Origin of the sequence: Sphingorhabdus sp. 109 (assembly GCF_902506555.1) — a bacterium.
GTDB lineage: Bacteria > Pseudomonadota > Alphaproteobacteria > Sphingomonadales > Sphingomonadaceae > Parasphingorhabdus.
The window spans coordinates 210001-267032 of the sequence record NZ_LR732707.1 but is presented as its reverse complement, the minus strand read 5'-3'; the positions used below and the strand labels follow the sequence as shown (position 1 = coordinate 267032).

Sequence of the window (57032 nt, the reverse complement as noted above, 5' to 3'; positions counted from 1 at the left end):
CTCGATCTGCAACCATCCCGAAAGTGGCGGGGGGATCGGGAACAGCATCTCGATGATAGACGCAATATGGCCGCTCGAGGCCTGCTGCCCCTTTCGTCCGGGCCCGGCACCAATGCAGGCTGAATGCCGGATCCGTGGCATGCGTGTTCATGCTTCGCTTTCCCGTCAAAATGCCCTAGCATTCGCCGCATTGCATGGGGGGCCAATTGACCAATAGAGATAAAGATGACCTGTTCGAAATCGGCGGACAGGCGATTGCACCGGGCCGGACCGGGGACATTGCCATCCCGGTGAGCGACCTCTCCGCCGGTATGCAGGCCAATATGGAAGTCCGCGTATTTCATGGCAAACGGGCCGGGCCGACAATCTTTGTCAGCGCGGCGATCCACGGCGACGAAATTATCGGGACCGAAGTCATCCGCCGGTTAATGAAAAAGCTCAACCCGGCGCGGATGGCGGGAACCGTGATCTTCGTGCCGGTAGTCAATATGTTCGGGTTCATCAACCACAGCCGCTATCTGCCCGACCGCCGCGACCTCAACCGGTCTTTCCCGGGTACCGAGCGCGGCTCGCTGGCCTCGCAGCTGGCAAATATCTTTTCGACCGAGGTCATCGACCGCTGCTCGCTGGGCATTGATATCCACAGCGCGGCCCAGCACCGCTACAATCTGCCGCAGATCCGCATCGCTTCCGGCAATCCGAAACTCAAGGAACTGGCGCTCGAATTCGGACCGCCGGTTGTCATCGAGGCAGACCTGCGCCCCGGCTCGCTGCGCGCGCTGGCCCGGGAAGCCGGTGTCGATATGCTGCTCATGGAAGCCGGCGAAGCCCTGCGCTTTGACGAATTTTCCGTCCTCGCCGGCGTCAACGGCATCTTGCGGGTGCTGAAGAAACTGGGGATGATCGATAGCAAAAGGCTCGGCAAACGCGGGACGCCCCCTGCCCAGACCACCCGCACGGTCTGGCTGCGCTCGACCAGAGGCGGAATCTGCCGGCTGATGTCACCCTCGGGCAGCAAGGTCCACAAAGGCGACACGGTCGCCTGTATCAGCGATATTTTCGGCGATGGCGAGGAAGCGATACTCTCTCCGGTCGACGGCATCGTCATCGGCCACAGCAATCTGCCGGTAGTCAACCAGGGCGACGCGCTGCTCCATATCGCCGAAGTCAGGGTATTCGATACGGTGGAAGAGCGGCTCGGACAGATCGAGGATGCAATCACGAGCAATCAGCTGCTGGATGAGGACGAGGTTATCTAGGCAGGCTGAAGCTTGGCGTTCGTTGGTCCGCCGGGTCTTGCCCCGGCTCCGGCGGACTGATCGACGGCGGCGCCAGGCCTAGCCCTTGCCCCGCGTCTTGGTTTTTCCGGGCCTGGCATTTTTCTCGACAAACTCGATGATCAGCCCCGCGACATCCTTGCCGGTGGCATTTTCGATGCCTTCGAGCCCGGGCGAGCTGTTCACTTCCATGATCACCGGGCCGTGATTGGAGCGCAACATATCGACACCGCACACATTCAGCCCCATATGCTTGGCCGCGCGCAGCGCGGTCGAGCGCTCCTCCGGTGTGATTTTTACGATCTGGGCGCTGCCGCCGCGATGCAGGTTGGAGCGGAAATCGTCCGGTGCACCGGTGCGCTTCATGGCGGCGACCACCTTGCCGCCCACGACCAGCGCGCGGATGTCGGTGCCGCCGGCTTCCTTGATGAATTCCTGCACCAATATATTCACATTGGCACCGCGAAAGGCCTCGATCACCGACTTGGCGCTCGACATGGTTTCGGCAAGAACCACACCGATGCCCTGGGTGCCCTCCAGCAGCTTGATCACCACCGGCGGACCGTTCACCGCCCGGATAATCTCTTCGGCCTGTTTCGGGTCGTTGGCATAAGCCGTCAGCGGTAGCCCGAGGCCATATTTGGACAATATCTGCATCGAGCGCAGCTTGTCACGGCTGCGGCCGATGGCCACGCTTTCGTTGAGCGGCCAGACTCCGGCCATTTCAAACTGGCGCAGCACCGCGGTGCCGTAATTGGTGATCGACGCTCCGATCCGCGGGATGACCGCCTCATAACCCTGCAGCGTATGCCCGTCATAGGTGATCGTCGGCCGGTGGCTGGCGATATTCACCGTACAGCGGGTCGTGTTCAGGATATCCAGTGAATGTCCCCGTTCTTCTGCTGCCTGCACCAGCCTTTTGTGCGAGTAGAGATTCGGGTTTCGCGCGAGCATGGCGATCTTCATATCTTATCTTTCCTGGTGCCGGCCCAGCATCCAGCGCTTGGCACTGTTGACGAGAAACCCTCTCTTCAGCGCCCGGCGACCGATCAGGACCGGAAAAATCATCGATTGCCGGTTGGCAAGGGTCATATGCCCGACCCAAGTCAGCGGCCCGAGCTTCATCACGGTTTCTATCACATAACGGGTCTGCATGACACCATTGCTGCTCTTTATTCTGCGCTGTCCGTAAACCAGAGCTTCGCAATGATAGTCGGCAACCCCCTGCCCCATCGGGATCGTAAAACGGACAAACGGTTGCCCGTCCTTGGCAAACGGCTTGATATGGGTAGCATGTAGCGAGGAGGTAGCGGCCCCCGTATCGATCTTGGCGTGGAGATTACTGACCCCGAGCCCCGGTATGTCCACCAGCTCGCACCAGCCTATTTCGCACGGCTCTACAAGCTTCTTCGGGAGCGGCTGAACCATCGAATTATTTGCTTGCGCCATCGACCGGATATCTGGCCGATGACGCATTTTTGCGCAAGATAATTATAATCTAGACGACACCATAAGCGAGCATCGCATCGGCGACTTTCTTGAAACCGGCGATATTGGCGCCTTTCACATAGTCGACATAGCCATCCCCCTGATCGCCATATTCAACACATTTGCCGTGGATGCCTTCCATCAGCTCGGTCAGCATCTGGCCGAGCCGCTCGTGGTTCCAGCTGATCCGCTCGGCATTCTGGCTCATTTCCAAGCCGGATACCGCGACGCCGCCGGCATTGGCCGCCTTGCCCGGACCATACATGATCTTCGCCTCGTGGAAGACGTGGACGCCATCCAGTGTGGTCGGCATATTCGCGCCTTCCGATACGGCGATCACACCATTGGCGACAAGCTCCTTGGCTTCGGCTTCATTGAGCTCGTTCTGGGTCGCACAGGGCAAAGCCAGGTCGCAGGGCACGCTCCATGGACGGGCGCCTTCGTGATAGGATGCGCCGGTGAAATGATCGGCATATTCGCTGATCCGGCCCCGCGTATGGGTCTTGTGATGTTTGACCCAGTCAATCTTCTCCTGATTGATTCCCTCGGGATCATGGATGAAGCCGCCGCTGTCCGACAGCGTCAGGACCTTGCCGCCCTGTTTGGTAATCTGCTCGGCTGCGTGGGTAGCCACATTGCCAGAACCGGAAATGACCGCCGTCTTGCCATCAATCGCATCGTTGCGATGCCTGAGCATATTTTCCATAAAATAGACCGCGCCATAGCCGGTTGCCTCGGGGCGCATCTGCGAACCGCCATATTCCATGCCCTTGCCGGTCAGCACGCCTTCCCAGCGGTTGGTGATCCGCTTGTACTGGCCGAACATATAGCCGATCTCGCGGCCGCCGACGCCGATATCACCGGCGGGCACATCCGTGTCCGGGCCGATGTGACGGTATAGTTCGGTCATGAACGACTGGCAGAATCGCATGACTTCAGCGTCGGACTTGCCCTTGGGATTGAAATTCGCCCCGCCTTTGCCGCCGCCCATCGGCAGTCCGGTCAGCGCATTTTTGAAAGTCTGCTCGAAGGCCAGAAATTTCAGCACGCTTTCGGTAACGCTGGGGTGAAATCGGATGCCACCCTTATAAGGACCAATGGCATTGTTGTTCTGAACGCGGAAGCCGCGCTGAACCCGGATGCAGTGGTTGTCATCTTCCCAGCAAACCCGGAAGGATACCACCCGGTCAGGCTCGGCGATCCGGCGCAAGATCTGCGCGCTGTGATAGGCTTCCTTGTCCTCGATGAAATCGAAAATATCCATCGCGACTTCCTGGACCGCCTGAACAAATTCAGGTTGGCCCGGATTGCGTTTTTTGACGCCCTCCATGAATGTCGGAAAATCCACATGATCGGAAACGGCCATAGTCTACCCCCTCTAAAATTCGATATCGGTACGACCCGTTCCCCGCTGACGACGCCTCGAGTCGACAACAAGTAGGAACGCACAATAGAACTATTGGACGGGCTTGGTAAAGTTTTGAGATTGAGCCGGAATCAGGGAGACTCTTCCGCTTCGGCAGCAACCGGCGCGTCGGTATCCACGGATGTTTCATTTCCAGCTTCGGCAGGATCGGCGAATATTGCCGACAGTCGTGCCAGCTGCTCGCCGATCACGCCATCCACTGCCGGTGCGATCTCGTCGACGGGAAATTCCATATAGCCGCCCACTTTATAGGTGAAACGGACGACGGTGCTGTCACCCTGCGGCTGCAACAACATCGTCAGCGTGCCGGTTACAGCCTCGCCCTGAAGCGGACCGAGAGCGCCGGAGAGCCGGAGCATCTTGTTGTTTCGCGCATAAATCACGCGCATATGCTGGACACTGCCCTCGGAACTTTTGATATTGTCATCCGACGTCGACCGGATCAGTTCGCAGAAGCAGCCGCCGGCCTGCGGCACGAGATAGAAATTCTCGGCATCACCCGACCAGCTATGATCGGGGTTCCAGTATCGGGATGGCGCGATCATAGCTTTCCACACGGCTTCGGTATCGCCGGCAATCACACTTTGATGCTGTACGGTAAAGCCATTGTCGGCGGTGTTGGTCACTTCCGCCTGCACCGCGGACACGCTGCACAGCGCTGCCATTCCCGATATTGCGTGAAATGCCAGCTTCGCCATGCCCTGTCTCCCGTATGTTCAGTTCAAAGCGACAGCGCCGCCTCTATCGCTTCGTTTACTTCCGCCATGCTGCCCATGCCATCGACTTTCCGGACGATGCCTCGCTTTTCGTAGATCGGCAGAATCGGTGCTGTTTTTGCGCGATATTCCTGCATCCGGGTACGCACGGTTTCCTCATTGTCGTCCGGACGCCGCTTGAAGTCGGTGGAACCGCAGACATCGCAGACACCTTCCTGAGCAGGTTTCTTGAACTTATCATGATAGCCCTCACCGCATTTGCCGCAAGTGAAGCGACCAACGATCCGCTCGACCAGCGCGTCTTCATCGACCACCAGTTCGATGACATGGGAGAGCGTCCGGCCTCTCTCGGCCAATATCTCGTCCAGTGATTCCGCTTGCGCAGCAGTCCGGGGATAGCCATCAAAGATAACCCCCTTGTCGGGACCGAGTTCATCCAGCTTGTCGCCGATAATGCCGGAAACAACTTCGTCGGGAACCAGCGCGCCGGCATCCATCAATGCCTTGGCTTTCTTGCCGACTTCGGTGCCGGCTTTCACCGCTGCACGAAGCATGTCACCGGTGGACAGTTGGACCATGCCATGCTCATCTTCAAGACGACTGGCCTGGGTCCCCTTCCCGGCACCCGGAGGTCCCAACAAAATAATGTCCATGATTGTCCCCTGAAAATTATGATGAGTCAGATTAACCGGCCTGTCTAGCGTTTTCGCCGGCCACCCTTGAGCTTGGCCTTCTTCAGCAGATCACCATATTGCAACGCCAGCAAATGGCTCTGGATCTGCGTCACCGTATCGACGGTCACATTGACAACAATCAACAGACTGGTGCCGCCGAGAAAGAAGATCGGAAGGCTGGTCTGGGCCATGACATATTCCGGCAGCACACAGACGAAGGCGAGATAGGCCGCACCGACCACGGTAATCCGGGTCAGTACATAATCGAGATAGTCGGCGGTGTTTTTGCCGGGCCGGATGCCGGGAACGAAACCGCCATTCTTTTTCAGATTTTCTGCGGTTTCTTCCGGATTGAATACAACCGCGGTGTAGAAGAAGCAGAAGAAGATGATGCCGGCGGCATAGAGCGCCATATAGAGCGGCTGACCATGGGCCAGATACTGGTTCAAAGTGATGACAAAATCGCCGAACCAGGTTTCCCCTGCAGTCGCGTTTCCGGCAAACTGGCTGACCGTCAGCGGCATCAGCAGAAGCGAGGAAGCGAAGATCGGCGGGATAACGCCTGCGGTATTCACCTTGAGTGGCAAATGGCTCCGGTCGGCCTGCATGACACCATGCTGGGTAGCCCGCTTCGGATATTGAATCAGCACCCGTCGCTGGGCGCGTTCCATGAAGCTGATGAACAGGATCAATCCGACAACCATGGTAATCAGGCCGACGATCGTCAGCGCGCTGATCGAGCCGGTGCGGCTGCCTTCCATAAGATTGGCAACAAAAGTTGGCATCTGGGCAACGATACCGGCCATGATGATCAGCGAAATGCCGTTGCCGATACCGCGGCTGGTAATCTGTTCGCCCAGCCACATCAGGAAGAGCGTGCCGCCAACCAGACTGATAACCGCGCCAATGCGGAACATATAGCCCGGTTCGACCACCGCCTGCAGACCGGACTGGGAAGCGAAGCTCTCGAGCCCGACAGCAATGAAATAGCCCTGCACGGCGGTCAGGCCGACCGTACCATAGCGGGTATATTGGTTGAGTTTCTTGCGCCCGGCTTCGCCCTCTTTCTTGACCGCAGCGAGTGTCGGCGAAAGCGCCGCCGCCAGCTGGACCACAATCGAAGCGGTAATATAGGGCATGACGCCCAGGGCGATAAGGCTCATCCGCTCGAGCGAACCACCGGAAAATGTATTGAAAATGTCGAGCACGCCGCCGCGGGTCTGATCATAGAGATCCGCCAGTACAACCGGATCGACACCGGGCAACGGAACGAAGCTGAGCAGCCGGAAAATGACCAGCGCCCCCAGGGTAAACCAGATACGCTTGCGCAGCTCGGTGGCTTCGCCGAATTTTGATAGGCTTAGATTAGCTGCGACCTGATCGGCTCTTGATGCCATGCTTGACTTCCCTGCCCCAATATTAGTTTGCAACGCGCCCCTGCGGAGGCAGAGGCCCATCCCCAACTATTGCGCCTGTTGCAATCTTCGGAGATGAACAGCTGCCGGTGCAGCTATGCAACCCGCCCCATATCGGATGTTCGCGCATCAAAAACAAGGGGCCAGAAAAAGAGGCGCTAAAACTAGCGCCTCTTGAAGATCAATCTTTGTTTTTCGCCCTGTTGGCGGCTTTTTTCTCGCGGGCAGGTTTGGAAGGCACCGCTTTTTTCTCGCCCTTCGGACGACGCTCGCCACCGGCAGCAAGAATTTCTACCTTGCCGCCCGCTTTTTCCACCGCAGCAACTGCAGCCTTGGAAGCACCGGCAACCGCAATCGTGATTTTCGCCGTCAATTCACCCTTGGCAAGCAGACGAACGCCGTCTTTGCCGCCACGGGCCAGGCCAGCGGCCTTCAGCGTTGCATGGTCGATGGTGCCTTTTGCATCGAGGCTTTTGTTGTCGATGAACTTCTGGATCATGCCCAGGTTTACTTCCGCATAGTCGGTTCCGAACGGGTTGTTGAAACCACGCTTCGGCAGACGCATGTGGAGCGGCATCTGGCCGCCTTCAAATCCGTTGATCGAAACACCGGAACGGGATTTCTGGCCTTTTTGACCGCGTCCGCCGGTTTTGCCTTTGCCCGAGCCAATGCCGCGGCCAATACGCAAGCGTGACTTGCGCGCGCCATCGTTGTCTTTGATTTCGTTGAGTTTCATATCGGGTACTCGCTTTCGCTTTTATTCGCACTGTCATTACCGCCCCGCGACGCGAGACGGAGACGGGTTAATCCAGAACTTCTACAAGATGATGGACTTTGCCGATCATGCCGCGAACCTCTGGTGTATCTTCCAGTTCGGATACGCGGTGCATCTTGTTGAGACCCAGACCGATCAGCGTTTTGCGCTGAACTTCAGGACGACGGATCGGTGAACCAATCTGCTTGATCTTAATTTTCGCCATCAGAGATTACTCCGTAACTGCAGCGGCATCGGCTGCCACTTCAGCGGCCGAGCCACCAGCACGCGCCAACAGGTCAGTAACCTTCTTGCCACGTCGCTGGGACACGGCTTTCGGGCTGGACTGATCGGCCAGTGCGGCAAAGGTTGCGCGGATCATGTTATAAGGATTGGCGGTGCCGTTGGACTTGGTCACAACGTCGGAAACGCCAAGGCTTTCGAATACGGCACGCATAGGACCGCCGGCAATGATACCGGTTCCCGGAGGCGCCGAGCGCACGGTCACGTTACCGGCACCGAAGTGGCCAGTACCGTCATGGTGCAGTGTCCGGCCTTCGCGCAGCGGCACACGAACCATCGACTTTTTCGCTGCAGCGGTTGCCTTGGTAATGGCTTCCGGCACTTCGCGCGCCTTGCCCTTACCGAAGCCGGCGCGGCCCTTGCCGTCGCCAACCACAACCAGCGCAGCAAAGCCAAAGCGTTTACCGCCCTTGACCGTTTTCGAAACGCGGTTGATGTGAACCAGTTTCTCGATCAGCTCTTCGCCGCCGTCATTGTCGCGTCCACCACGACCACCACGGCCACGGCCGCCGCCACGATTGTCACGTCCGCCACCACGGTTATCGCGACCGCCGCCACGGTTTCCGCCGCGCGACTGACGCTCCGGACCACCGGTTTTGGCTTCGGGTGCTACAGCTGCTTCAGGCTGATTGCCTTCGCCAGTTGTACCCGGCTGCGCCGCGCCTTCTGGTGTTGTTTTGTCATCAGCCATATTAAAACTCCAATCCGCCTTCACGTGCTGCGTCGGCCAGAGCCTTCACACGTCCGTGAAACAGAAAACCGCCACGGTCAAAAATTACTTCTTTAACGCCCGCCTTCTGGGCTGCTTCGGCAACGCGCTTGCCGACATCGGCCGCAGCTTTGCTATCCGCGCCGGTTTTGACTTTGGACGCCTTGTCGATGGTCGAAGCGGAAGCCAGCGTTTTGCCCTCGGCATCGTCAATAACCTGGGCATAGATATGCCGGCTCGTGCGATGCACGGACAAACGAGGCTTTGAGAGCCCGCGCTTGCGCAATTTGCTGCGTACGCGTTGCTGGCGCCGTTTGAACTGAGAAATATTCGCCATGGCTTATTTCTTCTTCCCTTCTTTGCGGAAAATATATTCGCCGCGATATTTGATGCCTTTGCCTTTATACGGCTCGGGCTTGCGCCAGCGCCGAATTTCGGCTGCGACCTGGCCAACCTGCTGTTTGTCCATGCCGGAGATCTCGATCGTCGTCTGATCCGGTGTCTTAACCGTGATACCGTCCGGGATCGCGAAATTAACGTCATGGCTGTAGCCGAGTTGCAGGTTCAGGGTCTTGCCCTGGACCGCGGCACGATAACCAACGCCGTTGATTTCCAGCACCTTGGTAAAGCCGTCGGTAACGCCTTCGACCAGGTTCTGGACCAGAGTGCGCTGCATGCCCCAGAAAGCGCGTGCGGTTTTCGACTTGTTCGCCGGCATAACCTGCAAACCGCCATCGCTCAATTCATAGGTCAGGTCATCAACCATCGGGGTCGAAAGCTCGCCCTTAGGACCTTTGACCTTGACCAGACCATCTTCCATGACAGCGGTGACGCCGTCCGGAATAGCCACTGATTTTTTGCCAATACGGGACATGATTAGAATACCTCAGCCAGTACTTCGCCGCCGACCTTCGCCTGTCGCGCTTCCGCGTCAGAGAGAACACCTTGTGGCGTCGATACGATTGTTATGCCCAAGCCGTTGCGCACCCGTGGCAGATCTTCCGAACCGCTATAGACACGACGACCAGGCTTTGAAACACGAGCCACGTGGCGAATTGCCGGCTGGCCTTCAAAATATTTCAGTTCAATCCGCAGACCGGGGTGCTTGTTGACCTCTTCTTCGCTGTATCCGCGAATATAACCTTCGCGCTGCAGCACTTCGAGGACGGCACCGCGCAATTTGGACGCAGGCGTAACAACGCTGTCCTTGCGAGCCTGTTGTCCGTTACGGATACGGGTGAGCATGTCACCCAAGGGATCGGTAAAAGCCATATTATCTCTCCCTTACCAGCTTGATTTCGTTACGCCGGGAATCAGACCTTTATTGGCCATGTCTCTCAGCTCGATGCGGCACAGGCGGAACTTGCGATAGTAACCGCGCGGACGTCCTGTGGTTTCACAGCGGTTGCGTACGCGGGTTGGGTTCGCGTTCCGCGGTATTTCCGCCATCTTGAGGCGCGCCATCAGACGATCGGTCTCGTCGAGAGACTCGTCTGCTGCCATCGCTTTCAGTTTCGCATAACGGCCGGCGTATTTTTTCACCATCCGCTTGCGTTTTTCGTTTCTGTTAATGGAACTCAGTTTCGCCATGACTTAAGTTCTCGTCCTTCCGTATAATGAAGCACGCTTACGCGGCTTCTTTTTCTTCCGATTGTTCCTCTTTGGGGAACGGGAAACCAAACAACGCCAGAAGCGCACGCGCCTCGTCGTCTGTTTTTGCTGTAGTCGTCACAATCACGTCCATGCCGCGAACAACATCAATGTTGTCATAGGCGATCTCGGGGAAAATGATCTGCTCTTTCAGGCCCATGGCAAAATTGCCACGTCCGTCGAAGCTCTTCGGATTCAGACCCCTGAAATCCCGGATGCGAGGCATGGCAACGGTTACCAGACGATCGAGAAATTCGTACATCCGTTCCCGACGCAGATTGACCTTGCAGCCGATCGGCATACCTTCGCGCAATTTGAACGTTGCGATCGAGTTTTTCGCCTTGGTGATTACCGGTTTCTGGCCGGCAATCAGTTCCATTTCGGCTGCAGCACTGGCAACCTTCTTCTTGTCCTGACTACCTTCGCCAACACCCATGTTGATGGTGACCATGGTAATCCGGGGGACTTCCATAGGGTTGGTGTAGTTGAACTTTTCCTGCATCGCCTTGACGATTTCATCGTCATATTTCTTGCGCATGCGGGGGATATATTTTTTATCAGCCATCGACTTTCTCCCCGGACTTTACAGCGATACGCTGCATCTTGCCGTCTTCTGTCTTTTCAAATCTGACGCGGGTCGGCTTGCCGTCTTTCGGATCCGCCACAGCCACTTTGCTGATGTGCATCGCCGCTTCGCGTCGCTCGAGGCCACCCTGGGGATTAGCCTGGGTCGGCTTGCGGTGACGAACAGCGATGTTCACACCGGAAACGATGACCTTGTCATCTTTCGGCATCACTTTGGTGACTTCGCCCGACTTGCCCTTGTCCTTGCCGGACAGAACAACGACGGTATCGCCTTTTTTGATTTTTGCATTGGCCATGATTAAAGTACCTCCGGCGCAAGGCTGATGATTTTCATATGCTTTTTCGCACGCAGTTCACGAACCACGGGGCCAAAAATACGGGTGCCGATTGGCTCCTGGTTGTTGTTCACCAAAACCGCAGCATTGCTGTCGAACCGAATGACAGAACCATCCTTACGACGGATGTCCTTCTTGGTGCGAACGATCACCGCGCGGTGAACGTCGCCCTTCTTGACCTTGCCACGCGGCGCTGCTTCCTTGATCGACACGACAATGATGTCGCCGACGCCGGCAAAGCGACGCTTCGAGCCGCCCAGCACCTTGATGCACTGCACGCGTTTGGCGCCACTATTGTCAGCGACCTCCAGGTTCGATTGCATCTGGATCATGGATCCAATTCCTTCTTCATATACCCGGCTAGCCAGGCGTTTCCTACTTCGTCATCCCGGCAGATCCGGGATATTCTAAATTATTCGCCCGCGGCCGCTTCAGCTTCCGGCTTTTCCGGAGCCTTGACTTTCTCGTCCTTGGGATCCCCGGCCGTAATTTCGCTCACGGTCGGCGTTGCGACGCCGGCTGCCGCGCCGACCCGCTCCAGTACTTTCCAGGTCTTCAACTTGGAAATCGGACGGGTTTCCTCAATGCGCACGGTTTCCCCCATGCTCATCTCGTTGTTCTCGTCATGGGCGTGATATTTCTTCGAACGCCGGATGATTTTCCCGTAAAGCGGGTGCTTCACCTTGCGCTCGACATTAACGACAACGGTTTTGTCGCCCTTGTCTGACACGACCGTGCCGGTGAGAATACGTTTTGGCATATCGGTTCCTTACGCCTTAGCTTCTGCAGCAGCCGCGTTTGCACGCTCGGTCTGCAATGTTTTGATCCGGGCAATCGTGCGACGCACTTCCCGCGTCCGGCTTGGTTTTTCGAGCTGATTGGTCGCAGCCTGAAAGCGCAGGTTAAAGGCCTCACGCTTCAGTTCGCCCAGTTCGGTCTCGAGCTGATCGTCGGTTTTGGTCCGCAAATCTTCAGTTTTCATGCTCATCTAGCTTAACCTTCCAGATGTGACGTATCGCCGAGGCGAGCCACAACCTTTGTCTTGATCGGGAGCTTCATCGCCGCCCGCTCGAAAGCAATTGCTGCAATCGGTCCGGGAACGCCGTCCAGTTCGAACAGAATCCGGCCTGGTTTTACCCGAGCAGCCCAATATTCAACCGAGCCCTTACCCTTACCCTGACGAACTTCGGCAGGCTTCTTGGACACTGGCACATCCGGAAATACCCGGATCCACAACCGGCCCTGACGCTTGATGTGACGCGTGATCGCACGGCGAGCCGCCTCGATCTGACGCGCGGTAATCCGGTCAGGCTCCATGGCTTTCAGGCCATAGCTACCGAAGTTCAGGCTGGTGCCACCAGGGGCCTTGCCTTTAATCCGGCCTTTGAAAGCCTTGCGGAACTTATGTTTCTTGGGTTGCAGCATGATGCTCTACCTATTCCTCAAAAATCAACGTTGGTGCTGCGGACGGACGCCGGACGTCTGTGCTTCAACATTCAACCGGTCCTGAGCCATCGGGTCGTGACCCAATATCTCGCCTTTGAAAATCCAGACCTTGATACCGATGATGCCGTAAGCGGTGAGCGCTTCATATTCAGCATAGTCGATATTGGCGCGCAGCGTATGCAGCGGCACGCGGCCTTCACGATACCATTCAACGCGGGCAATTTCTGCTCCGCCAAGACGACCACCGCAAACGATCTTGATACCTTCGGCGCCGAGACGCAGAGCCGACTGAACCGCGCGCTTCATGGCACGACGGAAAGCAACGCGGCGGATCAGCTGATCACCGATGCCCTGCGCTACCAGCTTTGCGTCAACTTCCGGCTTGCGGATTTCAACGATGTTCAGGGAAACGTCGCCAGACGACATTTCGCTCAGCTTGCGGCGCAGCTTTTCAATATCCGCGCCTTTTTTGCCGATGATAACACCGGGACGGGCAGCGTAAATGGAAACGCGGCAGGTTTTGGCCGGACGCTCGATCACAACCTTCGAGATCGCTGCCTGAGGCAGGGTTTCGAAGATATATTTGCGCATCTTGATGTCTTCCATCAAGAGGTCGCCATAATTGGAACCTTCCGCGTACCAGCGGCTGTCCCAGGTCCGGTTGATCTGCAGGCGAAGCCCGATAGGATTGCTCTTTTGACCCATGGTTACGCCTCTTCCTCTTCATGCTCGCGGACAACGATGCGAACGCGGCTAAATGGCTTGATAATCTTGGCTGAACGGCCACGTGCCCGCGCTTTCCAGCGCTTCATCGTGATCGACTTGCCAACGCTTGCTTCGTGAACGATCAAAGCGTCGACATCCAGATTGTGATTATTCTCGGCATTGGCGATAGCTGAAGCGAGAACCTTGCTGACATCCTTGGCCATCGCCTTTTTGGAGAAGGACAGAATGTTCAGTGCGTCTTCCGCTTTCTTGCCACGGATCAGTTGCGCAACCAAGTTGAGCTTCTGGGCAGAACCACGGATGGAATTGCCTACAGCCAAAGCTTCATTGTCGCCAACACGGCGGGGTGATGATGCCTTACCCATTATTTCTTGCCTTTTTTGTCAGCGCCGTGGCCGTAGTAGTTCCGCGTTGGAGCGAACTCGCCAAGCTTGTGACCGACCATGTCTTCATTGACCGAAACCGGAATGAATTTCTGACCGTTGTAAACGCTGAAGGTCAAGCCGACGAAGTCAGGCAAAACGGTTGAACGACGCGACCAGGTCTTGATCGGCGCACGTGCGTTGTTTTCCTGCGCAGTCTGCGCTTTTTTCAGCAGGTGGAGGTCAACAAACGGACCTTTTTTGATGGAACGAGCCATGCTTACCTCTTCTTCTTCGCGTGACGCGACCGGATGATCATCTTGTCAGTCGACTTGTTGCTACGGGTACGAGCACCCTTGGTTGGTTTGCCCCATGGGGTAACCGGATGACGACCACCGGAAGTCCGGCCTTCACCACCACCATGCGGGTGATCGACTGGGTTTTTCGCAACACCGCGGGTAAGAGGACGACGTCCCTTCCAGCGGGTACGGCCTGCCTTGCCGAAATTCTGGTTCGAATTGTCCGGGTTGGAAACCGCACCAACGGTCGCCATGCAGTCGGAACGAAGATAGCGCTGCTCGCCGCTTTTCAGCCGAACGATAACCATACCGCGGTCACGACCGACGATCTGGACATAGGCACCAGCCGAGCGGGCAATCTGCCCACCCTTGCCTGGCTTCATTTCAACATTGTGAACGATCGTGCCAACCGGCATCTGCGACAGCAACATGGCGTTGCCGGGCTTCACGTCGGTTTTCTTGCCGGCAACCACGCTGTCACCAACGTCAAGACGCTGTGGCGCGAGAATATAGGCCAGTTCGCCGTCGTCATATTTGATCAGCGCGATAAAGGCGGTGCGGTTGGGATCATATTCGATCCGCTCTACCGTCGCAGCCATATCCCATTTGCGCCGCTTGAAATCGACGAGACGATATTTCTGCTTATGGCCACCGGCGATGCCGCGCGAGGTGACATGACCCTTGTTGTTCCGGCCACCCGTCTTGTTCTTGCCTTCAACAAGCTTCTTGACAGGCTTGCCTTTCCACAGGCCGCTCTTGTCGACCAGGATAAGACCACGCCGGGCGGGGCTTGTCGGTTTATAGGATTTTAATGCCATGTGCCCTTAAACTCCCGTGGTGATGTCAATGGTCTGGCCTTCAGCCAGGGTGACAACAGCCTTCTTGATGTCGTTGCGAGTGTAGGGACGCCCCTTCCACTTCTTGGTCTTGCCCTTTTGCACCAGCGTATTGACGTTCTTGACTTTGACATCAAACAACGCCTCGATGGCTGCCTTGATCTGCGGCTTGGTTGCGGTGTTCGCAACCTTGAACACCACAGCATTATGTTCGCTGAGCAAGGTCGATTTCTCGGTGATGTGCGGGCCGACAATTACGTCATAATGACGGATATCGACAGCTTCTTTTTTAGCCATTGAAGCGCGCCTCCAGCTTTTCTACCGCTGCGCGCGTCAGCACCAGGGTTTCATGGTTCAGAATGTCATAAACATTGGCACCGGCAGCAGGCATCACATTGACACGGGGAATGTTGCTCGAAGCTTTCGAGAAAGCGTCGTTAACAGTGTCACCATCCATGATCAGGGCCGACTTGCCGAAACCGAGCTTTGCGATATTGGCCAGGAGCGCCTGTGTCTTGGCTTCCTTCAGCTCGATATTTTCAAGCACGATCAGATTGTCGTTCTTCAGTTTGTCGCTCAGCGCCATTTTCAGACCCAGCGCGCGAACTTTCTTGTTCAGCGAAGGATTGAAATCACGCTTGCGCGCACCGTGAGCCTTACCACCACCGATGAAGATAGGGGCGCGACGATCGCCGTGACGAGCGGTACCGCCGCCCTTCTGATTGCCGAACTTCTTGCCGGTACGGGCAATGTCCGAACGCTCGCGGGTCGGACGAGCCGTTCCGCGCGCTTTCTCACGCTGCCAGTTGACGACACGGTGAAGAATATCTGCACGCGCTTCGATGCCGAATACGTCATCGTTCAATTCGATGTCGCCCTTGGCCTTCGCGTCGAGGGTTTTCACTTTCAATTTCATGGCTTAGCCCTCCTTCCCTGCATCATCTGCGGCATCGGATTTCTCGTCAGCAGGCTTTTCCGCGGGAGCGTCGGCTGCCGCCGCTACTTCTGCATCGGTTGGACCAGCAGGCGCTTCAATCGCTGCATCCGCCTCGATCATGCCGGCAGGCGCATCTTCGGTCGCCGTTTCATCCGCATTGCGGCGCATGGCACCGGGGAATGGAACGCCTTCGGGAAGAGCAACCTTGACGGCGTCCTTGACCAGCAGCCAGCCACCCTTTGAACCGGGGACGCTGCCGCGCACAAAGATCAGGCCGCGATCAGCGTCTGTCCGGACGATTTCCAGATTCTGTTGCGTGCGATTGCGCGCACCCATGTGACCGGCCATCTTCTTGCCCTTGAACACCTTGCCCGGATCCTGGTTCTGACCAGTAGAACCGTGCGCACGGTGAGAGATGGAAACACCGTGAGTTGCACGCATACCGCCGAAACCCCAGCGCTTCATCGCACCGGCAAAGCCCTTGCCCTGGGTAACACCCTGGATATCGACCATCTGGCCGGCAATGAAATGGTCAGCAGTTACGGTAGCACCGATGGGGAGCAAAGCGTCTTCGCTATCGACCCGGAATTCGGCAACCCGTGCTTTTGGCTCGACTTCCGCCTTGGCGAAAGCTTCACGCTGTGGCTTGTTTACATTTTTCGCTTTACGGGCACCGGCACCAAGCTGAACGGCAAAATAGCCATCACGTTCCTGATTGCGGGCTCCAACAACCTGACATTCTTCCAGGGAAAGAACGGTAACCGGCACATGCCGACCATCTTCCTGAAACAAGCGGGTCATCCCCATTTTCTTCGCGATCACGCCTGTACGCACGATCAATCTCCTTCACAGAGGCCGAACGAACCATTTCGTCCGGCTTGCCAGCCCAAATTGTCATGCGTCACCCCGTCCGGGCTGTAATTGTTCCGGAAAGTCCGGAACGAGACGGAGGACGCTGCCCGGTTAAATCCGGCGGTATCCTGTCGCTGTCCATTCTCCGCCTGGGCGGAGATGCCAGATCAGCTGGCTCAGGCCAGTTTGATCTCGACGTTTACACCAGCAGCGAGGTCAAGCTTCATCAAAGCATCGACCGTCTGCGGCGTGGGCTGCACGATGTCGAGCAGCCGTTTATAGGTCCGCACCTCGAACTGCTCACGCGACTTTTTATCGACGTGCGGTCCGCGGTTAACGGTGAATTTTTCAATGTGCGTTGGCAAAGGTATCGGTCCACGGATGAGCGCGCCAGTGCGGCGAGCGGTGTCAGCGATATCGCCGGTCGCTTGATCGAGAACCCGATGATCGAATGCCTTCAAGCGAATGCGAATATTTTGCGTTTCCATGTACCTGTTACCAATGTCAAAGAGCCAAAAATAAACCGCTCCGATTTTCTACTGAAAACGGCCGGAGCGGCGAAAAAACTGGCTGCCCGAATCACCGATCCGGGCAGCGAGGCGTTCCTATATTACTTTGTTACGTTGCTGACAACCCCTGATCCAACGGTACGTCCACCTTCGCGAATAGCGAAGCGGAGACCTGGATCCATGGCGATTGGAGCAATGAGTTTCACGCCGATGGTGACATTGTCACCAGGCATGACCATTTCGGTGCCTTCGGGAAGGATCACTTCGCCGGTCACGTCAGTCGTGCGGAAGTAGAACTGCGGACGATAGTTGGCGAAGAAAGGCGTATGACGGCCACCCTCGTCTTTCGACAGCACGTAAACTTCAGCCGAGAACTCGGTGTGCGGGGTAATCGAACCCGGCTTGCAGAGAACCTGGCCACGCTCAACCGCATCACGGTCAACACCACGGATCAAAGCACCAATATTGTCGCCAGCCTGACCGGAGTCGAGCAGCTTGCGGAACATTTCTACACCGGTAACAGTGGTCTTCGTGGTATCCTTGATACCGACGATTTCACACTCGTCGCCAACATTCACAATGCCGGTTTCGACACGGCCGGTAACAACCGTACCACGACCCGAGATCGAGAACACGTCTTCGATTGGCATCAGGAAGTCCTGGTCAACCGGACGCTCTGGCTGAGGAATGAATTCATCAACGGCCTTCATCAGTTCAAGGATTTTTTCCTTGCCGATATTGTCGTCGCGGCCTTCCAGCGCAGCCAGTGCAGAACCAGCAACGATTGGAATATTGTCGCCGTCAAAATCGTAAGACGAAAGCAATTCGCGGATTTCCATTTCAACCAGCTCGAGCAGCTCTTCGTCGTCGACCTGATCAACCTTGTTCATGAAAACAACCAGCGCCGGAACACCAACCTGACGAGCGAGCAGGATGTGCTCGCGGGTCTGTGGCATCGGGCCGTCGGCAGCGTTAACCACGAGAATGGCGCCGTCCATCTGCGCCGCGCCGGTGATCATGTTTTTAACATAGTCAGCATGGCCTGGGCAATCGACGTGCGCATAGTGGCGAGCTTCGGTTTCATATTCGACGTGCGCGGTCGAAATGGTGATGCCGCGCTCACGCTCTTCAGGAGCCTTGTCGATATTTGCGAAGTCCACTGCTGCACCGCCGGTGGTTTCAGCAAGAACCTTGGTGATCGCCGCGGTCAACGTCGTTTTACCGTGGTCAACATGACCGATGGTGCCGATGTTGCAGTGCGGCTTGTTGCGCTCAAACTTCTCTTTAGCCATTTTATATTACCTCTGATTTTCTATCGTCTTGATAGTCTGCGCCGCGCTTTGGCGAGACTCTCTAATTCTGTCAACACCCTTTTGCCGGTCGGGGGAATTTCCAGCCAGACCGGAGCAAAAGGAAAGCGCGTTACCTCGAAAAGGAGTGGCGGTTAAGCCATTTTCTCCTTGATCTCTTCAGCCACGTTGCTCGGCACTTCTTCATAATGCGAGAATTGCATCGAATATTGCGCCCGGCCCTGCGTGAAAGAACGCAGCTCGTTCACATAACCGAACATATTGGCCAGCGGCACCATGGCGTCCACAGCCTGGGCGATACCGCGCGTGTCGGTACCCTGGATCTGGCCACGGCGCGAGTTGAGATCGCCGATAACGTCACCAAGATATTCTTCCGGCGTAATGACTTCAACCTTCATGATCGGTTCAAGCAGCCGGATGCCGGACTTCTGTGCCGCTTCGCGCATTGCTGCACGAGCCGCGATTTCAAAAGCCAGCGCCGAGCTGTCGACGTCATGATAGGCGCCGTCATAGACACGGATGTTGAAGTCGATGATCGGGAAGCCGATCAGCGAACCGGTTTCAGCGGTTTCGCGCATGCCTTTTTCAACCGAAGGGATATATTCTTTCGGAATATTACCGCCCTTGATTTCGTCTTCAAAGGTAATGCCCGATCCACGCTCGCCTGGCGTGACTTCAAACTTGATACGCGCAAACTGGCCGGAACCACCGGACTGTTTCTTATGCGTATAATCGATGTCGACAGCCTTGCCGAGCGATTCGCGATAGGCCACCTGCGGCGCACCGACATTCGCTTCGACCTTGAATTCGCGCTTCATGCGATCGACGAGAATGTCGAGGTGAAGCTCGCCCATGCCCTTGATGATCGTCTGGCCCGATTCGTGATCCGTCGAAACACGGAAGCTTGGATCTTCAGCCGCCAGACGGTTCAGGGCAACGCCCATTTTTTCCTGGTCGGCCTTGGTCTTCGGTTCCACCGAAAGCTCGATCACCGGCTCGGGGAATTCCATCCGCTCCAGAATGATCGGGTGCGCAGCATCACACAGCGTGTCACCGGTGGTGGTCGTCTTCATACCCGCCAGAGCGACGATGTCGCCGGCGAATGCTTCTTCAATGTCCTTACGGTCATTGGAGTGCATTTCGAGGATACGTCCGACTTTTTCCTTCTTGTCCTTGACCGAGTTCAGCAAGGTGCCCTTTTCCAGCTTGCCGGAATAGATGCGGCAGAAGGTCAGCGTGCCCACGAACGGATCGTTCATGACCTTGAACGCCAGCGCCGAGAATGGCTCGTCATCGGACGATGGCCGTGTATCTTCGGTCTCGCCGTCGAGCTTCACGCCCTTGATGGCCGGAACGTCGAGCGGGCTTGGCATATAGTCGACAACCGCGTCGAGCAGAGGCTGGACGCCCTTGTTCTTGAACGCGGAGCCGCACAGCACAGGCACGAAGCTCTGGTTCAGCGTACCCTTGCGGATCAGCGCCTTCAGGGTCGCGACATCAGGCTCGTTGCCTTCGAGATATTGTTCCATGACATCATCGTCCTGCTCGACAGCAAGCTCGATCAGCTTCTCGCGATATTCAGCCGCTTCGTCGGCCATGTCCGCAGGAATGTCGCCATAGGTATATTCGGCACCCAGATCTTCGTTCTTCCAGGTAATCGAACGCTGGTTGACGAGGTCGACCAGACCAACCAGATCCGCCTCGATGCCGATCGGAAGATAGAGAACAGCCGGAGTCGCGCCGAGACGCTCTACAATCGAATCGACGCAGAACTTGAAGTTGGCGCCGGTGCGGTCGAGCTTGTTGATGAAGCACATCCGCGGCACTTTATATTTGTCAGCCTGCCGCCATACGGTTTCGGACTGTGGTTCCACGCCGGCAACACCGTCGAAGCAGGCAACCGCGCCATCGAGCACACGCAGCGAACGCTCGACCTCAATGGTGAAGTCAACGTGGCCCGGGGTGTCGATGATGTTGATCCGGTGCTCGGGACCCTTGCGGTCTTCGGCATTCCAGAAACAGGTGGTCGCAGCGGAGGTAATGGTGATACCACGCTCCTGCTCTTGCTCCATCCAGTCCATCGTCGCCGCGCCATCATGCACTTCGCCGATCTTGTAGGACTTGCCCGTATAATAGAGAATACGTTCGGTGGTCGTTGTCTTGCCAGCGTCAATATGGGCCATAATGCCGATATTGCGATATCGTTCGAGCGGATGGCTGCGTGCCATAGTCTTTACTCCAGTATGTGGGGAACCAAATTCTGGCCGCCCTATAGTGAAATGGGCTGAACAATGCCAGCCCTGTTTAATTCGTAACCAGTTTTAAAATCCGTTCGTACCGGGCCTGCCGAAGCGCCCGTTGGGGAAAGAAACTTTCCGGCGGGGAGCGCCCTTTGTCAGCCCCGGTACAAACGGTTTAAATTATCTACCAGCGCGAGTTACCAGCGCCAATTACCAGCGGTAGTGAGCAAAGGCACGGTTGGCTTCCGCCATCTTGTGCGCATCTTCCCGCTTCTTCACCGCGTTGCCACGATTGTTGGAAGCGTCAAGAATTTCACCCGACAGACGCGCTGCCATTGTGGTTTCGCTGCGACCGCGAGCGGCGGCAATCATCCAGCGGATGGCCAGAGCCTGCGCACGTTCGGGACGCACTTCGACGGGAACCTGATAGGTCGCACCACCGACACGGCGGCTGCGGACTTCAATACCCGGCTTGATGTTGTTGAGCGCATCATGGAACAGCTGAAGCGGGTCTTTCTTGGCCTTGGCTTCAACGCTGTCAAATGCACCATAAACAATCCGTTCTGCGGTGGATTTCTTACCATCCATCATCAGGTTGTTCATGAATTTCGAAAGCACCAGATCCTTGAATTTCGGATCGGGCAGGATCACCCGTTTTTCGGGACGACGACGACGTGACATATCTTATAACTCCGAAACTGGATTATTTAGGACGCTTGGCGCCATATTTCGAACGGCTCTGCTTCCGGTCCTTGACACCCTGGGTATCGAGAACGCCGCGCAGTACGTGATAACGCACACCGGGAAGATCGCGAACACGACCGCCGCGGATCAGGACAACACTATGTTCCTGAAGGTTGTGGCCTTCACCGGGAATATAGCTGATGACCTCGCGCTGGTTGGTCAGGCGAACCTTGGCAACTTTACGCAGAGCGGAGTTTGGTTTCTTTGGAGTCGTTGTGTAGACACGGGTGCAAACGCCACGCTTCTGTGGGTTGGCTTCCATGGCCGGCACCTTGGACTTCGTCTTCTGGGGCACCCGCCCTTTACGGACGAGCTGGTTAATCGTTGGCATAAAGTCTTCACCTTATAGTAGAAATGGTCCTGCATGATGCAGGGGTTACTCTCACCGCCCAATCTGGCGGCAAGTGTTTTGCCTATGTAAGTTTTCTGCGGCGTCGAGCGGAGCCCGAAGAAGCGGAAGCGCGGCCCTTAGACGGGATTCGGGTTTGGGTCAAGGGTGTTGGCGTGGGGGAGCTCTGCCGGCTATTGCTGCACGGTAAATTGATTTATCGCATCAGGAAGCTCGCTCAATTTGCGTACGACATTGCCAGAATACTCAGGAGATGTCATTTTCAAAGCTGCGCTAGTCCTCCGGTCACCACGCCACAGATCAACGGACGGAAGATACATTGCGTGCACGATGTCACCGCCAAAACTCTTCTCCAATTTTGCCTTGGGGCCATGCAAACCTAACGCTTGTTCCACATACCTTTGAAAGAGCTTCGAGCAGACACCAATTGAGGGAACACTGGAAAGAAGTTTTGCATCATTCTGAATATGCTCAATAGGAACTTTGGAATCTAGGTAAAGGGGAATGCTATCGGATGCCAATTGAAACAGCGCCTTTTCATATTTTGATAGCTGTTCCTTCATCAAATTTCTCGCCATCTCTTCGACCCAGCCCTCAATTGGAAATTGCGCGACCTTTTCCAAAGCTACACTTAAACTCCGATTTAGATCTTCTCCGAGATTACGGATCCAGAAGGGTAAGCTACGATCAGTATCAAGCCTTTCAAAATAATATTCTATAAAACGCTCCGGCTGTGCAACGTATTCGAATAGCTCCGTTACAGCTTCTTCCGGGCTCATCTTCTGGTTGATCAACCCAGTCATCACTCGCTGAACAAGGCTGTGAGGAAGACCAAGCTCGTTATCCAAGCTGCCCTCACGTAGCGATTTCAAAATGGCTTTGCTCGTGATCTTCTTTCTTAGAGTTTTAGCACGCTGACGCTGCCAACGCGCCTCAAGGTTGATTTTAGCGAACTCTTTATCGATTGCAGCATTTATTTGGTTTTTGATATTCGAAAGAGCATCAGAAACGTCGGAATACCATCTTCTAGATTGATTAAATTTTCCATAGTTTTCGATTAAGTTTCCGTAGTTGAACTTTGAAGCTGCCTCGGCAACTTCGATTGCCATCAATTGTGACGGAAAGACTATGCTGTTTTGACCACAAAGCTTTTCTACTGCCTTCGCTTTCGAAACCGCTAGTTCTCGTCTGTCTGGATGGTATTGAAGCAACTCAGAAAGAAGCGGCATCGAAACAACAAACGTTGCCCGATTAGTGCGTTTAAATTCGAGTAATGCTCGATAAATTTCAGCAACTAACGCATCAGTCGGATTGCGTTCCTCATCACCAAACCTTGAGAAATCTTGAGTATCCAAGTAAACAATTGGACGAGCCATCCCTTCTAAGGGCGTTAATTGCGGGCCATGTCTTTTAATCGGCATCAAATCAACGAATAGCCTTAGGCACAGCAGCAAAATAATTCCGCTTTACAAAATGGATTGCGATTCCTCCCAACTTCCAATGCTGGTCTACAGACCAAGAGAGCGCGCCCCAATCGCCCGTTCCTAAACACCTCAACAATCGGTCCCTCACTACAAAAAGTCCAATACTACGTCGCGAAGGGCTATTAAGTCGAAAGGTCCGGCAAGAGAACACCCTTAGCATTGTAGTACAGTCATTGTTTTCTAAATATACCAGATTTACGCCCCGGACCAAGAGCGCCCTGACCGGCACGTCGAAAATCGCCATTTCCCGTCAGATATTCGCAATTTCGGTCATAAACCCGTCACGCCTCGCGCATTTTCCGCCGAAATTTGGCACAATTTTGCCCCACCTTCCGGCCGGCAACACCCACGCCAAAGACATTCGCGCCCCTCCTCGCGGATGCGTCTGCCCCTCCGCGGGAAACATGCTTCCAATTCTTCCAATTGGGCATTCTGACAGGTTTGGATTTTGGGGGAACGTTCCCGTGGCACCGGGGCGGGTCACGGGCGGGATGGTGGGTTGGCGGGGGGACGCCCTTACAGGTTCGTTATCACAGGTTCGTCATCCTGAACTTGGTTCAGGATCCCTCTGGATAGCGCGCATGCGGAGGGAGATCCTGAACCAAGTTCAGGATGACGGGGGCTCCCTCCGGTGAACTATTGCGCGCCTTATTGCGCGAGCGATTTCTCGATATCGGCGACCGGGCTGTTGGTCAGCGTCTTGGCCTGTTCCAGCACGATCTTGTCGCTCACTTCCTGATGCAGCAGCGGGCGGATTTCGCCCAGCGTGTCGGGATCGGCGACCAGGATCAGCCGCTTATAGGCGCCCTGGTGGGCCAGGTTATAGAGCTGCTCGGCGATGATCTTGGAAAAGGTGGCCTCCATGCTTTCCCGGTCGGACTGCTCGGGCGGTGATTTGCCGGATGGCCCCTGATCGGCGAGATCTCCGGGCGTCCAGTCACCGTCATGCTCCAGCGATCCGTTCCTGATATAGAAGGTCTTGGCCTCCCGGCCCGTGGCAACGACGACAAATGTTTCTTCCGGAAAATTCAGCTTACCCATATGCATGTCCTTTTTTGGTTTTTTCAGTTTCGGACAATCAACGCGGCACGGCGGGAAAGGTTGCTTGCGGGGGCGGATGGCGGAGCGGTGATCCCCTCCCCCTCGTGATCCTGAACTCGTTTCAGGACCCCCATCGGCAGCGCGCAATCTTTGGGAGGTCCTGAACCAAGTTCAGGATGACGATCCTTCCCCCCGCCACCGCGCCTTTGTCACAATGGAGTCGCGCATAATTCTCCAAATTGTCACGCGGCGACCGTCAGCCTGTCACAGCCTTGCTGCACTGCACCATCCGTTCCCGTGTCGCACCGAAAAAGGCTGAAAAACTCCATGAAAAATATGTCCGTCGCCCTCGCCCGCCCGTCCCTGAGCGCGCTTTCAGCCGCGCTGTTTATCGCCGCCGCCAGCCCGGCCGTGGCGCAGACCGGCACCGATGATATCGCCGACGACAGCGACGGCGACGTCATCATCGTCACCGCCCAGAAGATCGAACAGAAATCCACCGATGTGCCGATCACCATCTCGGCCAACAGCGGCGAACGGATGAAAGAGCTGGGCGTGTCCGATCTCGACGAGCTGTCCAACTATGTCCCCGGCCTCAATATCCAGGAGCAGAGCGCCAATAATCCCGGCGTCGTGATCCGCGGCATCACCTCGGACAGCGGCTCGGCGCAACAGGCCGCCCGCGTCACGCTCTACTATAATGGCGTCGATATCTCCCGCTCGCGCGGTTCCTATCAGGATATCTATGACGTCGACCGGATCGAGGTGATCAAGGGGCCGCAGGCAACGCTGTTCGGCACCGCCTCCGCGGTCGGCGCGATCAGCATTATTTCGGCGCGTCCTGAACCGGGCTTTTCCGGCGAGATAAGCGCGAGCTATGGCAATTATGATGCCTATACGCTGAGCGGGCATCTCAACACCAGCAATGACACAGTCGCCCTGCGGCTGGCCGGGGCCTACAAGAAGCGCGACGGCTATGTCACCAACCTGGCCCCGAACCAGGAGGACCTCTACGCGCAGGACCAGCTGGGCGCCCGCGCCTCGCTTCGCTTCACGCCGGACAGCACCTTCAGCGCAGACCTGATCCTGACCTATGACCGGCAGCGCAACTCGGGCACGCCGTTTATCTCCGGCACATTGCCGACCAGCGCCGGACCGGCCGACCCGTTTGGCGCCGCCGACCTGCGCGGTTCGCCCTTTTCCGCCGCCGTACTGGGCGATGCGGACCTTGGCCTGACCCGCGATGTCTATGACGCCAATCTGACGATGAGCTGGGACTTTGCCGACGACTGGAACATCACCATGGTCAACGGTTTCCGCAAGTTCAACTCCAACGAGGTATTCGACGCCGATGGCTCCGCTGCCTATTTCCTGGAATTTGCCGAGGAAGCCAATGGCGAACAGGGCAGCCATGAAACCCGCTTCACCTATAATAATGGCAGCACGTTTCGCGGCAGCTTTGGCTGGAACCTGTTCCGCGAGGACAGCAACCAGCGGGTGCCTTTCTCGACCGACGAAGTGACCTATTTTCAGTGTGTCGCCGGTATCGTCGTGCCGGGCGTGCCTTGCGTCGATGCCAATGGCGTGCCAGCCGGCGACGCGATCAACGCCCTGACCGGCGGCGCGGTCGGGACGATTCCCTATCAGGCTGACTTCGAGAATCTCGGCAAGAATGACAGCTATTCGGTCTTTGCCGACGGCACCTGGATTCCGGCCCCCAGCCTCGAACTGACTGCCGGTGTCCGTTTCCTGATCGAGAAACGCCGTTCGGGCTATCGGGCGACTGCGCCGAGCTCCGTTCTCAATCCGGGCAACACGCCCTTTCCGATTACCGATACTGCGGGACAGACATTCCGCACCGAGGACAGCTTCTCGGCCGTCTTGCCGCGCTTCAACATTCTCTACCGCTTTTCTGACGCGATCAACGGCTTTGCCACGGTATCGAAGGGCCGTCGCTCGGCCACTGTGAACGCCGGTGCAACCAGCACCGCGACCGGACCGGTCGGCGATTTCACCGATATCGCGCCGGAGATTGTGTGGAATTACGAAGTCGGCCTGAAAGGCGCCGCTGGCCCGCTATCCGGGTCGCTGGGCGTCTATTACCAGACCTATGACAATTTCCAGGTCACGATCAACGATCCGGCCAATCCGGGCACGACGACAACGCTCAGCGCCGGCAGCGCCACCAATTTCGGGGTCGAGGCCGAAGTCGCCCTACGCGCGGCGGACTGGCTGAACCTGTTCGCCAATATCGGCTATATTGACGGCGGCATTGACGACAAGCCGGGCAACGGGAATCTGGCCGGCTCGCGCTTTCGCCTCCAGCCGGAGGTGCAGGCAGCCGGCGGTTTCACCATCGATTACCCGGTCAATGACAGCACCAGAATTTTTGCAACGCCCAGCGTCACCTTCCGCAGCCGGGTTTATTTTGAAGCCCCGAACAATATCCTGACCAGTCAGGCAGCGGTAACACTGGTCAATCTGCGCGCCGGCATGTCCTTTGCGGACGAACGGTTCGAAATTGCCGGTTTTGTCCGCAACCTGACCAATAAGGATTATCTGCTCGACGCCGGCAACACCGGGGGCGCTTTCGGCATCCCGACCTTCATCCCGGCCGAACCGCGTTTCTACGGTATCCAGGCCAGCGCCAAATTCTAGATTCCGTCAGATGGAACAGGATCCTGTTCCCGGCTAAACCTCGGTTTTCACCGGGCACGGGCCAAGCATCAACTGTCTTCGCGGGGCAGCGCATCGGCCGTCCGCGAACCGGCTGATAACCGCCGGCTTGCCCGCCGGGCGCAAAGATTTGTTAACCATATTTTTACATCAGCCATCTAGGCGGGCCGTCATATATTTACCCGCGACTGCAGGATGGCCCGACGACATGGATCTAGCGCCGCTATCAGAAAAAAACTGGCAGGCATCCTGGCAAGCCCCGTGGCGGTCGCCCAAAATTCCGGCAAAAATCCGTCCTTCGGTCGAGGCGATGCAATTGCACCGGGCGATGACCCATGTGCCGATGATCTATCTGGTCGCGATATTCAATCTGATCGCGGTGATGGTCCTGTCGGCCCACGAAGGGGTCGAGCCGATCTATTATAGCTGGATGGGGCTGTTGGCGGTTGGTTGCATCGGGCGGATGGTCATGTGGATCCGCTATCCGAGAGATCCGGACTCCCTGACCCACACGAAGAAGATACTCAGGAACTTGTCCCTGCTCTCGGTCGGCATCGTGTCGTTTCTCAGCATCTGGTCCGTATTCATCATAACCACCGGCATGTTCGCCAACCAGATGTTCATTCCGATGTCGCTGGTATTCGGGTCGACCTGCATCGCCCATTGTCTGGCCTGCATCAAAAAAGCAGCCGTCACGATCGTGTTTGTCGGCATCATTCCCTCGGCACTGGCAATGATCCTCGTGGGCGACTTCGACGATATGATCATGGGATGGAGCATGATCACCATAGCGCTGCTCATGATCCGGTTCATCATCGACAGCTATAACCAGATCATTTCCGGTCTGATCATGCGCCACACCATCTGGAAGCAAGCGCATAGCGATCCCCTGACCGGACTTGCCAACCGCCGGGCGATGATGAACTATCTGGCACTGGCCGAACAATCTTTTGCCAGAAACGGGCGCGGCTTTGCCGTCGCCCTGATCGATCTGAACCGCTTCAAGCTGGTCAACGACAATCTGGGTCATGATATCGGTGATCATCTGCTGGTCGAGGTTGCCAACCGGCTGAAACATAGCTGCACGGAAGAAGAAATTGTCGGTCGCCTTGGCGGTGATGAATTTCTGATCCTGATGCCCGATGTTTCCGATCATGAGCAGGCACTAGCGAGAGCGACTGCCTTTCTTGCCGGTCTCGCTGCGCCAGCCGAAATCGACAGCCATGCCCTGACTCCTTCGGCATGTGTCGGCATCGCCGTCCAGGCGCTCGACGGAAACGGCACCGAGCAATTGCTCAAGGCCGCCGACAGCGCGCTCTACAAGATGAAACGCAGCGGCAAAAATACGAACCGGTCAGGAAAACCGGTTTTGCGCAATATTGCCTGACACGCGCGATCCGGTTGACGGCAAAGATCGTTTGTCATCTTCCGTGCGATATCACGAGATTTGCAACCAATATCGGCCTGCCATGTTTTTCCCTGACATGATCATGCGCAATCGGACAGTCCCACCTGTCTGAAAACACGTACTGTGTGAGGCGGGCGATCATCATATGCTCCGCTGGAAAAAAAGTCAGGAACAGGAAACCATGAAAGCCATTATCGTCCTTGTCGTTGCGCTGGCCTTTGCCATGGCGCCGTTTCTGTCGCCCGAATTTGGCGGAATCGATCCGGACCGCTACCCGGTGCCACAGAACAATCCGCCGGTTCAGCCGGTCAGCTGGGCTTTCAGCATCTGGGGCCCAATCTATCTGTGGCTGGTTGCCCACGCCGCAGTCGGCACATTCAAGTTTAGCCAGGATGCGGAATGGGACAAGGGACGGATCGCTCTGGCGCTGTCGCTGGCGGTCGGTACGATCTGGCTTCCGGTCGCGCTGGTCTCGCCGATCTGGGCAACAATCCTGATATGGATCATGCTGATCGCCGCCTTGATAGCAACCTATCGGTCGGAACAGGCCTCGCCCGCCTGGATCGCCAAATGGCCGCTCGCGCTCTATGCGGGCTGGCTCTCCGTAGCCTCCTTCCTGTCCATCGGACTCCTGCTAGCGGGATATGGGTTTGTCGGTGAATTCATGGCTGCGGTGATTGCTCTTCTGCTGGCAGTCCTCTTTGCCGGCTATAATGCCGTCCGCCTGAAATCCTGGCCTTACGCCCTCGCCGTGTCCTGGGGGTTTTTCGGCATCGCCGTGGCCAATATGGGTTTCACAATGCCATTGGCGGTTGCGGCCGTGTTGGCCGCGGTCGCGATCCCGGGTCTGACGGCCCTGACCAGACAATCTCTGGGGTAGCGCGGCTCTACCAGCAACCACTCGTCATCCTGAACTCGGTTCAAGCCCCCTTGAGGTTGGGCACCGCTGCCGGTGGTCCTGAGCCATGGGCCACCGGGGGTAAACGCGCTCGGAACGACGGAAAGCGCTCATTGCCGCGTCTGGCTCAACGGTAAGCACAGCAACAACAGCCCGATGACCGCAGGCCCGGCCTGCACCAATGCGATATCCGGTGACACGCGCCAGGCACCGAAAATACCCGCTGTGGCGACGAACAGCAAGAAGCCGCTGGCAACCTTCCGCTGCCATTCGGCATTGCGGATGAACAGCGACCAGATCAGGCCGGCCGCCACACAGAGATTGTAGACGCCCTGATTGGCGGCCATCGCGGTTGTCGGTTCGAACAGGCTGGCGGGGAGATCGGGAAAGGTTGCCGGCCCCTGCGCCTGCCAGGCAAATATCCCGAACCAGGCGATATAGAGATGGAGTATGGCAACCAGCGCGATCATGATCCTGGCAAATATAGACATGCAACGACTCCCGGTTTTTCCGGTTCTTATAGGCGGTAAATCTGCAGGCTCAACACGGCTTGCCCGTCGGCATCATCTGGTTACAATCGCAAATTGCTTTCCTACATCGCCGGATTTTGATAAATGGCGCTTAGCTTTTTTGGCATTTTGCGCCGCCTTGTTTTCGGCCGCTGGATATGCAGCGACACCAGCCGCAGGCCCCGGATTTTCTAAGGCCTTAACACTGTAAAGTTTGTAAAGTTCGATCCGTGCGACGGGATTGCTTTTTTCCTTGGCGGGGCCAGTTCAGACATAGTCTAAAGTCCTGACAAAACCCGCTCTTGGCCCGAATTTTCACGAACTTTGGGCTAGCCGCGCTCGCCGAGCACCGCATTTTCGATGCGGATGCGGTGGCGCAGCAGGATCGCGTTGAGGACAGAGAAGACCAGAGCCACCCACGGCAAGCCGAGCATCAGCGGTACGATCGCGATCTCCAGGACCACGACGAGATAATTGGGGTGGCTGAAATATTTATACGGCCCGCGTTTGACCCGATCAAAATGCGGCGCAGAGATGATTCTGGTCGTCCACCAGCGGCCGATGCTCGCCAGCGTCCAGATGCGCAAAAATTGCGTACCGACGAATAATGTCAGCATCACCGGGTGGATCATGCGCAACGGATCGACCAGCAAGGCGATGACGGCGATCCAGGCGCTGTGGAGGAAGATGAAATAGTGATAATGATCCGCACCATGTTCCTGCCCCCCTTCGCCGAGCAATCGTCTGGTGTTGCGGTTGGCATGGACCAGCTCGCCCAGTCGCTGGATCACAATATAGACCAGCACCCAGGTCACCAGTGTCGGACTGGCCGTGAAAATCGCGCCGAGTGGATCGTTCATTCTGCACCCTGCGGATCGAGGATAGCAAGCGCTGCGGTAAAGCCGGGGCCGAGCGCGGTCAGCAATATCGGTTTGTCGGGCTTTTCCGCCAGCAACTTTTCGAGCACGAACAACACCGTTGGCGAGGACATATTGCCATGTTGACGCAGCACGTCGCGGGTTGCCGGAATGCCCGCTATACTGGGCGCAAAATATGCTTCCAATGCTTCCACCACCCTGCCCCCGCCCGGATGACAGGCGGGTTCGGAGAGATCGGGCATGCGCAGATCCTGAGCCGCCAGAAAGGCGTCGCAAAAAGGCGCAAAATCCCTGGCGACAAATGTGGGAATATCGCGCGCCAGCACCAGATCAAAACCGGTCGTGCCGATCTCCCAACCCATCATGTCACGCGTGTCCGGCCAGGTCTTCTGATCAAAAGCGCGGAAGGAGGGAGCCATTGCCCGGTCTGGCTTGCCGCTGATTATTGCCGCCGCGCAGCCATCGGCGAACAAGGCGGTGGCGATCATGTTCTTCTTGTCAAACTGGCTATAATCGTAAGACAGGCTGCACAATTCGAGCGAAACCAGCAGGATATTCTGCCCGCCCGCTGTGGATGCCAGATCATTCGCCAGCCGCAAGCCGAGGACACCGCCAGCACAGCCATTGCCGAACACCGGGATTGTCTGGGTCGAGGGATTGAAGCCCATCATCTCGATCATCCGGCTGGGCAAGGAAGGTGTCATTGTCCCGGTGGTCGAAATCAGCACAATCGCGTCGATGTCAGAAGCATCCAGTGCGGCCTTCTCGAGCGCCTCCGCAGCAGCCTTCCGCGCAAGGCCGGTCCCGACCCGGTTATAAATCGCCGCCCGGCGGGTCCAGCTGCGCGGTTCCAGATAATAGGCTGCCTCGCAGGCAAGATAGCGTTGCTCGATCCCGCTATTGCCGAGTATCTGTTCCAGCCGGGCCGGAAGCGCCGCTCCCCTCGCCTTGGCCAATATGGCCAGCACTTCCGCCTGCGTTATTTGGTGCTCGGGTAGCGCAGTGGCGATGGATATCAGGGCTGCCATAGGGAGATTTCTGTCATCATTCTGCTTCTGTTACAGCAGATACGGCATCGACACAGGAAAAACTGGCGCATCGCATCATTACCCGGCAGTTTTTGCCAAGAACTTTCCGGAAGGGAAGAAAAAGATCGGCTGATAAATACTTTGATTTCTGTTAGTTGCCGTGCTTCTACCGCGTTATTGTGCACTGCACCATTTTTCTTGACATCAGCCGTCAGATACCTTATTTGTGCGCTGCAACATAGAGGTAAGACAACCGATGGCTGATACGAAGAACGATACATCCTCTGCTCCGGCAGAAAAAGTGACTGGCTCGCTTTCCGCGGAGGCGGCCTATTCTGCAGCCGCGTCTGCAGTCAGCGTTTCTGATAAAACGGCATCGGCAACCGTACCTGCCGAGAAAGCTGTCGCCGACAAGGCGCCAGCAGCAACCGAAACCAAGAAGCCGGTGGCTCCCGCTGCTAAACCGGCAACAGCAGCAAAGCCTGCTGTCAAGAAAACCGCAGCGTCCAAACCGGCAGCGAAGAAGCCCGTAGCAAAGCGTAAAGTTGCTGCGAAGCCGGCTGCCAAGACCACATCGAACAAAACGACCAAAGGAACCAAGAAAATGGCTACCACCAAAACCACCGCAACCAAGCGCGTTGTGAAGAACACCAAGGCCGCCAACACCAAGGCTGCCAACACCGCCAAGAAAACCGCTGACAAATTGGGTTCGCGCTTTGAAAAGCTGACCGCCGATGCGCAGGCTCGCGCCAAGGAAGCGGCTGATCGCGCCGTCGCCCTGTCGAAAAACGCTGTCGAGTTCAACCGCGAGAACATCGAAACCCTGCTCGAAAGCGGCAAGATTGCTGCCAAGGGCGCACAGGAAATCGGCCAGACCAACGTCAAATACACCCGCGAGAATTTCGTTGAAGCCAGCCGCGCCCTGCAAGGCCTGTTCAGCGTTGCAACCCCCAAGGACATGTTCGCCAAGCAGGCTGACTATGTCCGGAGCGGTCTGGACCGGGTGATGGACCAGACTTCGAACAATGCTGACGCTGTGGTCAAGCTGGCTGGCAAAGCCTATCAGCCGATTGCAGATCGCGTCACCGAAATCCGCAAGGAGCTGAAAGCCGCTGCTTAAGGCGAATTTTCAGTCGATCATAAAAGGGCCGTTCCGCTGGAGCGGCCCTTTCTATTTGGGCTATATTGCTACCTATCGACGCAAAAGCATGCGAAACTATCAATCCGCCACTTGCCCTTCAGGGTAAAAATACCATATCTTGAGACTGATGATAAAAGAGCAGATTCTTTCTCCCTTTCCCACCTTCCCTCGGCGACCTTCCGCCGGCAGCCGTCCATTAATGGCTGATGATCCGGACAATGGCTCCGGCGATGATGGCGACGACACCAATCTCGGCATTGCCACCAAGACCAGAGCCAAGACCAAGAAACCCAGTCCGTATAAGGTGCTCATTCTCAACGACGACTATACGCCGATGGAATTCGTCGTCCTGGTGCTGAAACGATTTTTCAATATGGATATTGATGAAGCGACGCGCGTCATGCTGCACGTTCACCAGAAAGGCGTCGGTGTCTGTGGTACGTTCAGCTACGAAGTCGCTGAAACCAAGGTTACCCAGGTGATGGATTTCGCACGCAAGAACGAACATCCGTTACAATGTACGCTTGAGAAAGCCTGACCTATAACAAGGAAAACGCCATGACCGAGACGCCAGTGATCACCGTGGATATCGTCTCCGATGTCGTATGCCCTTGGTGCATCATCGGCTACAAGAAGCTTGAGAAGGCCATGGAACAGTTTGAAGGCCAGGCGCGCTTTGAACTGTCTTGGCATGCCTTCGAACTGAACCCGTCGATGCCACCGGAAGGTCAGGATATCGGTGAACATATGGCGCAGAAATATGGCGCCACTCCTGAGCAGAGCAAGGCCAACCGGGACCGGCTGCGTAGCGCTGGCAGTGCGCTCGACTTCGAGTTCAACCATGGCGAGAAGATGCGCATGGTGAATACATTCGATGCCCATAGATTGCTGCACTGGGCCGGAGAGACAGGCAAGCAAACTGCGCTAAAGTTGGCCTTGTTCAAGGCACATTTTACCGATGGCCGGAATGTCAGCGATCATGAAACGCTGGTCGAGATCGCGACATCCGTGGGCCTGGACGAAAAACGTGCCCGTGACCTGCTGGCCACGGATATGTTCGCCGCCGAAGTGCGGGCCGTTGAAGCAGAATGGCAGGACCGGTTCATTACCGGCGTGCCGGCTTTTATTTTCAACAAGAAATTCATGGTTCCTGGCGCGCAGGAGGTAGATGTCTTCGCCAATATTATCGAGAACAAGCTACTTAAAAAAGCCGCCTGAAGGTCATGCCTCCTCGAGCAGTTCGATAATATTGCCAAACGGGTCCCGGCCATAGATCGCCTTTTGCGATCCGATATCGACTGGCGGTCCGACAAAGGTCATCCCCGCCGCAGAAAGACGGCTATGTTCGGCTTCGATATTCTCGACAGCCAGCGCCATATGCGGATAGCCAAGGTCGGACGGATCACTGCACATGTCCCGCGGTTCGGGTCTACTATATTGCCATAGCTCCAGCCTGATATTGGCACCTTTCAGCATCGCCATTCTGGCCTCGAAGCCGGGGAGCCCGACAACCGCACCCGCCTTGACATTGTCCGACGGTATATCACTGCGCCAGTCCAGATCGAAGCCGATCACGTCACGGTAGAAGGCAAGGCCCTTCTCGATATCGGGAACACCGATAGCGATATGGTGGACACCCTTGATCAATTGCTAGCGTGTTTCTTTGGCGGCATCGGGAAAAATCCGGAAGTGCGCTTGATATAGTCCGCATAATCCGGCCGGTTCTGTTTCAGACTTTTTTCCAGCAGCGGCGCACCACTCCATTTCATCAGGGTGAAGCTCAAAAACAGAGGGCCGATGACGGCCAGCCATACCGGCCAGCCAAGCGGCGCTGCCGCCAGCCAGATGCCCCACCACGCACAAAAATCGCCGAAATAGTTTGGATGACGGGTAAATTTCCACAACCCGCTATCCAGCACCTTCCCTTTGTTCGCGGGATTCGCCTTGAAGGCCTTGAGTTGCATATCCCCAATGGTTTCAAAACCAATACCGACAAGAGCTATTATGGCTCCGACGATCGACACAAGGGAAAGACCATTGGCACCGGCGAGCAATATCCCGAGCTGTGCGGGCAGGCAGACGAGGAACAATAGCGGAATTTGCAACGCCCAGGCTTTGAGCAAAGCCGCTTTCGCGAAGCTCATCCCCTGCTTCTCCATCGCGCGGCCCATGATCTTCTTGTACCGGGGATCCACGCCTTCCTTGCGCCAGCGCAGAAACAGATGGGTTCCCAGCCTGATGCCCCAAGCTGCTGTCAGCACCCATATTGTATAGGCCAAGGTTTCCGGATTATCGGCTTGCAGGAAGGAGGCGCTGGCCATGATCGCCATGCCATAGGCCCAGAAGGCATCGATGAAAGAGACGTCACGGATCCGTACCGATATAAGCCACAACGCGACCATGATGATCACCAGCAATCCAAAGTTCAGTCCCAATGCCGGAAGCAAGCTCATCTGCCTTCTCCTTTTTTATCCCGCTCACCCCTGGGTTCGATCGATACGATATCCCGCATGGCTTTTTCGGGATATTTTGGCGTAACGCTATGATAAAATTCGCTGAGCTTTTGCATATCGGCGGTATAGTCACCCGATGGCATGAAAGAGGGCCCCAGCCCGCCCGTCCGCTTTGAATAGTCCATCAGGCCGATAATCAGCGGCACCTTTGCCTTTAGTGCGATATAATAAAATCCTGTCCGCCATTCCTTCACGCTTCCGCGCGTACCTTCTGGCGGAATCGTCAGCAGAAAATCATCGCGCCGGTCAAATTCCCTGACCATCGCATCGACCATATTCTGGGATTTTGATCTGTCTACCGGGATGCCGCCCAAACGCCGCATCATGCCCCCCCAAGGCCATTTGAACAGAGTATTTTTGCCGATCCAGTAAGACTGGATTTTGAGCTTGTTAACCAGTCCGAAGAAATAGAGGAAATCCCAGTTGCTAGTATGCGGCGCGGCGATAATGACGGCCTTTCTGGGCGGCGGATTTTCCTGCACGGCCGTCCATCCGTTGATGGTAAACACGAACACAGAAAATCGACGAACAATTTCCGACAGCCAGTTCGGTCTGATTTCGTCGTGCACGCATCCTCCCACTCGCGGGATTGAACGCCGCGTTTGACAACGGACCATAAGTCTATTTTCCCGCTGCGCAACGAAAGATGTCCGTTGGTACAGTCAAGCCGTCCGCGCCACGTTCATTCAGAACTGATATCCCGGCGCAGCGAGGACATGTCGTGCTGACGGGCTATTGCCGTCACAACGAGCAAATCACCGCAGTTTTTCTCCGCTACAATCGGTCCTGCACATATCGGCTTCCTCATCTTCAAGCTCGATCTGGATGGTAATATGATGAATGGAGAAGCGTTTTCTCAGTTGCTGCTGGACATCGGCCAGAAAACCTCTGCCGGGATGTCCGCCCGGCAGCACGAGATGGGCGGTCATGGCTGTCTCGCTTGTACTCATTGGCCAAATATGGAGATCATGAACCGTCTCTACACCCGGCAGGCTTTCCAAAAATGCCATTACATCCTCGACGTCGATATCGCGCGGTACACCCGCCAGTGACATACGCACAGCCTCCGACAGCAGCCCCCAGGTACTCCAGAAAATCAATGCGACGATCAACAAGCTGATCAACGGATCGATCCAGTTCAAACCGCTGAAATAAATCGCGACACCGCCAATTACCACGCCCGCAGACACGCCGGCATCGGCCATCATATGCAGGAAGGCGCCCCGAATATTAATGTCATCCTTCTGCCCGCTGGCAAAAAGCATCGCGGTGACGAAATTAATGAGAACGCCGACCGAGGCGACGATAATGACAGTAGTTGAAGCGATTGGACTGGGTGCGCTGAACCGCTCAATCGCTTCCCATGCAATAGCACCGCATGCCACCAGCAAGAACAGGCCATTGAGCAAGGCGGCGAGAATCGAGGATCCACCGAAACCGTAGGTAAATCGTTTGTTCGGCGGACGCTTGGTCAGTTCCGCTCCGGCCCATGCGACAGCCAGCCCTAGCACATCTGACAGATTATGACCGGCATCCGCCAGCAGTGCCATAGACCCGGCCATAAGGCCGAATATGACCTCAACAATGATATAAATGACATTAAGCGAGATACCGAGCGCGAAGGCACGGCTGAAATTTGCAGGCATGTGGCCATGCGGGCCTTGGCGATCGTGATGACTATGGGTAAAATGGCCGTGGTGATGATGGTGACCGGCGGACATCTGCGCTCCGACTATTGCAATGCGAATATTCTTATATTCGATTACACGGAATAGTCAGAGCGGTCTATGTATATTGGACTGTATTTTCCGCATGTTATATCATTTGGTGCACTGCAGATATCTGCATCAGTCCACGATCAGGCCAATCGCGAGATAGATGATAATCGCGGAACCGAATCCGAAGATCGTCGCAAGTACGAATATTATCCGCAACAAGTTGGCATCCATTCCGCTCCAGTTAGCGAGGCCCGAGCAGACGCCCATCAGCTTGCCATTGGCTTTGTCGAGTTTAAGTTTGTTCTTCATGGGTCGATTGCTTTCTTTGCGAGATGGGACGGGCTCCGGCCAGCTACCGGAAACGGGGTCTGAGCTTTTGTTCTTTCCGGCCATCAGATCACCACCGATGATGCATTGTTGATGGCTGGCAAGATGCTGGCGCCGACAAACAGAGCTGCTGACACAGCTGCGGCAAAAGCGGCGGAAAATGAATTCTGGAGATTGAGTATCATGAGATTGGCTTTCCTGGATTTTAATGGGTTAAGCGACGACCGAAGCAGCGTTGCTGAAGGCTGGTCCAACGCTCGCGCTAACCAACAGGGCTGCAGAGAAAATCGCAGCTATGGCAGCAGACAGGTTACTTGAGACATTCGAGAACATATTGGTTTCCTTTCAATTTGAATTTTTTTCGCGTCATTGCGAAGATGTCTGAGACTTTGCAGGACGCGTGCCAATTTGAGTATATGTAGCCTTTTCAGTATTTTAATCGAGTTCGTCGCCGCATATGAAATTACGCACCACCGATGATTGGTTTTTTTCACCAACTGTTGGCAGGGCGCCAACGGGAAGCGGTCTGAACAGATCTGTCATCCGAATTTGCTTCAATTCATCGGGCCCGAAAGCTAGTGACCAGTTCAGTCATGACCCTGTCACAACTCACTCTGCACAATTTCCGCAACTATCGGGAATTACGTCTCGAAGCCGCGCCCGGCTTTATGGTGTTCAGTGGTGCCAACGGTGCGGGAAAAACCAATATTCTGGAAGCGGTCTCACTGCTTGCACCCGGTCGCGGTCTCAGACGGGCACCGCTCCGGGACATCGCGCACCAGAACGGCCCTGGCGATTTCGCTGTCGCCGCACAACATGATGATGTGCATCTGGGAAGCGGCACTAGTATCGAAGCGCCCGAACGACGCAAAACCCGGATTAACGAAGCGTCCGTCCCGACCAATGACCTGGCTGAATGGTTGTCGATTTTGTGGCTGACGCCCGCGATGGACCGGCTTTTTACAGAGGGCGCATCCGGACGCCGGAATTTCCTTGACCGGCTGGTCACAGCGTTGGAGCCGGCCCATGCTCGAAATTGCGCCCGCTACGAAGCCGCGCGACGTGAACGCAACAGACTTCTCGCAGACAGCCATCCGGCGGATCAAAGCTGGATCGACGGCCTGGATACCCAGTTGGCGCAATTCGGCGGATTTGTCGCAGAAGCCAGAGAGCGTATGGTTTCTGCGCTGAACCAACGGTTACAGCAATCGGAAAGCACAATATTTGCCACGCCGGCAATGGAGCTGGCGGATGGGGACATGCGCAGCGAACAGCAACTTCTCCAGATGTTGCAACAAAACCGCGGTGTCGACCGGGCAGCGGGACGAACGACAAGAGGCCCCCACAGGGCTGACCTCAAAGTGTTACACGCCGCGAAACAGCAGCCAGCCGAAAAATGCTCGACCGGGGAACAGAAGGCGTTGCTCTTCTCGATCATTCTCGCCCATGCTGATCTGGTCGCTGAGCGGCGCGACAAGCGACCAATATTGCTGCTCGATGAAGTCGCTGCCCATCTCGATCCGCAGCGCAGGGCAGCCCTGTTCGACAAGCTTGCAGAACGGGGCGGTCAAGTGTGGCTTACGGGTACGGAACCTGAACTGTTCGGAGATGTTCCGGATGATGCGCTGCATTTCGAAGTCTCGGACGGAACCGTCACCCGCCGGTAGCAATGGGCGCAGCCCGGAAATGGTTTACGGGTCATTAACCATGATCTTTAGCGCTGTCTTTTTGCCTGACCGTTATGCCTGTCCAGATGACCGGAACGGCCGTTAAAGACATATTGATCACAATTCGCAACGCGATCATTCCGTTGCTGCTGGTTCTGCAGGCGATCATAATGCCAGCTCCGGCCCGCGCCAACGATTATCTGCAATGCGTTCCCTTTGCCCGCGAACTCAGCGGCATCAGAATCTACGGCGATGCCCACAGCTGGTGGGATCAGGCGGAAGGCAATTATCAACGCGGGGCTTTACCCGCTATTGGAGCAGTCCTGTCTTTACCGAGCCATGGATCAATGCGGCTCGGCCATGTCGCAGTGGTGCGGGAGATTGTCGATGACCGCACGATTCTGATCAGCCATGCCAACTGGTCGCCGATCAACGGGCGGCGCGGCCAGATCGAACGCCGGGTCAAGGCCAAGGATGTTTCGCGGAGCAACGACTGGAGCAAAGTCCGCATCTGGTATGCTCCTATCGGCAAACTGGGCACCACGGCCTTTCCGGTTAACGGCTTCATCTACCCCGTCAAACCCGGACAACAGGTCGAGCGGCAATGGGCATCTTCCAAACCCCCACGTAGCAGCGGTCAAACGAGCCGACCGCTGTTCGACCGCAGCCTCAAAGCGGATCTAGCCCGCACCGCTGATGAAGAGCGGCCGGCTGAAACCAGGCCAAGAGACCTGATCGGGGAATTGCTGGACAGAGTCGGTAGCTGAGTGCAGATTGAAGCACCAAGCTTCAACCGGACATTCTGACGTGACCACAGTTCCCTCCTCCTGCCTTGTCATCCTCGCCGGTGGCCGGTCCACCCGGATGGGTAGCGACAAGGCGGTCATCCCCTTTGAAGGGCAACGGCTGATTGACAGACTGGTCCGCCGGTATAGCGGTATTGTCGACCGCATTTGGCTTTCGGCACGAGAAGATTACGGGACCGGACTGCCGGTGGTTTGTGATGATCCGGAAGCGCCGGCCGGTCCGGTGGGGGGCATCTTCTCGCTCGCTGCTGCCCTTCAGGCGCTGAAACCGGCGGTCGAGGGATTTGTTACCGTACCTGTCGACGCGCCGCACGCGCCGGAGGATTTGATCGCGCAACTTTCGGCGAGCGGCCGCTGTGCCGTCGCACAGGATCCGCAGCGCATTCACCCTACATTCGCCTATTGGCGCTGTGACACCGTCACTGCTGTACGAGCGGACTGGACAACGGGCGCGCGAGCCCCTTCCCTGCAATGGCTAGCCCGTCAATGCCAAGCGACATTCGTGACTTGGCCAGACAGCCAGCCATTCATCAATATCAACCGGCCGGAGGACCTGACCGCCGCTGCGGCCATCAAAAAAGCCGGCGCTTGAGGGGAAGCGCCGGCTCTCGGGCAGTGACGATCACTGCGAATTTGTTTGGCAGCGATGGGCCTAGTCGAGACGACGGATTTCCGTCTTGGTCAGGCTGGTGACCAGCTTGCCGTCGGTGTTGGACAGGGTCGAGGCTTCGATCCGCCGTACCTTGCCTTTGTAAATGACCAGAAGATCGCCGGAGTCCAATACCCGGTTGACTTTGGCAACGCTGGCGCCGGTTGCATCAAACAGGCGGTCGTTGCGCTCTGCTTCGGCAGCCGAAGCAGCCGGAACGGTAATGGACAGCGCGGTGGCTGCGAGGATCAGGGAGGTAAGTTTACGCATGGTTTTACTCCATTGGTTTTAAATTGTTCCGTAACTATGAACGGGTGATTTTAAGTTGCAATATGAAATGCTGCACTTGCGAATTGCATTTTTGCAATTGACCCTCGAACACCTGCAAAAAGCGCAACCGGAAGCCTGTTGCTCCATCGTGCCGCCTGTGCGATCCTCTACCCAATTTGCTAGTCCTATGAGGTTTTCATGATCCGATATGCCGTAACGCTCGCCTTGGCGACTCTTCCTGCAGCCACGCAGGCCCAGCAAAAGGACGTGATGGCGGATATATCCGCGCTGATCGATGCCCGGTCTGCAGAATCGGCGCAGACCGCCCGGCAGCTTTGGGAATGGGCGGAAGTCGGCTATCAGGAACAGAAATCCAGCGCGCTGCTGCAGGACCAGCTGCGAGCCCATGGATTTGAGATTACCGCCGGAGTTGCCGATATCCCGACCGCCTTCATCGCCGAATATGGCAGCGACGGTCCGGTGATCGCTATATTGGCGGAATATGATGCGCTGCCCGGGATCAACCAGGACGCCCTCGCCACCCGCAGCCCGATTGAAGGCAAGACGGCCGCCCATGCCTGCGGACATAATCTGTTTGCTGCCGGATCGCTCGAAGCGGCGATTGCGGTGAGCAAATGGCTCAAACGGAGCGGCACGCCGGGACGCGTCCGGCTTTATGGTACGCCAGCCGAAGAAGGTGGTAGCGGCAAGGTCTATATGGTCCGTGCGGGTCTGTTCAACGATGTCGACATCGCGCTGCACTGGCACGCCGCCGACGAGAATTCCGCAGCCGCCCGCACGACGCTGGCCAACCGCTCGGCCAAATTCCGTTTCCGCGGCGTCTCCGCCCATGCCGCCGGCGCGCCGGACAAGGCCCGCTCTGCGCTGGATGGTGTCGAGGCTTTCAACATGATGATCAACATGATGCGCGAACATGTCCCGCAGCAGTCTCGGATCCATTATGTGATCACCGAAGGCGGTACCGCGCCCAATGTTGTGCCCGACTTCGCCGAAGTCTTCTATTATGTCCGCCACCCCGATCCGACCGAGGTCGACGCGATCTGGGCCCGGCTGGAAGATGCAGCGCGCGGCGCGGCGATGGGCACCGGCACCACGGTCGACTGGGAAGTGATCCACGGCAATAATCCGCTGCTGGTCAACGAACCGCTGGCGAAAATGATGGACGCAAAATTGCGGCAAGTCGGCGGCATCACCTATAGCGCGAAAGAACAGAAGTTCGCCGAGGGCATCTATGCCAGCTTTGACAAGCCGGGCCTGCCGCTGGGCAGCCAGCAAGAGGTTCAGCCCTATAATATATCGCTCGGCTATGGCTCGACTGACGTTGGCGATGTTTCTTACGCCACGCCCACCGTCGGCTTGCGCACCGCGACATGGGTCCCCGGCACTTCGGCGCACAGCTGGCAGTCTTCTGCGGCGAGCGGTATGTCGATTGGCTTCAAAGGCACTCAGGTTGCAGCAAAGACGCTGACGCTGGCAGCGATCGAGCTCTACACCAATCCCGAATTGCGGGAGGAAGCCAAAGCCGAGTTCGACAAGGCACGGGGGCCGAATTACCAGTATAAATCTCTGCTCGGGGACCGCGATCCGCCACTGGATTACCGGAAATAGGAAACCGGTCGGGAGGATAGATGACCGGGCCGCCTGTAGGACAGGGGTCTTGCGCGCGCAGTCCAGTTCATCATTGTGGGACAAGGGCGGTCCGGACAAACGGACCACCCCATCGAGTCTTTCGAATATGCGACGGATTTAGCTGAATGCAGGCTCCAATGATCGCGTCACTTCCGTTCCACCAGATATCCGTGGGCGGCTTTCGCGAGACAGGGCGTTCAGCGCGGCCAGCTTGCCGTCAAGAAAGCGGGCGCGCTTCAGCCGGTTCTTACGGGTCAAAAAAGGATTCTGCGGCGTCGGCATTGCGTCGACATTGGCCGTGAAATAACCGGCAGTGCGCTGCAAATCTGCCTGTGCAAGATAAGGCTTGGGTGCCGCTGCAACTCGTCGCTGGCCCAGCGGAACGTTACGGTCCGGCTTCCCCGTCAACATCTTGAACGACGACAGCGTTCCGACAAAGGTGGCAAAATTCGTGCTGGTCGTAGTCCTGCTGCCAAAGGGGGTGGCTGCGGGTATTCGCTGTTTTTCGCCAGCCGGAGCTATTTCTTCCTGCATGGAATTACGGCGTTCGTCGGGTACAGCGATCGCGGTCGGTGAAGCAGGAACAGGATCGGTGCCGCGCATGGCCGCCTCGTCTTTGTTCCGGCGGCGACTGGCCGCATAGGCTCCCGCTCCGCCAATACCGAGCAAGGCCGCCAGCGCAGCGAGCAAACCCCAGTCAGCACCGGGCTCACTCGATTGTACGTCGGGTGTTGCGGTAATTTCAGGCGCGGGCTGGAAAGCGGAGGTGGCCGCAACCGGTGCGGCCAATCCTACAGCCTCGGATACGGCAGCGTTATTATAGGAAACCGGCTCCGCAACCGGGTTTTGAGCAGGGACTTCCGTGGCAGAAACATTGGCTCTGCTGCTGGAAGCCCTGACGGAAGCCGCCTTCGCGGCTGCAGCGTCAGCTGCTGCCTGACGCTCCAATTGCTCCTTTTCAATCTGAACCAGCGCTTCAGGGGCGACAGTTTCCGCGTCGAAGCCGCCCTGGCGTGCCAGCTCATCGGCCTGCTCCGGTGTAACCTGTGGTGCAGGTGCCGCTTCAACGGCGGGCGGTCTGCCGGCCTGGGGCATGGCGATCGTCGGACTGATTGTCGGATTTGCCGCTGGTACAGGCTGCGGCGAAGCTACGGGTGGCGCCTGGACCGGGGGAATGATATCCGGCGCAGGGATATCCTGCGCCTGCGCGGGTGCCGCGACCATACCGACCGCAATCGCAAATATGCTGATCATAGACAGGCTGCGCGTGGAGCTTGCCGGCAATCCGTTGTTTAGCCCCTTATCGATGCTACTTGTCATCTTGCTGCTCGTGGTCATCTCATTTCTCCTAATGTGGTGAGTAATAAACACCGGAAAATGAGACTGGTATCCCGTAACAGGGACAGAATGAGCCAAAAAGGACGACCAACCGAGTTCCTGAACGCTCTATTCAGGAAGCATTCAGCGAAATCCTACATCTGTTAAACGGAGGTTCATTTCAATAATGAAAATTTAGCGGAATGATTAAATAGTGACCATGTTATTATTCCATTCTTGGGAATTTTCATTTGTCACTTCAGTCCGAGATCACCGGATATAAGGGCTCCCGACCAGGTATTCGCTCATTCCCACCAATAGGCTGCACGCTTCCTGGCCCCTGTCACCAACTCGTTCATCGACAGCGGATCGTAAAGCCTTCCGTTCAGCATGACACGCTCGATCTTGTCGCTGTTACGGATATCCTCCGTCGGATCTGCTTCCAGCACTAGCAGATCGGCGAGCTTGCCGACTTCCAGAGACCCGATTTCACCTGCCATGCCGAGCGATTTGGCCGACACAATGGTGCCAGCCGCCAGTGCCTCCACCGGGCTCATGCCGCCACGGACGAAGGACCAGAGCTCCCAGTGGCTGGCGATACCGGCTTGCTGGCCATGGGCGCCGATCGAGACTTTCACACCAGCATCGGCCAGCTTCTTGGCTTCCCGGGCATTGTCATCATCAACAAAATTATTGTCCGGCGCTTTGGTCCGGCGAACGGTCTCGGCGGCCAGGATTTTGGGCGGCGTGTGCACCAGCAGAGGGTTTTCCCATACATTGGTGGCCTGACGCCAATAGGGATCGCCGGCCAGCCCGCCGTAGCTGACAACCAGCGTTGGCGTGTAACTGGTGTCGGATCGGGAGAACATCTGCACGACATCGTCATAGAAGATATCGAGCGGGATATTATGTTCCAGTGTCGAGTTGCCATCGGCGACCAGCGCCATGTCCATACCGAACAGGGAACCGCCTTCGGCTACAACAAGCATATTTTCCTGACGCGCGGCTTCGACCACCTGCTGCCGCTGTTCGCGGCGCGGCTGGTTGTAATTTTTGACGCTATAACCACCTTGCGCCTTGAGCCGCCGGACATGAGCCAGCGCATCATCGAGACTATTGATTTCGGCATAGACGCTCGCAGCCTTTGCACCATAGACGATCTCTCCGGTCGAGAATATCCGGGGGCCAAGGATCATTCCTGCGCGCTGCATTTCGCTGGCCACGAATATTTCGCTGGCACGGCTCGACGGGTCGTGGATCGTGGTCGTACCAAGCGCGAGATTCTGTATCAACGACCAGTTTTGCTGCGGCACCAGTTCGTCGCTGCCCTGCGGCCCGTGGGCGTGGGCGTCGACCAGACCGGGTATGATGGTCTTGCCGGTAACGTCGACGGTGGCGGCACCAGCGGGGATGCTGACCTCACCGCGCGGACCGACCGCGGCGATGCGATTGCCCTGAATGACAATCACACCGTCATCGATGATCCCGCCGTCGTCATCGGACATGGTGACAATTCGCCCGCCGGCAAGCACAACCATTCCGGAGGGCTTGTCCGCTGCAATCGTTCGTTCGAGCGAAACGCCGCTGGTTGGCGGCTGATATTTGGGCGCATCCTTCGCCGCTGGCGCGTCGGAGAACAAAGCGTTGGTAGCCGCCGAATAGACCGTTGGCCCGATACTCCAGTGGAGCGTCTGCCCATTGCCGGACCAGTTGATATAGTCGGCACCATTGGCGCTGACCCGCGTGACCGGCAGCGATGTACTGCTCGGGCTGACCTCGACCGCCTGGGTGCCGGGCATCAGCGGCATGACATAGGCTTCATAGCTTTGCCGGAAAGCAACATTCAGGCCGTCGGGCGAGACGATATAATCGTTGGTCAGAGCGCCTTTGGCGTGGGTGCGTTTTGCCTCGCCGTTGAGATCGGTGCTGATCAGGACGCGCTGGTCATCTTCGTTCTGAAGCATGAAAATCCGGTCGCTGCTCGCGCCATATTGCGGCCCGGCTGCACCCCTGACAACGCGCACGGGGGAACCACCGCCAGCCGGCACGCGATAGACACCATCCTCGACCGACCATGCGGGCGAGGTCATATAGCCGCCTTCCTTCATCTCGAAGACGATGGTCTTGCCGTCGGGAGAAAAATGCGGCCGGGCATAATGGCCGGACCGGTTGGTGACGGTGCGCGGCGAACCGCCGCCTGCCGAAACCGTCTTGATCTGGCCCAGTCCGGCGTCGGTCCAGCCGACAAAGACGATCGAACGGCCATCGCGCGACCAGGAAGGGAAAAGCTCGCGTTCCGAACCGCTGGTCAGCCGCCTCGCCGCCCCGCCGCTCATCGGTTTGGAGTAGAGCTTGCCGAGGCTTTCGAAAACAACGGTCCGGCCGTCCGGCGACACCGCGGCAAAGCGCGGCATTTTGGTCGTGAAACTGTCAGGCGCGACCGGAATCGTCGGGTGCGGGGCATCGGCGACGCCCCGGCTGTCGCTGACCTGAAACGGGATCACCGAGGAGGCACTACCGTCAGCGGCCACCCGCCGGATCTTGCCGCCGGCCCAGAAGACGATCTCGCGGCTGTCAGGAGTCCAGTCCATATTCGGATAGACGCCGGTGACAGCCCAGGTTTCCTGCACATCCTGATCGAGATCGTCATAGACCTTGCGCTCGACCCCGGATTCCAGATCCTTCACATAAAGCTTTGAACGCGTCATCTCGCGGCGGACAAAGGCGATCTTTTTGCCGTCGGGGGAAGGATTTGGGCGCACCGATCCGCCAAGGCCCGATACTGCCGTGGTAACCTCTCCGGTTTCCAGATCATATTTTTCAATGTTGAACAGGTCGCCGTTGCTGTCCTGCGCATAGATGAACATCCCGCCCGGCGTGACATTACGCGTGTAAAAGACTGCCTTCCCGTCCGGGGCGTAGATCGGCTCGCCCAGCTCCTTCTGATGCGTTTCGCTCGGCCTTTTGACCAGTTGTACCCCCGCGCCACCGGAGACATGATAGACCCAGATTTCACCGGTCCCCAGCGATCGCTGGGTGGTAAAATGCTTTTTCGCTACGATGAAGCGTCCATCGGGGCTCCAGCTGGGTTGGTTGAGCAGACGAAATTCTTCCTTCGTCATCTGGCGCTTGTCGCTGCCATCGCGGTTCATAATCCAGATATTGTCGCCGCCGCCTCGATCGGAAGTGAATGCTATGCGCCTGCCATCCGGCGAGAAACGCGGTTGCACCTCCCAGGCCAGACCTTCAGCGATCCGGATCGGCTGGCCGCCGGCCATCGGCATGGTGTAGATATCGCCAAGCAGGGCGAATGTCAGACTTTGGCCATCGGGACTGACGTCGACATCTATCCAGCTGCCCTCGTCGACATTAATCGGCACCTGCTTGATCGTCGCTCCGGCCGGGGCGTTGACATCCCATGCGGTCTCGTCGGACTTGTCCTGCGCCAATGCGGTCCCCGACAGCAAAAGGGTCGCAAGCACCGAAACCAGACTATATTTCATATCAATCCCCGGAAAAGAAAATCGTCGATCGGGCCACTCTATTCCAGATTGCAGCCGTAAGGAACATGGAACTTTCTCCGCCAGCTACTGCCTCGCCCCGAAACATTGGTGATAGCGCTCCACCACCTGCGCGAGCGTTGACAAGGCCAGTGTCGCCGGATCGCGGGTCGAGGGAATCAGGCCGATCGGCGCGATCATCCGCTCGCTTTCCTCTGCCGAAACGCCGATGTCGGCAAGATACTGCAAACGTCGCGCATGGGTTTTGCGGCTGCCCATCGCCCCGATATAGAAAGCGGGCGAGGCCAAAGCCTGTTTCATCAACGCCGCTTCCCAGTCATGGTCATGGAAATAGAAGATGCAGGCGGTCCACGGATCGGGATCAAGCAGCGGCGTCGGCTCCGCTGTTTTCAGCAGACCGGCCGCGGCTCCCTCGCCAGTTACCGTGTCGATGATGCCCGCATCCGGCGACAGGACAGCACAGTCGATGCCATAGCTGCCGGACAGACGGACGAGACTTTCCACCGATGGTCCGTGTCCCAATATGCAGATTTTGGCGGCCGGAATATGATGCACGAATATCTGCGAACCGTCCCTCTTCACCAATTCCCGGCACTCCGTCCCGGCCTCGCAGCGGATGTCGGCGCCCTGCCTGTCGATCACGAGTGTCAAAGGCTCTCGCCGCCCGATCCGGTCAAAAATGTCAGAGACCACCGACAGTTCGGATATCGGCGTGAAGAGCAGATCAATGCCGCCGCCGCAGGGGAGACGGATATCGAGATAGGGAGAACCGGCGCCAAACCGGACCTCTCGCGCCTGGTTACCCCCAATCACGTCCAGCGCTTCGGCGACCACCGCGGCCTCGACGCATCCCCCGGAAAAAGACCCGGTTGACGACCCGTCCTCTGCCACTGCCATATGCGCACCGGGATTGCGGGTTGACGCGCCGGTCACGGCGATCAGCGTAATCAGGACAATTTTCTGCTTCTCCGCCACTTTTTGCCGCAGAAATTCAAAAATGGGCGCGATATTGTTCAAAGGAGACTGTCCCGCTATTGTCTTGGAGAATTGCCGGATATATTCATGCCGCAAACGGCCTATTTGGGCAATCACCATGCAGTCAGCACGGAGGAAATGACACCGCGCTCCGTCTTTTGACAGGGTGCACATCGGCAAAATCGTGACATATTTCATGAAGATTACCCCTTCAGCCGTAGCGGCAACGGGTAGCTGCGCAATGTTTCTTTGCACCCCTGCATAAATCTTATCTTCAAAATGCGTAAAAACCCATCTAGGAGCATCTAAATTACAAAAATCCTATCGAAATATGAGGACGGAATATGAGTTTCCCGCCACCGCAAGGCCTGTATGATTCAAAGAACGAGCATGACGCATGTGGCGTCGGCTTCGTCGCGAATATCAACGGTGACAAATCGCATCTTACAGTCAAGCGTGGCCTGGAAATTCTGGTCAATATCGATCACCGCGGTGCTGTTGGCGCCGATCCGCTGCTGGGCGATGGTGCCGGCATATTATTACAGATTCCCGATGCTCTTCTGCGGGATTGGGCGGATTCACAAAAACTGACACTGCCCGCTATTGGCGACTATGCGGTGGCCATGTGCTTCCTCCCGTCGGACCCGGCAGAAGCGGAGTATGCGACTACGCATTTCGAACGTTTCATCGCCAAGGAAGGGCAGGATTTTATCGGCTGGCGCGATGTGCCCATCGACACCACGGGCATCGGCAAGGCCGTGCTCGAACAGATGCCACTGATTCGCCAGGCGATCGTCGGCAAGGGTGAAACGCTGGCCGACCAGGATGCGTTCGAACGCAAAATCCTGGCTGTCCGCAAGCAGATTCACAATCCGCTCGATGGGATCGCGGAGAAGAACAACATGCCGGGCCTGTCCGAATTCTACATGCCCTCCTTTTCGACGAAAACCATCGTCTATAAAGGTCTGCTGCTCGCCGATCAGGTCGGCTCCTTCTACAAGGATCTCGACAATCCCCTGACGACCTCCGCTGTGGCCATGGTCCACCAGCGCTTCTCGACCAATACTTTCCCGTCCTGGAAACTGGCGCATCCGTATCGTTTCATCGCGCATAATGGCGAAATCAACACGGTCCGCGGCAATGTGAACTGGATGAACGCCCGTCGCCGGACCATGGAGTCCGACCTGCTGGGCGCCGACCTCGATAAGATGTGGCCGCTGATCCCGCACGGCCAGTCCGACACGGCCTGTCTCGATAATGCGCTCGAGCTTCTGGTTGCCGGCGGCTATTCCCTGCCCCACGCCGTTATGATGCTGATCCCCGAAGCCTGGGCCGGCGATCCGACGATGGATGCCGACCGCCGGGCCTTTTACGAATATCATGCCGCGCTGATGGAGCCGTGGGACGGCCCGGCAGCGGTCGCCTTTACAGACGGCCGTCAGGTCGGCGCCACGCTGGACCGCAATGGCCTGCGCCCTGCCCGCTTCTGCGTCACTGACGACGGTCATGTCATCATGGCGTCGGAATCTGGCGTGCTTCCGGTCAAGGAAGACAATATCGTCCGCAAATGGCGCTTGCAGCCGGGCAAGATGCTGCTCATCGACATGGAGCAGGGCCGGATCATCGAGGACGAAGAAATAAAGGCCGATCTCGCCAAGGCCAAGCCCTATGCAAAATGGCTCGAATCAACCCAATATAATCTGAAGGATCTCGATCTCGACGATCTCGACGATGTCGATGCGCCAAAGAGCAGCGGGCTCGAAGATCCTGCCGCGCTGCTCGACCGGCAGCAGGCATTTGGCTATACTCAGGAAGATATCACCAAATTCCTGGAGCCCATGGCGAGTGACGGGATCGATCCGATCGGATCAATGGGCACCGACACGCCGATTGCCGTTCTGTCCGGCAAACCGCGCCTGATGTACGATTATTTCAAACAGAATTTCGCCCAGGTTACCAATCCGCCGATTGATCCGATCCGGGAAGAACTCGTGATGTCGCTGGTCTCGATGATCGGGCCACGCCCGAATCTACTGGGGCACGACGCCGGCACACACAAACGGCTCGAAGTCGATCAGCCGGTATTGACCAATGCGGACCTGCTGAAAATCCGCTCCGTCGAAGAGGCGCTGGACGGTGCATTCCGCACCGAGACAATCGATATGACCTGGGATGCCGCTACCGGTGCCGCAGGTCTGGAAATGGCGCTAAAGGAAATGTGCTGGGCAGCGACGGAAGCCGTGCTCGCCGACCGCAATATTCTGATCCTCTCCGACCGGGCCAAGGGGTCAGACCGGATCGCGATGCCGGCCTTGCTGGCAACCGCAGCCGTCCACCATCATCTGGTCCGCCAGGGCTTACGGATGCAGACCGGCCTCGTCGTTGAAACCGGTGAAGCGCGCGAAGTGCATCATTTCTGCGTGCTCGCGGGCTATGGCGCGGAAGCGGTCAATCCCTATCTGGCCTTCGAAACGCTGGAGGAAATCCGCACACGCCGCGAATTGCCGCTGACCCAGCAGCAGGTCGAGCAGAATTATATCAAGGCTATCGGCAAGGGTATTTTGAAGGTCATGTCGAAAATGGGCATTTCGACCTACCAAAGCTATTGCGGCGCGCAGATTTTTGACGCGGTCGGCCTGTCCACTGAATTTATCGAGAAATATTTCACCGGCACGGCGACGATGATCGAAGGCGTCGGTCTGGCGGAAATCGCCGAAGAAACCGTGTCCCGCCACAGCGAAGCCTATGGCGACAATCCGATCTATCGGAACATGCTCGATGTCGGCGGTATCTACGGCTACCGGATCCGCGGCGAGGATCACGCCTGGACGCCAGCCAATGTTGCCAATCTGCAGCATGCCGTACGCGGCAACGACCCGAAAAATTATGAGGAATTTGCGCGGTCGGTCAACGAGCAGAGCGAACATCTGCTGACGATCCGCGGATTGATGGAACTGATCAAGGCGGACGAACCGCTCGACATTAACGAGGTCGAACCGGCATCCGAAATCGTGAAGCGCTTTGCCACCGGCGCGATGAGCTTCGGCTCGATCAGCCGGGAGGCGCACACGACTCTGGCCATCGCGATGAACCGGATTGGCGGCAAGTCCAATACCGGTGAAGGCGGCGAAGAGCCGGATCGCTTCCTGCCCATGGCCAATGGCGATTCGATGCGATCGGCAATCAAGCAGGTTGCAAGCGGACGCTTCGGTGTAACCGCAGAATATCTGGTCAATGCTGACGATATACAGATCAAGATGGCCCAGGGCGCCAAACCGGGCGAAGGCGGACAGCTGCCGGGCAGCAAGGTCGACAAGAATATCGGCAAGGTCCGCCACTCGACACCGGGCGTCGGACTGATTTCACCGCCTCCGCATCATGACATCTACTCGATCGAGGATCTGGCACAGCTGATCCACGATCTGAAAAATGTGAACACCGGTGCCCGTGTTTCGGTCAAACTGGTTTCCGAAGTAGGGGTCGGTACGGTTGCCGCCGGCGTATCCAAGGCGCGCGCCGATCATCTGACCATTTCCGGTTATGACGGCGGCACCGGCGCTTCGCCGCTGACCTCGCTCACCCACGCCGGTTCCCCGTGGGAAATCGGCCTCGCGGAAACGCAGCAGACCCTGCTGCTGAACGGACTGCGCTCTCGTATCTCGGTACAGGTCGACGGCGGCCTGCGGACTGGTCGCGATGTGGCGATCGGCGCGCTTCTCGGCGCCGACGAATTCGGATTTGCCACCGCGCCGCTGATTGCCGCTGGCTGCATCATGATGCGCAAATGCCATCTGAACACCTGCCCGGTCGGGGTCGCGACGCAGAATCCGGAATTGCGCAAGAAGTTCACCGGACAGCCGGAATATGTGATCAACTATTTCTTCTTCGTGGCCGAAGAGCTGCGCCAGATCATGGCCGAAATGGGCTTCCGCACGATCGAGGAAATGGTCGGCCGGGTCGACCGGATCAACATGAACAAGGCTCTGCGTCACTGGAAAGCGGAGGGCGTCGACCTGTCGCGCCTGCTGCACGAAGTCGTGCTGCCGGAAGGTGAGACCCTGTATCAGACGATGACTCAGGACCATGGCCTCGATGCAGCGCTGGACAAGGATCTGATCGCTGCTGCTACACCGGCTCTCGACAACGGCCAGACCGTCAAGATCGAGCGCAAGGTCAAAAACGTCAACCGCACCGTCGGCGCGATGTTGTCGGGCGAGGTCGCGAAGAAATATGGCCATGCCGGCCTGCCGAACAACACGATCCAGCTGCAGTTCGAAGGCGTGGCCGGACAGAGCTTCGGCGCTTTTCTCGCCCATGGCGTGACCGCCGAACTGGTTGGCGATGCCAATGACTATGTCGGCAAGGGACTGTCCGGGGGCCGCGTGGTGGTCAAACAGCCCACCCATGTCGATCGCAATCCGACCGAAAATATCATCGTCGGCAACACCGTGCTCTACGGCGCGGTTGCTGGCGAAGCCTATTTCAACGGCGTCGCCGGCGAGCGCTTCGCGGTCCGCAACAGCGGCGCCGTTGCCGTCGTCGAAGGCACCGGTGATCATGGCTGTGAATATATGACCGGTGGCGTGGTTGCCGTGCTCGGCAAGACCGGGCGCAATTTTGCGGCCGGCATGTCCGGCGGTGTCGCCTATGTATATGACGAGGACGGGCTGTTCCGCCAGCGCTGCAACATGGCGATGGTTGACATCGAGACGATCGATGCCGATGCCGAGGATGGAAAAGACACGGCATTACCGCAGCAGCTTCCCGTCGATGTGAACGATTATGGCATGGGTGATATGCTTTATCACGACGCGGCGCGGCTGCGGATCCTGCTGGAGCGTCACAAGCTCTATACCGGCAGCGCGAGAGCGAGCGAAATTCTCGACAATTGGGATGAAGCCCTTGGCCGTTTCGTGAAGGTCATGCCGCGTGATTACGCGTCGGCGCTGAAACAACTTGAAGCCGAACGTCTCGAGACGATCGTCGCTGCAGAATGAACGAAGATATTGGAGTAGACCGTGGGTAAAGTAACAGGCTTTCTCGAGATTGACCGCAAGGACGCGACATATACCGATCCTAAGGAACGGCTGACGCACTATAAGGAATTCACGATACCGCTGCCGGAATCCGAAATCAGGGACCAGGCAGCGCGTTGCATGGATTGCGGCATTCCTTATTGCCACAACGGCTGTCCGGTGAACAATATCATCCCGGACTGGAACGATCTGGTTTATGAAGGTGACTGGAAAACCGCGCTGGAAACACTCCAGTCGACCAACAATTTCCCGGAATTTACCGGACGGATATGCCCGGCACCGTGCGAAGCGGCCTGCACCCTGAACATCGATGATGTGCCGGTGAATATCAAATCCATCGAATGCGCGATTGTCGATCGCGGCTGGGAAGAAGGCTGGATCACACCCCAGATCGCCGAGAAGAAGACCGGCAAGTCAGTCGCCGTCGTCGGTTCCGGGCCGGCAGGCATGGCCTGTGCCCAGCAGCTGGCGCGCGCCGGCCATAATGTCACCCTGTTCGAGAAAAATGACCGGATGGGCGGCCTGCTGCGTTACGGCATTCCCGATTTCAAGATGGAAAAGCATCTCATCAACCGGCGTCTCGTACAGATGGAAGCCGAGGGTGTCGAATTTCGCACCAGCACCGAAGTCGGCGTCTCCGTTTCGGTCGAATCGCTGCAGGAAAATTATGATGCGGTGGTCATGTCCGGCGGTGCGGAGAAACCGCGTATGCTGGATATCCCGGGCTATGAAATGTCCGGTGTCCGGCTCGCGATGGAATTCCTCACCCAGCAGAACAAGCGCAACGCCGGCGATGATGAAATGCGCGCCGCACCGCGCGGCACGATCAGCGCAACCGGCAAGCATGTCATCGTCATCGGCGGCGGTGACACCGGTTCCGACTGCGTCGGTACCTCCAATCGCCAGGGCGCCGCGTCGGTTACCCAGATCGAAATCATGCCCAAGCCTCCGGAAAAGGAAAACAAGACTTTCTCATGGCCAGACTGGCCGCTGAAACTACGCACCTCGTCCAGCCATCTCGAAGGCTGCGAGCGCGACTGGGCGATACTGGCCAAACGGGTCGTCGGTACCAACGGCAATGTCGAGGGGCTTGAATGCATCCGGCTGGAATGGGTGGATGGGCAAATGCAGGAGATCGAGGGCAGCGAGTTCACTCTGAAAGCCGACCTGATCCTGCTGGCCATGGGTTTTGTCGGACCGCGCCAGATGGGCCTGGTCGACCAGTCCGAAGTCGAGCTGGACGCACGCGGCAATGTTGCTGCCAATGTCGTCGACTATGCCACCAGCAAGGACGGTGTCTTTGCCTGCGGAGACATGCGGCGCGGCCAGAGTCTTGTCGTATGGGCGATCCGCGAAGGCCGCCAATGCGCGCGGGCCGTGGACCTGCAACTGATGGGCGAAAGCTCACTCCCACGTTAGCCACAGCGGGAACAGGGCCCGATCCGCGCCTTGCCTCTCACAAAAAAGCCTCGCTAGCAACTAGCGAGGCTTTTTTTGTGCGGACGGTGATGGGCTATGTGGCGGCCCGAGGGCCCTGCCCAGCACTGATCCCACAGCGCGACCGGCAAAGAATCCGGCTGACCGCTTCTCCGTCCCGGCGAATTTTATATTGCGGACCGTTTTGAGTGTTGGTTGCGGGAGTAGGATTTGAACCTACGACCTTCAGGTTATGAGCCTGACGAGCTACCGGACTGCTCCATCCCGCGCCAACATGTCTGGAGAGGCTAATGCGCTGGTCCAGACAGTAAAAAAGCGGCCGGCCCTATGAGGGACAGGCCGCTTATGAAAAGGTGAATGGGTTATTTCCACGTGGGTACAGATTAATGCGCCTGCTGCAATGCCTGGCGACGACCTACTCTTCCATGCCTTGAGACAAAGTACCATCGGCGCAACCTGGTTTCACGGCCGAGTTCGAGATGGGATCGGGTGGGGCACAGGCGCTATGGCCACCAAGCAATGAAGCAGGCGCATAAGCTGTAATCACGGGTCTTTTAATCGATGTGGCAAGATGATGCACGGTATTTGATGCCGTGCATATTGACCATGGGCCGAGCCTAATTGTCCGTTCATCTGGCAACATGCTGTTTCCAACATTGTTGTTGATGGCGGGATTCTACAAGCGCGAATTGAGTAATTAGGACTGGTTAGCTTCATGCGTTACCGCACTTCCACACCCAGCCTATCAACGTGGTGGTCTTCCACGACTCTATGATAACTTATCTCGAGGGAGGCTTCCCGCTTAGATGCTTTCAGCGGTTATCCCGTCCATACATAGCTACCCAGCAGCACGCCTGGCGGCATGACTGGTACACCAGAGGTATGTTCAACCCGGTCCTCTCGTACTAGGGTCAACTCCTCTCAATTATCGACGCCCACGGCAGATAGGGACCAAACTGTCTCGCGACGTTCTGAACCCAGCTCACGTACCACTTTAATTGGCGAACAGCCAAACCCTTGGGACCTGCTCCAGCCCCAGGATGTGATGAGCCGACATCGAGGTGCCAAACGATTCCGTCGATATGAGCTCTTGGGAATCATCAGCCTGTTATCCCCGGCGTACCTTTTATCCGTTGAGCGATGGCCCTTCCACGAGGGACCACCGGATCACTATGACCGACTTTCGTCTCTGCTCGACTTGTCAGTCTCGCAGTCAGGCTGGCTTATGCCATTGCACTCTAACAGACGGTTTCCAACCGTCCTGAGCCAACCATCGCGCGCCTCCGTTACTCTTTAGGAGGCGACCGCCCCAGTCAAACTACCCGCCACAGAGGGTCCCTGATCCGGATAACGGATCTAGGTTAGACACCAGAAAACAATAGGGTGGTATTTCACATTATGGCTCCACTCGGACTGGCGCCCAAGTTTCAAAGCCTCCCACCTATTCTACACAATTCTTTCCTAATGCCACTCTGAAGCTGCAGTAAAGGTGCACGGGGTCTTTCCGTCTAACCGCGGGTACTCCGCATCTTCACGGAGAATTCAATTTCGCTGAGCATATCCTGGAGACAGTGGGGAAGTCGTTACGCCATTCGTGCAGGTCGGAACTTACCCGACAAGGAATTTCGCTACCTTAGGACCGTTATAGTTACGGCCGCCGTTTACTCGGGCTTCAATTCAAGACTTTCATCTCTCCTCTTAACCTTCGAGCACCGGGCAGGCGTCAGACCCTATACGTCGTCTTGAAGCCGACTTAGCAGAGTCCTGTGTTTTTGCTAAACAGTCGCTACCCCCCAGCTTGTGCCCCCTGCCAAAAGTTGCCTTCTGGCAGGGCCTCCTTCTCCCGAAGTTACGGAGGTAATTTGCCGAGTTCCTTCAGGATACTTCTCTCAAGCGCCTTGGTATACTCTACCTGACCACCTGTGTCGGTTTCGGGTACGGTCTATATGGTGGAGCTATTTCCTGGATCCACTTCGAAGCCTGATCAATCCAATAAGATCAGACAACACACGTGAACCGTCACATTCCACCAGGTCACGGAATATTAACCGTGTTCCCATCGACTACCCCCTTCGGGCTCGTCTTAGGGGCCGACTCACCCTGCTCAGATTAGCTTTAAGCAGGAACCCTTGGTCTTTCGG

The 57032-nt window shown here is 56.9% G+C and carries 57 protein-coding genes, 1 tRNA gene, 2 rRNA genes and 2 pseudogenes (1 of these 62 running past the window's edge); 13 read left to right on the top strand and 49 right to left on the bottom strand.

What is annotated here, in order from left to right; all coding sequences use genetic code 11:
* Positions 1-206 precede the first annotated feature (206 nt).
* A complete protein-coding gene (locus tag BOSE62_RS01325) occupies positions 207-1259 on the top strand; it encodes a succinylglutamate desuccinylase/aspartoacylase family protein (protein ID WP_236553758.1) in 1053 nt (350 codons plus the stop codon).
* Positions 1260-1337: 78 nt separating this feature from the next.
* Here the strand turns inward: BOSE62_RS01325 and rimK are convergent, their stop codons facing one another.
* The 33 genes and pseudogenes from rimK to BOSE62_RS01160 all read right to left on the bottom strand — a co-directional run bounded on the left by rimK (position 1338) and on the right by BOSE62_RS01160 (position 24467).
* Positions 1338-2243, bottom strand: coding sequence for a 30S ribosomal protein S6--L-glutamate ligase (rimK, locus tag BOSE62_RS01320; protein ID WP_159640686.1), 906 nt, complete (start codon positions 2241-2243; stop codon positions 1338-1340).
* A 3-nt stretch (positions 2244-2246) separates the two neighbouring features.
* Entirely contained in the window at positions 2247-2705 is a 459-nt protein-coding gene (locus tag BOSE62_RS01315) for an ATP-dependent zinc protease family protein (protein WP_159640683.1), read from the bottom strand.
* Between the two features lie 70 nt (positions 2706-2775).
* Positions 2776-4131: an NADP-specific glutamate dehydrogenase gene (gdhA, locus tag BOSE62_RS01310; protein WP_159640680.1), complete on the bottom strand. Its 1356-nt coding sequence runs from the start codon at positions 4129-4131 to the stop codon at positions 2776-2778.
* A 131-nt stretch (positions 4132-4262) separates the two neighbouring features.
* Entirely contained in the window at positions 4263-4889 is a 627-nt protein-coding gene (locus BOSE62_RS01305) for a hypothetical protein (protein ID WP_159640677.1), read from the bottom strand.
* Between the two features lie 23 nt (positions 4890-4912).
* The gene (locus BOSE62_RS01300; RefSeq protein ID WP_159640674.1) at positions 4913-5560 is read right to left on the bottom strand and encodes an adenylate kinase; all 648 of its coding nucleotides are present in this window, start codon (positions 5558-5560) and stop codon (positions 4913-4915) included.
* A 44-nt stretch (positions 5561-5604) separates the two neighbouring features.
* Positions 5605-6978: a preprotein translocase subunit SecY gene (gene secY / locus BOSE62_RS01295; RefSeq protein ID WP_159640671.1), complete on the bottom strand. Its 1374-nt coding sequence runs from the start codon at positions 6976-6978 to the stop codon at positions 5605-5607.
* A gap of 199 nt (positions 6979-7177) precedes the next feature.
* Entirely contained in the window at positions 7178-7732 is a 555-nt protein-coding gene (gene rplO, locus BOSE62_RS01290; protein WP_159640668.1) for a 50S ribosomal protein L15, read from the bottom strand.
* 67 nt (positions 7733-7799) lie between these two features.
* Positions 7800-7976 (bottom strand): 50S ribosomal protein L30, encoded by a 177-nt coding sequence (rpmD, locus tag BOSE62_RS01285; protein ID WP_089132907.1) that lies wholly within the window; start codon positions 7974-7976, stop codon positions 7800-7802.
* A gap of 6 nt (positions 7977-7982) precedes the next feature.
* A complete protein-coding gene (gene rpsE, locus BOSE62_RS01280; protein WP_159640665.1) occupies positions 7983-8744 on the bottom strand; it encodes a 30S ribosomal protein S5 in 762 nt (253 codons plus the stop codon).
* A gap of 1 nt (position 8745) precedes the next feature.
* Entirely contained in the window at positions 8746-9099 is a 354-nt protein-coding gene (gene rplR / locus BOSE62_RS01275; RefSeq protein WP_159640662.1) for a 50S ribosomal protein L18, read from the bottom strand.
* A gap of 3 nt (positions 9100-9102) precedes the next feature.
* A complete protein-coding gene (gene rplF, locus BOSE62_RS01270; RefSeq protein WP_159640659.1) occupies positions 9103-9636 on the bottom strand; it encodes a 50S ribosomal protein L6 in 534 nt (177 codons plus the stop codon).
* A gap of 2 nt (positions 9637-9638) precedes the next feature.
* Positions 9639-10034, bottom strand: coding sequence for a 30S ribosomal protein S8 (gene rpsH, locus BOSE62_RS01265; protein WP_067198345.1), 396 nt, complete (start codon positions 10032-10034; stop codon positions 9639-9641).
* A 12-nt stretch (positions 10035-10046) separates the two neighbouring features.
* Positions 10047-10352: a 30S ribosomal protein S14 gene (gene rpsN / locus BOSE62_RS01260; protein WP_159640656.1), complete on the bottom strand. Its 306-nt coding sequence runs from the start codon at positions 10350-10352 to the stop codon at positions 10047-10049.
* A 37-nt stretch (positions 10353-10389) separates the two neighbouring features.
* A complete protein-coding gene (rplE, locus tag BOSE62_RS01255; RefSeq protein WP_159640653.1) occupies positions 10390-10977 on the bottom strand; it encodes a 50S ribosomal protein L5 in 588 nt (195 codons plus the stop codon).
* Complete coding sequence (gene rplX / locus BOSE62_RS01250) at positions 10970-11293, bottom strand: 50S ribosomal protein L24 (protein WP_089132912.1); 324 nt, start codon at positions 11291-11293, stop codon at positions 10970-10972. The genes rplE and rplX overlap by 8 nt, the downstream gene beginning before the upstream one ends.
* 2 nt (positions 11294-11295) lie before the next feature.
* Positions 11296-11664, bottom strand: a complete 369-nt coding sequence (rplN, locus tag BOSE62_RS01245) for a 50S ribosomal protein L14 (protein ID WP_089132913.1) — start codon at positions 11662-11664, stop codon at positions 11296-11298.
* A gap of 185 nt (positions 11665-11849) precedes the next feature.
* Positions 11850-12092, bottom strand: a pseudogene (rpsQ, locus tag BOSE62_RS01240) (30S ribosomal protein S17); the annotation flags it as partial.
* Between the two features lie 9 nt (positions 12093-12101).
* Complete coding sequence (gene rpmC / locus BOSE62_RS01235; RefSeq protein WP_159640647.1) at positions 12102-12320, bottom strand: 50S ribosomal protein L29; 219 nt, start codon at positions 12318-12320, stop codon at positions 12102-12104.
* 5 nt (positions 12321-12325) lie between these two features.
* Complete coding sequence (rplP, locus tag BOSE62_RS01230) at positions 12326-12757, bottom strand: 50S ribosomal protein L16 (RefSeq protein WP_159640644.1); 432 nt, start codon at positions 12755-12757, stop codon at positions 12326-12328.
* Between the two features lie 24 nt (positions 12758-12781).
* Positions 12782-13483 (bottom strand): 30S ribosomal protein S3, encoded by a 702-nt coding sequence (rpsC, locus tag BOSE62_RS01225; RefSeq protein WP_159640641.1) that lies wholly within the window; start codon positions 13481-13483, stop codon positions 12782-12784.
* Between the two features lie 2 nt (positions 13484-13485).
* Entirely contained in the window at positions 13486-13869 is a 384-nt protein-coding gene (gene rplV / locus BOSE62_RS01220; RefSeq protein WP_159640638.1) for a 50S ribosomal protein L22, read from the bottom strand.
* Positions 13869-14144 (bottom strand): 30S ribosomal protein S19, encoded by a 276-nt coding sequence (gene rpsS / locus BOSE62_RS01215; protein ID WP_089132919.1) that lies wholly within the window; start codon positions 14142-14144, stop codon positions 13869-13871. The genes rplV and rpsS overlap by 1 nt, the downstream gene beginning before the upstream one ends.
* 2 nt (positions 14145-14146) lie before the next feature.
* A complete protein-coding gene (gene rplB / locus BOSE62_RS01210) occupies positions 14147-14983 on the bottom strand; it encodes a 50S ribosomal protein L2 (protein ID WP_159640635.1) in 837 nt (278 codons plus the stop codon).
* Positions 14984-14989: 6 nt separating this feature from the next.
* Positions 14990-15298 carry a 50S ribosomal protein L23 gene (locus BOSE62_RS01205; RefSeq protein ID WP_067198324.1) on the bottom strand — a complete coding sequence of 103 codons (309 nt, stop codon included), beginning with the start codon at positions 15296-15298 and terminating at the stop codon, positions 14990-14992.
* The gene (rplD, locus tag BOSE62_RS01200) at positions 15291-15917 is read right to left on the bottom strand and encodes a 50S ribosomal protein L4 (RefSeq protein WP_159640632.1); all 627 of its coding nucleotides are present in this window, start codon (positions 15915-15917) and stop codon (positions 15291-15293) included. The genes BOSE62_RS01205 and rplD overlap by 8 nt, the downstream gene beginning before the upstream one ends.
* A gap of 3 nt (positions 15918-15920) precedes the next feature.
* On the bottom strand, positions 15921-16772 hold the full coding sequence (gene rplC / locus BOSE62_RS01195; protein ID WP_159640629.1) for a 50S ribosomal protein L3: 852 nt from the start codon (positions 16770-16772) through the stop codon (positions 15921-15923).
* Between the two features lie 194 nt (positions 16773-16966).
* Complete coding sequence (rpsJ, locus tag BOSE62_RS01190) at positions 16967-17278, bottom strand: 30S ribosomal protein S10 (protein ID WP_066744965.1); 312 nt, start codon at positions 17276-17278, stop codon at positions 16967-16969.
* A 122-nt stretch (positions 17279-17400) separates the two neighbouring features.
* Entirely contained in the window at positions 17401-18591 is a 1191-nt protein-coding gene (tuf, locus tag BOSE62_RS01185; protein ID WP_159640626.1) for an elongation factor Tu, read from the bottom strand.
* Positions 18592-18743: 152 nt separating this feature from the next.
* Positions 18744-20837, bottom strand: a complete 2094-nt coding sequence (gene fusA, locus BOSE62_RS01180) for an elongation factor G (protein WP_159640623.1) — start codon at positions 20835-20837, stop codon at positions 18744-18746.
* A gap of 222 nt (positions 20838-21059) precedes the next feature.
* Positions 21060-21530, bottom strand: coding sequence for a 30S ribosomal protein S7 (rpsG, locus tag BOSE62_RS01175; protein WP_089132924.1), 471 nt, complete (start codon positions 21528-21530; stop codon positions 21060-21062).
* Between the two features lie 22 nt (positions 21531-21552).
* A complete protein-coding gene (gene rpsL, locus BOSE62_RS01170) occupies positions 21553-21924 on the bottom strand; it encodes a 30S ribosomal protein S12 (protein WP_067198316.1) in 372 nt (123 codons plus the stop codon).
* Between the two features lie 191 nt (positions 21925-22115).
* Positions 22116-23366, bottom strand: coding sequence for a hypothetical protein (locus BOSE62_RS01165; protein ID WP_159640620.1), 1251 nt, complete (start codon positions 23364-23366; stop codon positions 22116-22118).
* Between the two features lie 708 nt (positions 23367-24074).
* On the bottom strand, positions 24075-24467 hold the full coding sequence (locus BOSE62_RS01160) for a host attachment family protein (RefSeq protein WP_159640617.1): 393 nt from the start codon (positions 24465-24467) through the stop codon (positions 24075-24077).
* Positions 24468-24794: 327 nt separating this feature from the next.
* On the opposite strand from BOSE62_RS01160, the gene BOSE62_RS01155 reads away from it, so the two are divergent.
* The 3 genes from BOSE62_RS01155 to BOSE62_RS01145 all read left to right on the top strand — a co-directional run bounded on the left by BOSE62_RS01155 (position 24795) and on the right by BOSE62_RS01145 (position 29431).
* Entirely contained in the window at positions 24795-27125 is a 2331-nt protein-coding gene (locus tag BOSE62_RS01155) for a TonB-dependent receptor (RefSeq protein ID WP_443028796.1), read from the top strand.
* A gap of 226 nt (positions 27126-27351) precedes the next feature.
* Positions 27352-28530 carry a GGDEF domain-containing protein gene (locus tag BOSE62_RS01150; protein ID WP_159640614.1) on the top strand — a complete coding sequence of 393 codons (1179 nt, stop codon included), beginning with the start codon at positions 27352-27354 and terminating at the stop codon, positions 28528-28530.
* Between the two features lie 166 nt (positions 28531-28696).
* Positions 28697-29431, top strand: coding sequence for a tryptophan-rich sensory protein (locus tag BOSE62_RS01145; RefSeq protein WP_159640611.1), 735 nt, complete (start codon positions 28697-28699; stop codon positions 29429-29431).
* 128 nt (positions 29432-29559) lie between these two features.
* Here BOSE62_RS01145 and BOSE62_RS01140 read toward each other — a convergent pair whose 3' ends face one another.
* From BOSE62_RS01140 to BOSE62_RS17470, 4 genes and pseudogenes are all read right to left on the bottom strand, one after another.
* The gene (locus BOSE62_RS01140; protein WP_159640608.1) at positions 29560-29940 is read right to left on the bottom strand and encodes a DUF1304 domain-containing protein; all 381 of its coding nucleotides are present in this window, start codon (positions 29938-29940) and stop codon (positions 29560-29562) included.
* A 347-nt stretch (positions 29941-30287) separates the two neighbouring features.
* The gene (locus BOSE62_RS01135; RefSeq protein ID WP_159640605.1) at positions 30288-30818 is read right to left on the bottom strand and encodes an isoprenylcysteine carboxyl methyltransferase family protein; all 531 of its coding nucleotides are present in this window, start codon (positions 30816-30818) and stop codon (positions 30288-30290) included.
* The gene (locus BOSE62_RS17475; RefSeq protein WP_268893915.1) at positions 30815-31255 is read right to left on the bottom strand and encodes a hypothetical protein; all 441 of its coding nucleotides are present in this window, start codon (positions 31253-31255) and stop codon (positions 30815-30817) included. Before BOSE62_RS17475 ends, BOSE62_RS01135 begins: the two co-directional genes overlap by 4 nt.
* A 12-nt stretch (positions 31256-31267) precedes the next feature.
* A pseudogene (locus tag BOSE62_RS17470) lies at positions 31268-31873 on the bottom strand (hypothetical protein); the annotation flags it as partial.
* 247 nt (positions 31874-32120) lie between these two features.
* Here BOSE62_RS17470 and BOSE62_RS01125 point away from each other — a divergent pair.
* From BOSE62_RS01125 to BOSE62_RS01115, 3 genes are all read left to right on the top strand, one after another.
* Entirely contained in the window at positions 32121-32984 is an 864-nt protein-coding gene (locus tag BOSE62_RS01125; RefSeq protein WP_159640599.1) for a phasin family protein, read from the top strand.
* A 220-nt stretch (positions 32985-33204) separates the two neighbouring features.
* On the top strand, positions 33205-33543 hold the full coding sequence (clpS, locus tag BOSE62_RS01120; protein ID WP_159640596.1) for an ATP-dependent Clp protease adapter ClpS: 339 nt from the start codon (positions 33205-33207) through the stop codon (positions 33541-33543).
* A 20-nt stretch (positions 33544-33563) separates the two neighbouring features.
* Positions 33564-34223, top strand: coding sequence for a DsbA family oxidoreductase (locus tag BOSE62_RS01115; protein ID WP_159640593.1), 660 nt, complete (start codon positions 33564-33566; stop codon positions 34221-34223).
* A 3-nt stretch (positions 34224-34226) separates the two neighbouring features.
* Here the strand turns inward: BOSE62_RS01115 and BOSE62_RS01110 are convergent, their stop codons facing one another.
* The 5 genes from BOSE62_RS01110 to BOSE62_RS01090 form a co-directional block, all read right to left on the bottom strand.
* Positions 34227-34652: a VOC family protein gene (locus BOSE62_RS01110; protein ID WP_159640590.1), complete on the bottom strand. Its 426-nt coding sequence runs from the start codon at positions 34650-34652 to the stop codon at positions 34227-34229.
* Positions 34649-35458, bottom strand: coding sequence for a DUF1295 domain-containing protein (locus tag BOSE62_RS01105; RefSeq protein ID WP_159640587.1), 810 nt, complete (start codon positions 35456-35458; stop codon positions 34649-34651). The genes BOSE62_RS01110 and BOSE62_RS01105 overlap by 4 nt, the downstream gene beginning before the upstream one ends.
* Positions 35455-36087, bottom strand: a complete 633-nt coding sequence (locus BOSE62_RS01100; protein WP_236553756.1) for a lysophospholipid acyltransferase family protein — start codon at positions 36085-36087, stop codon at positions 35455-35457. The genes BOSE62_RS01105 and BOSE62_RS01100 overlap by 4 nt, the downstream gene beginning before the upstream one ends.
* Before the next feature lie 186 nt (positions 36088-36273).
* Entirely contained in the window at positions 36274-37239 is a 966-nt protein-coding gene (locus BOSE62_RS01095) for a cation diffusion facilitator family transporter (RefSeq protein WP_159640581.1), read from the bottom strand.
* 126 nt (positions 37240-37365) lie between these two features.
* The gene (locus BOSE62_RS01090) at positions 37366-37545 is read right to left on the bottom strand and encodes a PspC domain-containing protein (RefSeq protein ID WP_089132939.1); all 180 of its coding nucleotides are present in this window, start codon (positions 37543-37545) and stop codon (positions 37366-37368) included.
* Positions 37546-38156: 611 nt separating this feature from the next.
* Between BOSE62_RS01090 and recF the strand changes: the two genes are divergently transcribed.
* The 3 genes from recF (at position 38157) to mobA (ending at position 40628) form a co-directional block, all read left to right on the top strand.
* Positions 38157-39230, top strand: coding sequence for a DNA replication/repair protein RecF (recF, locus tag BOSE62_RS01085; protein ID WP_159640578.1), 1074 nt, complete (start codon positions 38157-38159; stop codon positions 39228-39230).
* Between the two features lie 86 nt (positions 39231-39316).
* Positions 39317-39997 (top strand): CHAP domain-containing protein, encoded by a 681-nt coding sequence (locus tag BOSE62_RS01080; RefSeq protein WP_159640576.1) that lies wholly within the window; start codon positions 39317-39319, stop codon positions 39995-39997.
* A gap of 40 nt (positions 39998-40037) precedes the next feature.
* Positions 40038-40628 (top strand): molybdenum cofactor guanylyltransferase, encoded by a 591-nt coding sequence (gene mobA, locus BOSE62_RS01075; RefSeq protein ID WP_159640573.1) that lies wholly within the window; start codon positions 40038-40040, stop codon positions 40626-40628.
* A 60-nt stretch (positions 40629-40688) separates the two neighbouring features.
* On the opposite strand, the gene BOSE62_RS01070 is transcribed toward mobA, so the two are convergent.
* On the bottom strand, positions 40689-40955 hold the full coding sequence (locus tag BOSE62_RS01070; protein WP_159640570.1) for a hypothetical protein: 267 nt from the start codon (positions 40953-40955) through the stop codon (positions 40689-40691).
* Positions 40956-41153: 198 nt separating this feature from the next.
* Here BOSE62_RS01070 and BOSE62_RS01065 point away from each other — a divergent pair, with 198 nt between their 5' ends.
* Positions 41154-42584, top strand: a complete 1431-nt coding sequence (locus tag BOSE62_RS01065) for an amidohydrolase (protein ID WP_159640567.1) — start codon at positions 41154-41156, stop codon at positions 42582-42584.
* 138 nt (positions 42585-42722) lie between these two features.
* Here the strand turns inward: BOSE62_RS01065 and BOSE62_RS01060 are convergent, their stop codons facing one another.
* The 3 genes from BOSE62_RS01060 to BOSE62_RS01050 all read right to left on the bottom strand — a co-directional run bounded on the left by BOSE62_RS01060 (position 42723) and on the right by BOSE62_RS01050 (position 48616).
* Positions 42723-43943, bottom strand: a complete 1221-nt coding sequence (locus BOSE62_RS01060) for a hypothetical protein (protein ID WP_159640564.1) — start codon at positions 43941-43943, stop codon at positions 42723-42725.
* A gap of 284 nt (positions 43944-44227) precedes the next feature.
* Positions 44228-47425, bottom strand: coding sequence for an amidohydrolase family protein (locus BOSE62_RS01055; protein ID WP_159640561.1), 3198 nt, complete (start codon positions 47423-47425; stop codon positions 44228-44230).
* 84 nt (positions 47426-47509) lie between these two features.
* Positions 47510-48616 (bottom strand): XdhC family protein, encoded by a 1107-nt coding sequence (locus BOSE62_RS01050; RefSeq protein ID WP_159640558.1) that lies wholly within the window; start codon positions 48614-48616, stop codon positions 47510-47512.
* 146 nt (positions 48617-48762) lie between these two features.
* Between BOSE62_RS01050 and gltB the strand changes: the two genes are divergently transcribed.
* Together gltB and BOSE62_RS01040 are read left to right on the top strand one after the other, a co-directional pair.
* The gene (gltB, locus tag BOSE62_RS01045) at positions 48763-53415 is read left to right on the top strand and encodes a glutamate synthase large subunit (RefSeq protein ID WP_159640555.1); all 4653 of its coding nucleotides are present in this window, start codon (positions 48763-48765) and stop codon (positions 53413-53415) included.
* Between the two features lie 21 nt (positions 53416-53436).
* On the top strand, positions 53437-54873 hold the full coding sequence (locus tag BOSE62_RS01040; protein WP_159640552.1) for a glutamate synthase subunit beta: 1437 nt from the start codon (positions 53437-53439) through the stop codon (positions 54871-54873).
* A gap of 210 nt (positions 54874-55083) precedes the next feature.
* Here the strand turns inward: BOSE62_RS01040 and BOSE62_RS01035 are convergent.
* From BOSE62_RS01035 to BOSE62_RS01025, 3 genes are all read right to left on the bottom strand, one after another.
* A tRNA-Met gene (locus BOSE62_RS01035) sits at positions 55084-55160 on the bottom strand.
* A gap of 133 nt (positions 55161-55293) precedes the next feature.
* Positions 55294-55408: ribosomal RNA gene (rrf, locus tag BOSE62_RS01030) — 5S ribosomal RNA — on the bottom strand.
* 160 nt (positions 55409-55568) lie between these two features.
* Positions 55569-57032: ribosomal RNA gene (locus tag BOSE62_RS01025) — 23S ribosomal RNA — on the bottom strand (it continues 1339 nt past the right edge of the window).

Bases quoted from the DNA above. Each gene is read 5' to 3' on its own strand.
- rplE (WP_159640653.1), bottom strand. From the start codon at position 10,977: ATGGCTGATAAAAAATATATCCCCCGCATGCGCAAGAAATATGACGAT.
- BOSE62_RS01090 (WP_089132939.1), bottom strand. From the start codon at position 37,545: ATGAAGAACAAACTTAAACTCGACAAAGCCAATGGCAAGCTGATGGGC.
- BOSE62_RS01155 (WP_443028796.1), top strand. From the start codon at position 24,795: ATGAAAAATATGTCCGTCGCCCTCGCCCGCCCGTCCCTGAGCGCGCTT.
- BOSE62_RS01105 (WP_159640587.1), bottom strand. From the start codon at position 35,458: ATGAGCTTGCTTCCGGCATTGGGACTGAACTTTGGATTGCTGGTGATC.
- BOSE62_RS01135 (WP_159640605.1), bottom strand. From the start codon at position 30,818: ATGAACGATCCACTCGGCGCGATTTTCACGGCCAGTCCGACACTGGTG.
- BOSE62_RS01145 (WP_159640611.1), top strand. From the start codon at position 28,697: ATGCTCCGCTGGAAAAAAAGTCAGGAACAGGAAACCATGAAAGCCATT.
- BOSE62_RS01205 (WP_067198324.1), bottom strand. From the start codon at position 15,298: ATGGCTAAAAAAGAAGCTGTCGATATCCGTCATTATGACGTAATTGTC.
- rimK (WP_159640686.1), bottom strand. From the start codon at position 2,243: ATGAAGATCGCCATGCTCGCGCGAAACCCGAATCTCTACTCGCACAAA.
- recF (WP_159640578.1), top strand. From the start codon at position 38,157: ATGACCCTGTCACAACTCACTCTGCACAATTTCCGCAACTATCGGGAA.
- BOSE62_RS01160 (WP_159640617.1), bottom strand. From the start codon at position 24,467: ATGGGTAAGCTGAATTTTCCGGAAGAAACATTTGTCGTCGTTGCCACG.
- BOSE62_RS01055 (WP_159640561.1), bottom strand. From the start codon at position 47,425: ATGAAATATAGTCTGGTTTCGGTGCTTGCGACCCTTTTGCTGTCGGGG.
- gltB (WP_159640555.1), top strand. From the start codon at position 48,763: ATGAGTTTCCCGCCACCGCAAGGCCTGTATGATTCAAAGAACGAGCAT.
- BOSE62_RS01115 (WP_159640593.1), top strand. From the start codon at position 33,564: ATGACCGAGACGCCAGTGATCACCGTGGATATCGTCTCCGATGTCGTA.
- rpmD (WP_089132907.1), bottom strand. From the start codon at position 7,976: ATGGCGAAAATTAAGATCAAGCAGATTGGTTCACCGATCCGTCGTCCT.
- rpsG (WP_089132924.1), bottom strand. From the start codon at position 21,530: ATGTCACGTCGTCGTCGTCCCGAAAAACGGGTGATCCTGCCCGATCCG.
- rpmC (WP_159640647.1), bottom strand. From the start codon at position 12,320: ATGAGCATGAAAACTGAAGATTTGCGGACCAAAACCGACGATCAGCTC.
- BOSE62_RS01070 (WP_159640570.1), bottom strand. From the start codon at position 40,955: ATGCGTAAACTTACCTCCCTGATCCTCGCAGCCACCGCGCTGTCCATT.
- BOSE62_RS01080 (WP_159640576.1), top strand. From the start codon at position 39,317: ATGACCGGAACGGCCGTTAAAGACATATTGATCACAATTCGCAACGCG.
- rpsN (WP_159640656.1), bottom strand. From the start codon at position 10,352: ATGGCGAAACTGAGTTCCATTAACAGAAACGAAAAACGCAAGCGGATG.
- BOSE62_RS01305 (WP_159640677.1), bottom strand. From the start codon at position 4,889: ATGGCGAAGCTGGCATTTCACGCAATATCGGGAATGGCAGCGCTGTGC.
- BOSE62_RS01125 (WP_159640599.1), top strand. From the start codon at position 32,121: ATGGCTGATACGAAGAACGATACATCCTCTGCTCCGGCAGAAAAAGTG.
- BOSE62_RS01140 (WP_159640608.1), bottom strand. From the start codon at position 29,940: ATGTCTATATTTGCCAGGATCATGATCGCGCTGGTTGCCATACTCCAT.
- tuf (WP_159640626.1), bottom strand. From the start codon at position 18,591: ATGGCTAAAGAGAAGTTTGAGCGCAACAAGCCGCACTGCAACATCGGC.
- BOSE62_RS01050 (WP_159640558.1), bottom strand. From the start codon at position 48,616: ATGAAATATGTCACGATTTTGCCGATGTGCACCCTGTCAAAAGACGGA.
- BOSE62_RS17475 (WP_268893915.1), bottom strand. From the start codon at position 31,255: ATGGCTCCCTCCTTCCGCGCTTTTGATCAGAAGACCTGGCCGGACACG.
- secY (WP_159640671.1), bottom strand. From the start codon at position 6,978: ATGGCATCAAGAGCCGATCAGGTCGCAGCTAATCTAAGCCTATCAAAA.
- BOSE62_RS01300 (WP_159640674.1), bottom strand. From the start codon at position 5,560: ATGGACATTATTTTGTTGGGACCTCCGGGTGCCGGGAAGGGGACCCAG.
- clpS (WP_159640596.1), top strand. From the start codon at position 33,205: ATGGCTGATGATCCGGACAATGGCTCCGGCGATGATGGCGACGACACC.
- rpsL (WP_067198316.1), bottom strand. From the start codon at position 21,924: ATGCCAACGATTAACCAGCTCGTCCGTAAAGGGCGGGTGCCCCAGAAG.
- BOSE62_RS01065 (WP_159640567.1), top strand. From the start codon at position 41,154: ATGATCCGATATGCCGTAACGCTCGCCTTGGCGACTCTTCCTGCAGCC.
- rplF (WP_159640659.1), bottom strand. From the start codon at position 9,636: ATGTCCCGTATTGGCAAAAAATCAGTGGCTATTCCGGACGGCGTCACC.
- BOSE62_RS01315 (WP_159640683.1), bottom strand. From the start codon at position 2,705: ATGGTTCAGCCGCTCCCGAAGAAGCTTGTAGAGCCGTGCGAAATAGGC.
- rplV (WP_159640638.1), bottom strand. From the start codon at position 13,869: ATGGGTAAGGCATCATCACCCCGCCGTGTTGGCGACAATGAAGCTTTG.
- rpsH (WP_067198345.1), bottom strand. From the start codon at position 10,034: ATGGCTTTTACCGATCCCTTGGGTGACATGCTCACCCGTATCCGTAAC.
- rplX (WP_089132912.1), bottom strand. From the start codon at position 11,293: ATGGCCAATGCAAAAATCAAAAAAGGCGATACCGTCGTTGTTCTGTCC.
- rplB (WP_159640635.1), bottom strand. From the start codon at position 14,983: ATGGCATTAAAATCCTATAAACCGACAAGCCCCGCCCGGCGTGGTCTT.
- rplP (WP_159640644.1), bottom strand. From the start codon at position 12,757: ATGCTGCAACCCAAGAAACATAAGTTCCGCAAGGCTTTCAAAGGCCGG.
- rpsC (WP_159640641.1), bottom strand. From the start codon at position 13,483: ATGGGTCAAAAGAGCAATCCTATCGGGCTTCGCCTGCAGATCAACCGG.
- BOSE62_RS01060 (WP_159640564.1), bottom strand. From the start codon at position 43,943: ATGACCACGAGCAGCAAGATGACAAGTAGCATCGATAAGGGGCTAAAC.
- rpsJ (WP_066744965.1), bottom strand. From the start codon at position 17,278: ATGGAAACGCAAAATATTCGCATTCGCTTGAAGGCATTCGATCATCGG.
- gdhA (WP_159640680.1), bottom strand. From the start codon at position 4,131: ATGGCCGTTTCCGATCATGTGGATTTTCCGACATTCATGGAGGGCGTC.
- rplR (WP_159640662.1), bottom strand. From the start codon at position 9,099: ATGGCGAATATTTCTCAGTTCAAACGGCGCCAGCAACGCGTACGCAGC.
- rplN (WP_089132913.1), bottom strand. From the start codon at position 11,664: ATGATCCAGATGCAATCGAACCTGGAGGTCGCTGACAATAGTGGCGCC.
- BOSE62_RS01095 (WP_159640581.1), bottom strand. From the start codon at position 37,239: ATGTCCGCCGGTCACCATCATCACCACGGCCATTTTACCCATAGTCAT.
- BOSE62_RS01150 (WP_159640614.1), top strand. From the start codon at position 27,352: ATGGATCTAGCGCCGCTATCAGAAAAAAACTGGCAGGCATCCTGGCAA.
- rpsE (WP_159640665.1), bottom strand. From the start codon at position 8,744: ATGGCTGATGACAAAACAACACCAGAAGGCGCGGCGCAGCCGGGTACA.
- rplO (WP_159640668.1), bottom strand. From the start codon at position 7,732: ATGAAACTCAACGAAATCAAAGACAACGATGGCGCGCGCAAGTCACGC.
- rpsS (WP_089132919.1), bottom strand. From the start codon at position 14,144: ATGGCTCGTTCCATCAAAAAAGGTCCGTTTGTTGACCTCCACCTGCTG.
- fusA (WP_159640623.1), bottom strand. From the start codon at position 20,837: ATGGCACGCAGCCATCCGCTCGAACGATATCGCAATATCGGCATTATG.
- rplD (WP_159640632.1), bottom strand. From the start codon at position 15,917: ATGAAATTGAAAGTGAAAACCCTCGACGCGAAGGCCAAGGGCGACATC.